We start from the raw sequence: 57671 nt of genomic DNA, 5'->3' as shown, positions 1-57671 counted from the left end.
GAATCAGGTGGAGCCTGTAGATTTATATATTATTCCTGGCCCTGGCATGGATATTAGGCCTTTATTGCCTGTAGAGCCTATTGTACTTAGTGGTTATACGGATCATCGTGGCTCCTTAGCAGCGCCTTTGAAGCCGAAAGAGTTAGAAGCATTAAGTGGTGCAAAGAGGCATAAACGGGCCGCTGTATCAGCTAAATTTGCCGTTCGGAATCCCAGCTTAGAACAGAACTTAGTAGATTCCTTGCAGAAGGCTGGCTATAAGAGTGTATCGGCGGGCGCACAGCTTAGTGGAGCCTTGAATTTTCCGCGTCGTACGATTAGTGCCTATTTTAATAGTGTTGTACAAAGTACGTTTCAGGGGTTTGCAACGGCAGTTCAGCAAGCTTTGCACCGCTATGGTTTAACGGCACCCGTGTATATTCTTAAAGCGGATGGTGGCTCATTACCTTTAGCACATATGCAGGCTTGTCCTGTTGAAACGGCCTTTACGGGCCCTGCAGCGAGTGTGCTAGGAATGGTGGCCTTGCAATCTATGCCTAAAGAGATGACAGTCGCCTTGGATATGGGTGGCACTACGACGGATATTTCCTTATGGCAAGGGGGCAAACCGCTTATGGCCCGTGGTGGCGCTATGATACAGCAATATCCGAGTGCAGTTCGTTCGTTTGCGGTTAGTTCAGTCGGTATTGGTGGTGAATCAGCCGTAACACTTAATGACAAGGGGCAGTTACAAGTAGGGCCAGAGCGAGTAGGTCCATCTATGGCTCTTGGCGGTACAGTTCCTACATTAGGTGATGCTTTAATTGTATTAGGTAAAGCCCAATATGGTGATGTGGCCAAAGCTTGGGCTGGCTTGAGCGAGTTAGCTAAAGCTTGGCAAGGCAGTGAGTTAAGGCCTTCTGAAGTAAGTCGCTTCGAGGGTGGTCTTTCAGAGACTAAGGTTGATAGCTTAACCTTAGCCCTGGCTAAGCAAGTAGTGACTCGCGCTGTAACGGTTATTACAGATGGGTTAGCCACTGCTATAGGGCGAGAAAATAAACTCCCTGTATATGTGGTGCGCGATATTGTAGAGCCTCATATTTTTAAGCCACAACAACTTGTGGCGGTTGGTGGTACGGCGGCATCGTTAGCTCCGTTTGTAGCAGAGGCTTTGGATTTACCTTTGGAGATTCCGGCCAATGCACCAGTGGCTAATGCGGTAGGAGCGGCGGTAGCGAAAGAAACGTTGATGATTACGGTTCATTTAGATACGGCTAAAGGGGTGTTAGTAGTGCCGGAACTAGGCATTCATGAGAAACATAAAGGCCTACATGCCGCATCCGAAGTAGAAGCACTGGCTCTACAGTATGTAAAGCAAGAAGCAGAGCGTTTAGGCCTTAGTAATGCCGCTGAAGGCCATATTGTAGCAGTTGAAGATGTGCCTATTATTGAGGGCTGGCAGTCTATGCATCGTTTGATTACGGTGAAAGCGCAATTAGAACCGGGGGTGAGCCTGTATGTTAAATAAAAATAAGCCTACGGAAGCTAATTTAGGATTGGTCTTTTTTCCCGCTTTTGATTGGAAAATTTCAGCGACCCATCCAGAACGGCAAGAACGTTTATTATATACACGGGACCAGTTGTTAGAAGAAGGCCTCTTAGAACATCCTGCTATTCGCGAATATAATCCGCTGTTGGCTTCCTGGCAAGATATTAAACGGGTGCACGTAGGGGCACCATCTTTAGAGAAATGGGTAACGGAAGCTCATCGCGTATCAGTGGGCGGTGCTATCGCAGCGGCGGAAGCGGTGATGCGTGGTGAGGTGAAACGGGCATTTTCACTTGTTCGACCACCAGGTCATCATGCTATGACGATGGTTCATGGCATTCGTGGTTTCTGTACGGTCAATGTGGAAGCTATTATGATTGCTTATTTACGCCGCCATTATGGGGTACAACGAGTGGCCATTGTTGATACGGATGTACATCATGGTGATGGGTCGCAAGATGTGTTCTATCATGATCCAGATACATTATTTATTTCGTTTCACCAAGATGGGCGGACCTTATATCCAGGCACTGGGTTTATGTATGAATATGGCGGTCCGCAAGCGGTGGGGAGTACGGTTAATATTCCGTTACCTCCAGGAACCGGTGACGAAGGGATGCTCACAGTATTGCAAGAACTAGTATTGCCCATGTTAGCTGATTTTAAACCGGATATCATTATTAATTCAGCAGGTCAGGATAATCATTTTAGTGACCCCTTAGCGAATATGATGGTAACGGCTAAAGGGTATGCTAAATTAACTGATTTATTGCAGGCTGATATTGCTGTTTTAGAAGGGGGCTATTCTGTACAGGAAGCATTGCCTTATGTAAATACGGGCATTGTACTTTCCATGGCAGGGCTTGATTACAGTCAAGTGGTAGAGCCCGCTTTTGATGAATATAGTAATCGTCAACGGGGGGATGTATCTCAGCGTATCGAGGGGATTATTAAACAGTGGCAACAGCAGTGGCAACGACGCCATGAAATGCAAGTAGATGCTTTATTAGGGCTCGGAGATTATTGGCATGACCAACGACAAATTTATTATGATGAAACGGGTATTTCTGAGTATCGGCAAGAAACTATCCGTCTATATCCTGATAAAGTAGGTTGGCATAGCATTGATTCACGTAGTGACAGAGGTCCCTTTGGCTCGCAACATGTATTTGCTACTTTTATTCCTTGGCAGGCCGATGAAACGGTGCGCCGTGATGCTTATGAAGCAACTTGGCAAGCTAAAAAAGAAGGCAAGGCTCAGCGTTATGTAGTGGTCGATCCGATGAAGGATATACAAGAAGAATTATAAAAAAACTTAGTGGAGTATAAATATCTGTAAATTGAGAAAACTCGGTAACCATATGATATAATAGGAGGGAAGAACGAAATTAGGAGTGACAAATTATGAGAATTGATGGTAGAAATGCAAAGGCTGTACGGCCTATTAAAATTACACGTCATTTTACAGCCTATGCAGAAGGGTCTGTGTTAATTGAATGTGGTAATACAAAGGTGCTTTGTAATGCATCTGTAGAGCCTAAAGTACCCCGTTTTATGAAAGGGGAAGGCCGCGGTTGGGTTACGGCTGAATATTCTTTATTGCCACGAGCTACGCAAACCCGAAATAGCCGTGAAGCGGCGAAAGGAAAACAAACGGGCCGAACTGTTGAAATTCAGCGCCTTATTGGTCGCGCTCTCCGCGCTGTTGTTGATTTAGAAGCATTAGGTGAAAACACGATTACGTTAGATTGTGATGTATTGCAAGCTGATGGTGGCACTCGTACAGCAGCGATTACCGGTTCTTTTGTAGCGTTAGTTGATGCGGTTAATACGCTCTTTAATGGTGAAGGTGTATATCCAGTACGTGATTATTGTGCCGCTATTTCTGTTGGTATTGGCGCGGAAGGGCCTATTACAGATTTGTGTTATGAAGAAGATAGTCAGGCTGTGGTAGATATGAACGTAGTGCGCACAGGGGCTGGTGCTTTGATTGAAGTACAAGGAACGGGTGAGCATGGTACATTTAGTCGTGAAGAGTTGAATACTTTATTAGATTTAGCAGAAGCAGCTACCGATGACTTAATGAAGGCGCAAAAAGAAGCCTTGGGCGAGGCGGCACAGCATATAGGAGCCATCTATGAAGATAGTAGTAGCAACGCATAATAAGGGGAAGTTGCGAGAATTTAAAGCAGCTCTTGAACCTTTGGGGATTGAAGCGGTGAGTATTGCTGATGTAGTAACGGTACCAGAACCAGAGGAAACGGGGGCGACATTTTTAGAAAATGCACGAATTAAAGCACAATATTATATGAAAGCCTCTCAATTACCTTGTTTAGCTGATGATAGTGGGTTAGCCGTAGATGCATTAGACGGCGCTCCTGGCGTTTATTCAGCACGTTATGCTGGCGAAGCTTGTGATGATGAAGCCAATAATGCTAAATTAATTCAGGCTTTACAAGCGGTTCCTTTTGAAAAACGCACAGCTCGTTATGTATGTGAGTTAGTGTTGGCATACCCTGATGGGCGTGAAATAACGGCTACGGGTTATTGTGAAGGACTTATCCAAGATACGCCTGAAGGTGAGGGCGGTTTTGGCTATGATCCGTATTTCTATGTGCCTCAATTCCAACAGACAATGGCCCAAATTAGCTTGACACAGAAAAATGCGATTAGTCATCGTGGCTTGGCTTTGCAGAGTTTGTTAAGTAAATTGAAATAAAGGGTAAGATTTAAAATAATATATCTAACATACAATACAATCAGTGTAAGCCAGCAAAAGTAAGTAATAGTTAGTAATAGTTAGTAATAGCAAGTAACAACTACTAATATAAAGTAGTGTAAAGTAATATAAAGTAATAGTTAGTAAAAATAAGTAGTGGTTAATAAAAGTAAGTGAGCGTATATGAGTACAGTGCATCGTATAGGAATTATAAGCGATACCCATGGGTACTTAGAGGTGATTGACAGTATATTAGCGGATACGGCTACTTGGAATTTAGACTTGTGGCTTCATGCTGGCGATTATGGCGATGATGCCAGCTATATGGCTACGCAGACTATGGTGCCTGTGCTAGCTGTACGTGGCAATAATGACCGACAACGGCCATTGGAACCGCGGGAACAATTGATTCCGTTTCAAGATAGTTATGTGTATATGACACATGGGGATCAGTTTTTACCGTATAATCGGATTCAAGAAGTGTTAACGACCGGTGCTAGCATAGGGGCTACGTTATGTATTGCTGGTCATAGTCATCATCATGCTATGTATGAACATCAAGGCTGTTTATTCATTAATCCAGGGAGTCCTGCCTTACCGAGGGATAAATCAGGTGGGACTTTTGCCGTAGCAACCTATGAGAATGGACATTTCAAAGGGCAATTCTATTACTTAAAGGAAAAACCTTGGCAAAAACCAATCTAAATAGGGTCATGTATGCGAAAATAAAATATCGAAAGTGTTGAATATAAAGAATGCTTTCGATATAATGTATTTATGCGAATTTTGAATGAGGAAGGTGTACAGAACATTATGGAGACATCCGTAAAACCGATTAAGAAAATGAAATTATACGGTTTTAATAACTTGACGAAAACATTGAGTTTTAACATTTATGATATTTGTTATACTCGCACAGACGCTGAAAAACGGCAGTATATCGAATACATTGATGAAGTGTATAATGCACAACGGCTAACGGATATTTTGATAGAAGTGTCTCATATTATTGGGGCCAATGTCCTAAACATTGCGAAGCAAGACTATGATCCACAGGGAGCTAGTGTGACTATTTTGATTTCTGAGGAAGAAATTCAGAAAGAAGACGTAGTATGCCATTTAGATAAAAGTCATTTAACTGTGCATACTTATCCTGAAAGTCATCCATATCGCGGTATTAGTACATTCCGCGCTGATATTGATGTATCGACTTGTGGTCAAATTTCACCACTCAAAGCTTTAAATTATTTGATTAGTAGTTTTGATTCCGACATTATTAGCCTTGATTATCGTGTGCGTGGTTTTACCCGTGATGTGCAAGGTAAAAAACTCTATATTGATCATCGCATTAACTCCATTCAAAATTATATTGATGCTAAAACTAAGAATCTGTATAACATGATTGATGTTAACGTATATCAGGAAAATATTTTCCACACTAAAATGATGCTCAAAGAATATGATATTAATAACTATCTCTTTGGCATTACGGAGGAAGATTTAACACCTAAAGAACGGAAGCACATTAATCAGTTATTAAAACAGGAAATGGCTGAAATTTTTTATGGTAGAAATTTACCAACCTTAAAACAATAGGAGGCAGAAACATGGACGTACGCGAAGAAGCAGTGCAAAAGAAATTGGAATTAGGAGGCTTTTTAACAACAGGTACTAAGTACCCTTTAAAGGATGCGCATGATTTATCTGTTGCATATACGCCTGGTGTTGCTGAACCATGCTTACGCATTAAAGAAAAAGAAGAGTTATCCTTTGATTTAACTTGCCGTGGCAACATGGTGGCTGTTGTATCTGATGGCACTCGTGTACTTGGCCTTGGCGATATTGGAGCCGCTGCAGCTATGCCAGTTATGGAAGGTAAATCCTTACTTTTCAAACGTTTTGGTAATGTTGATTGCGTGCCTATCGTAGTAGATACTAAAGATGCGGATGAATTAATTCATACTGTTAAATTATTGCAAAAGAATTTTGCTGGTATTAACTTAGAAGATATTTCATCGCCTAAATGCTATGAAATTGAAAATCGCTTAAAAGAAGAATTAGAAATTCCTGTATTCCATGATGATCAACATGGTACAGCAATTGCTTGTTTAGCTGGTGTTAAGGCAGCGCTTCGTTTTGTTAAAAAAGATTTAAGCAAGGTTAAAATCGTTGTAAATGGTGCTGGTGCGGCTGGTGCTAATATTGCTCGTTTGCTTTATTTAGCAGGTGCTCGTGATATTACCTTAATGGTAAGTTCTGGTGTACTTAATAAGAATTATAAACGTCTTGATTCCTTGCAAGCTGAGTTAATTAAATTGCTCGGTCAAGAAGAAAAGACGGGTACTTTGGCTGAAGTAGCAAAAGGCGCTGACGTATTACTTGGTGTATCCGCAGCAGGTGCTTTTACTGAAGAAATTTTGAAAAACTTAGCGAAAGACTCCATCGTATTTGCTATGGCAAATCCAAATCCAGAAGCTATGTATGAAGATGCTAAAGCTTGTGGCGTTCGCGTCATGGGGACTGGCCGTAGTGATGCACCAAACCAGATTAATAACGTAAATGTATTCCCTGGTTTATTCCGTGGTGCTATTGATGTTCAGGCATCTAAAATTAACGATGAAATGAAATTGGCAGCCGCTGATGCATTAGCTGAATTGGTAGCTGATGAAGATCTTCGTGAAGATTATGTAGTGGCTAATGCGTTTGATGAACGCGTACCATTGGCAGTGGCAAAAGCAGTAGCTGAAGAAGCTGTAAAAACTGGCGTAGCCCGCAAACCAATTAAATAGTGTTGAATAAAAGAGGTCTAAGAGTTTACTCGCGACCGGGCTAGGAAAGATAGCAACGGTCTCTACATAAACTCTTAGACCTCTTTTTTATAAAACTATAGGTGTGGCTTAGCGGGACTACGCCAGTTTTTAAGCGGGGGAAGTGTTTAGTTGTTAGCAGGCAAGCTAATGTCCACTTTATTCCCAAACTTCTTGGCAAAGGCTTTTACAGTATCATTTTTTAACTCATCTACTGTTAATACTAAGCCAGAGGCGTTTTTATTAGGCGCTACGGCAATAATTGAGCCGGTTGGTTCTTGTTGATTATAAAAATAAGCGACTTCGGTTTGTAATTTACCGAGCTCTATTTCAGTTAGGCTGCCTACCGTAACTTGGACATTATTGACTAAATCCTTATCTTTTGTAAAGGCGAGAGCAGCCCCTAATTTTTTAGCGTCACTTTCCGTTTTCAAAGCGGCGACTAATTTATTATTTTGCCAGAACATAGCGCCATGGGTGCGGAATACATAATCATTACCAAAAGTGCGTGCTACTAAAGTGAGCATTTTATTTTCAATTTGTTGATGTAAGATCTTTTCACGCAAGGCTACTGCAGAATTACTATTCGTGACGCGATACATAATTTCAGTAGCTTCAGCACGAGTAATATATTTCTCTGGGCTAAAAAGTAGACGAGATTGATAGTGTAAGAAGCCAAGGCTAGCTAATTCGCGTACCGCATCTTGCGCCCAAGGGGCAATAAATTTTTGGTCATTATAATGAATAGCATCTAAGGTTGTTGGATCTTCCGTGGTATAGCCGAGATAATGAATGTAATTATCCGCTACTACAGCAAACTCTTGGCGCGACATGAAACGTTCAGGACGATAGGTTTTATCGCCATAGCCACTGATGATATTTAATTGGGCTACTCGTTCAATTGCATTAGCGGACCAGCGGTCAGAGGTAATATCTTTGAAAGAGCTTGCTAGCATAACTGGTGATTCATCAGAGATTAGGTTACTGAAGAGGGAGGCTGCTTCTTCGCGCGTAATTGGCTTGTCAGGGCGGAAGGTATTATCACTATAGCCTGAAATGAGCTGTTGGTTAGTCATGACGGCAATAGAGGTGGCAGCCCAATAATCAGCTGGTACATCTACGAAGGTGTACTTGCGAGCTTCCTGAAAGACGGACGGTTGGGTATTAGTCGTCATGCCCTGCTTAGTGTCCTGTGTCTTAGAAGCCTTACTTAAAGCTTGTACCGTATTGTTTTTCGTATAGTAGTCAAGCGTTAAGGGACTAAAGGTAGTTTCGTTGTTGGTTTCTTTTACGACGCGTACAGGGCCATAGCTATCTTCCGCTATGTCATTATTGGTGGTAGTAATTACAGTATCGGCCCAAACAGTAGTGCTTGTAAGCATGAAGGCGCAAAGTAGTGTTGCTGGTTTTGCGTGAAAAAACTTGGACATAAAAAGCCTCCCAAATGATGAAACATAATGTTGATTAAGATAAAAGTCTAGGCCTTGCTGAAGTAGTCTAATCGAAGCGATTAGTGGTTAGGTCTAAAAATAATTACATTTTCTACTTGGCCCCACTGGCTAACGTGTTGACCTAATGAGGTTTGTAAAAAGTCTGCTTTGTATTTGCGAGGGACACAAATAATAAAATCATCGTTGCCTTGAATAGCTTGTAGTGTTTCCGTAACAGTAGCTACGGGCATTACATTTTTCCCTTCACTCCAGATAGATTCTGTTTCGTGGGGATTTAGAATTTGTGTGACCGGATGCTTACTATAATACACTAGGGATGTACGATAATCCCGATAGTAATACACCTTTGTATTAGCGGTTAAAGGTAATGTGTTCGCTAATTGGGCAGTTGATGCATCATCTACGATAGGTGGCAATAAACAAAGCAGTAATAGATAGAGCACACTGGCACTAAGGACCGTACTTTTCATAGACAGGGTTAGCTGTCGTTTCAGCCATCCATAAAGTAGTGGTAATGCGGCCAGTATAGCCCCTACGAGTAAGATAGTTATAAACTGTGATAGGCCCATAGCTATTGGATTGGTAGGGTCCGCTGCTTGTGGGGCTCCTAATAGCCAGAGGGCGATTAGAACAATGAGATAGAATAAAGTAGCAGGGATTAAGAGTAACCAAAGGACTCTATGAGTAGGTTTCTTTACTTGACGACTTTTACAGGTTTCATAGCCTTGAGCAGTTAAGATAATAAAAGGAATAAGGCATAAGAAGGTATAGGTCAAATATTTTGTCGCCATGAGATTATAGAACAGAAATATGCCTAGGCCCCAAGTGAGTAAATAGGTTCGCCAAGGGTTGCGCTGGCCATAGCGTAATTCGTAAAGTGTAAGGCCCGTCCAAGGTAGTAAGGACACTGGCCATAGCACGAAGTAAAGAAACCACCAATTTTGTTCTGGATGTTCTGGAATGGTGGCACGAATTACATTGTGCAGGCCTAAAAATCCTGTAATAAAATCCATACCGTGGTAAGCGTACATAAGTAGGTACCAAGGTAATGCGACTAAAGCGAATAGGAGCCAACCCTTTGGTGAAAAGAGTAAGGTAAAGGCTGCTTTATTGCGTTGGTATAGGATTACATAGGCCAATAGGATAAGTCCTGGCAAGACAATCCCAACAGGTCCCTTGGTAAGGACGGCTAAGCCTGCGAAGGCATAAGCCCACATTATGGGACGCTGCGCTTTTTGTAAACGCTCCGACGTAGCAGGCGTTTCAGCAATTGTAGCTAGGGCTATATAGGCAAAATATAGGATGCCTTGTGTGAATAAAAATAGGAAGCCATCGGTTAAAATGGCATGGCTAATATACCAGAACTCTAAGGACGTGCCTAAGAGAATAGCGCTCCAAAGGGCTAACTTACGCTGGTTAGTGATAATGCGCACACCATAGTACATCATCATGCCGTTTAAGACAGCACAAATAATAAAGGGGAGGCGTGCCGTGAAATCTGACACGCCGAAGGCACTAAAAGAGGCCATTAGCATCCAATAGGTCCAAATTGGTTTATCATACCAATATTGGTCATAGATCATAGGGGATAAATAGCTGTGATGTTGCAGCATATTGACGGCACTTAAGGTGTAATTAGATTCCACTGTATCCGTTATGGGAAAGTTCCACGTAAAGAGGCCATAGGCGAGGAGTAACCAAAGGCCGATGGCGCTCAAATAGAGGATATCTTGCCGTTGTAATCGTGTTGCAAGCATGTAGTGAAGACTCCTTCAATTATCGTGTAGTTGTATTGGTCGTTGTATCAGTATTAGTGTTATTAGTAACTAAGAACACGTGTACTTTGTTGCCAAAGGCACTGCGAATGGAATCATTCATGTAATCGAAACCTTTATCGATACGTACGACTAATTGATTATGGGCTACGCTTGGATAGACGGCTAAAATGGTACCGGCTGGTTGTTTTTGTGCATAGAAGGTACGGAAATTAGCTTCAATACGATCATATTCGGCTTGGCTATATTCTGTTGATTCTAAATGAATGCGTTTAGCTAATATTAATTTATCGTCGTTTGTACTTTTTTCATCTTTAGCCAATATATCTTCAAATTTGGCAAGGTCTTCATCGCTCTTGAAAGCTACATGGAGTACATTATTTTGCCAGTACATTACACCGTAGTTTTGGAAATTGCCAGGTGTTTTGTATAAGCTGTTTAGTTTTTTAAATACTTTATTTTCTAGTTCAGATTGGTCTTCTAGGGCCGCTGTTGGTTTCGCTGTTACCGTACGGGTAGGAGTACTGCTTTCACTAGTCTTGGTGGCCGTGCTTGTTTTGGCTGTAGTCGATTCTTTATTAGCGTCTTCTTTGGTTGTTTTAGTAGTTGTGGCGCTGATTGGCAAGTTTTTATCAATGCGGAATAAAATGGCAACCGCTTCGGCGCGTGTAATGTCATCAGTTGGGCGGAAGAAGTTACTGTCCCCACCAGAAGCAATCATGCCACGGCTAGCTAAGGTCACAATGGCTTCTTTGTAGTCGCTATCAATTTTATTTTCATCAGGGAACGATACGTCAGCTGGCGCTACAATTACTTGCGGTGCATATTCGTTAGCTTTTGTTTTGCTCTTAATAGCGGCTTTAGCTAAGTCATCTTTGTAGGCTAAATACTGAGCTGCGGTTTGCGCAAATTCTTCACGTGTTAACGTATCTGCTTTAGCAAAGGGGGCTAATAGTTCATCGCCAGTAATTTCTTTTACAGTTGTGGTAGCTGTTTTTTTAGATTTTTTTACTTCTGTCTTAGCTTTAGCGGCTGCTTTTGCTTGATCGGCAGTAATGAGTTTATTGTAGAGTGAAGCGGCATCCGCTGTTTTTAAAGCTTCATCAGGATGGAATAGACCTTGCCCATTACCGGAGAGAATGCCTTCCTCTAAGAATGTGTTAATTTGTACAGCGGCCCAATGATTTTTTACATCTTTGAAGCCCTTAGCTGCTTGTTCTGCTTCATAAGCGGCTGCTTTTTTATTTAGTTCGGTTACGAGCTCAGCTTTTTCTTTATCCGCGCTGGTTAATTCTTTTGTTTTTACAGTAGTGCTCGTGGTGGTTGTAGTGGTGGTAGTTGCGTTCGTTGATGCTGTTGTAGCGGTGGCAGCAATAGCCGTTGCTGTATCCGCAGTTGTGTCATCAGCGGCTAAACTAGTAAACGATGTAGATGTTAATAGGGTAGCCACTAATAGGGCTAATGGTAAGGATTTTGTTTTCATGGTGAAACCCCTTTCTAATTTGGTAGTGTGTAAAACGATTCATGGATAATCGAAAAAATTCTGTTTGAATACTTTGATTATATCACGAACTAGCAGGCCGTTAAAGGTATATATAAGGGGAATGAATGGCTAGGTTTATCAAATAGTACTTTTTAGTTGAATAGAATAAATTCATTTTACTTATATAAATGTTAAGTATGCGCGTAATGCATATGGAATAAGACAGTTGCTAATATCGCAATTCTTTGGACATAATTTTTTTTATTCTATATAATATTAGTGATGATTTCCGTGCGATTATACAGTTTTAAATGTCTTTTGTAATGAAGAAGTTTTTTTAAAGTAAGTATGCGCAAGTGTGGGTAATCAAAGTAAGTGTAAGTACGTAGGAAAGTTGAGGATGTGAGGAAATGAAAATTCATTTATTTTCACAATGTTTGATTGACATGTTTTATCCCCATGTGGGGATGGCCGGCGTACAGGTATTAGAACGATTGGGCTGTGATTTAACAGTGCCTAAGAAGCAAGTATGCTGTGGGCAGATGTTTGTTAACTCCGGGTATAATGATGCGGCTAAAGGGGCTATCAAGAATACAATTGAAGTCTTTGAAGATGCAGAGTATATCGTGAGCATGTCCGGTTCTTGTGCCTTTGCGATTCGTGATGAATACCGCCATATTTTGGCGGATGAACCAGAATGGTTAGCACGGGCGGCTAAAGTAAGTGAACGCATTTATGAGTTCACAGAATTTATTGTCAACGTATTAGGGGTTACTGATGTAGGGGCTACGTTTAATGATAAAGTAACGTATCATAAATCCTGCCACGTTACCCGTTTAATGGGGATTAAAGAGCCTCCTATGAAGTTGTTGGAAAACATTAAAGGGCTTGAATACTTACCTATGAATCGTGCGGAAGGTTGCTGTGGTTTCGGTGGTACCTTTACGGTAAAACAGCCAGAAATTTCTGCTGTTATGACACGCGAGAAAGCAATGAATATTTATAATTCTGGTGCTAATGTTGTAGCTGGTAGTGACCAAGCTTGCCTCATGAATATTGAAGGTATGCTTGATCGTCTCTATAAAGATGGCGAAATTGATCGCCGTATTAAAGTAATGCACATTGCAGAATTATTAAATTCTCGCTAGTCGTTAGGAGGAACTGAAAATGGCTATTTTATATGATCAACGTCCATTTAAAACTCGCGTTGCAGATGTTCTTGCCAATGACTTTAAGGTAAAGGCCATTCAAAAAGCGCAGGATGTTTTTTATGCGAAACGTAAAGCCTTGGTTGACCAAGTGCCTGAATGGGAAGAATTCCGCGATGAAGCGGCTGAACTTCGTGACCATGTACTAAGCAACTTAGACTACTATTTAAATCAATTTGCTGAAAATGCAACAAAAGCTGGCGCAAAAGTACATTTTGCTCGCGACGCGAAAGAAGCAAACGATTATGTGCTTCAAGTAGTTCGTGAAAAAAATGCTAAGATGGTCGTAAAAGGTAAGACCATGGTGTCTGAAGAAATTAGCTTGAACGAAGCCTTGATGAATGCAGGCGTAGAAGTAAATGAAACAGACTTAGCTGAGTTTATTCTACAAACCGCTGACTGGAATCCACCATCTCATATCGTAGTACCAGCCTTGCATTTTGCTCGTGAACGTATTCGTGAAACGTTCCATGATAAATTAGGCTATGAAGGAACAGAAGATCCAGAAGAAATGACACGTTTCGTACGTAAACGTATTCGTGATCGTTTCCTTAAAGCAGATATTGGCTTCACTGGCTGTAACTTCGCTGTAGCTGAAACAGGGACAATTACTATCGTATCTAATGAAGGTAATGGTCGTATGAGTAGCTCCATGCCTAAGACAATGATTTGTCTTATGGGGATGGAACGTATTGTGCCTGACTTTGCTGGTCTTGATGTAATGATGGAATTATTAATTCGTTCTTCCGTTGGGGCTAAAATTTCCAACTACTTCTCTATGATTACAGGTCCTGCTAAAGCGGGGGAAGCAGATGGTCCAGAAGAATTGCATATTGTAATTATTGACAATGGTCGTTCCAATATTTTAGGTGGCGAATTTAACTCCATGCTTCGTTGTATCCGTTGTGGTGCGTGCATGAATATTTGCCCAGTATATCGTCATATTACAGGCCATGCGTATGGCTCTATTTATCCAGGTCCAATGGGTGCCGTATTGACACCATTATTGGTTGGTTATGAAAAAGCGGGCGATTTACCATATGCGTCTACCCTTTGTGGCGAATGTTGGGAACATTGTCCAGTTAAGATTCCACTCCATGAATTATTGTTGAAACATCGTGTTAATATTGCTGATAAAGCGCATCTTCGTCCAGCTGCTGAAGAAGCAATTTTCAAAACAGTGGCGACTGTATTCAGTAATTCCTTCTTATTTGACTATGGTACCAAATTGGGTGCTATCGGCATGAAATTGATGAGTAAAAATGGTCAAATGGCAGATTGGACGAAACTCTTACCAGTTGTTGGTGGTTGGGTGAAAGCCAAAGACATGAATACATTGAAACTCAAAAAGTTCCGCGATGTATATGCTGAATATGAAGCTAGCAAAAAACGTAAGTAAGGAGATAGGACAATGGATGATGTAAATCGTAAAACATTTTTAAGCCGTGTTTCTCATGCGTTGGGTCGTAAAGAGATTCCTACATTTGTAGCTCCTTACCCTTATGAAAAAGGACCTCAGGAAACTATGTATTCCGACCTTTCCCATGAGCAAGTGGTGGATATGTTTAAAGCCGAATGTGAAAAAGTAGGTACTAAATATGTAACTACTGATGAAGCACATGTGGTAGAAACAATTTTAAAAGAAATCGAAGAACGTGGGGGCGGTAAAGTTATTTACCCTTCTTGCGAAGAATCGAAACATTACCAATTAGAAGAAGCCTTTGCTAAGGTAGATAGCAGTAAAGCAACTTTCTTCGAATGGGATGGTGCTAAAGGGCGTCAAGCTAATATTGATGAAGCTAAAGTGGCTGAAATCGGTATTACGTTCCCAATCCTTGGTATTGCTGAAACAGCAACCGTTATTCAACCAAGTGATCAAACAAGTGGTCGTTCTGTAGGTTTATTGCCACTTTGCCATATTGCCGTTATTCACACTAATACGATTGTACCTCGTATGACACAATCTATGGCAGCTTTGAAAAAAGTATATCAAGATAACCCAGAAGGTTTCCCTTCCAATGTGGTACACATTTCAGGACCTTCTAATACAGCGGACATTGAATTGGTTCGTGTAGTAGGGGTTCATGGTCCAATTAATGTAACCTTTATTTTGGTTGACTAAGAGGGCTGTTCTAGTAAGCTAATACTACCGGCGGCAAACGCACAGATTGTGTCATTTGTCGCCGGCTTTTTTTGAAATTTTCTATTAAAACAGTAGGAATTTGAAAATTCTTATGATATAATAGCAACGTCACATTCACAATTGAATAAGTTAGGAGGAAATAAAGTGGATATTCCATTTTTCCAACAGTTTCTGATGATTAGTTAACCCGTTACGGTGGGCATTCTCATCTTGTTTGCGATTTTGTTAGGCTATATTTATTTCTTACAACGTCGTCAAACAGCCTTTGGTACACTTGTTATCATTGGTACGTTATTAGGTGCCGTATTGGGCTTTGCCGTTCAATTTATTGCGCAATTCCCAGATGATCCTATGAAAGTCGTATATATTAAGGAAAGTACAAAGTGGTTCTCCTTAATTGGTGGCGGTTTCATTGATTTAATTTTGATGCTCGTTATTCCATTGGTATTTATTTCCATCATTCATGTTATTTTAAACATGAGTCATGGTGCTGATTTAAAGAAATTAGTAACTTCTACAGCAGCGGTAGCACTTATTATGGTAGCAATTGCCGCCATCGTTGGTTTGACTTTAGGCTCCTTAGCTCATCTTGGTGAAGGCATGGGTGCCTTAACTAATGGCACACCAGCTAAAATGAAAGATGTTACGCCTGTAGTTGATACGATTCGTGCGTTGATTCCTAAGAATCCAGTAGCGGCTATGGCCAATACAAGCGTAATCGCCGTTGTAGTATTTGGCGTTATCATTGGTGGTATTGCTCGCTTAATTAAACAAACGGGAACTAGCGATTTAGAAATGTTTACCAAATTCTTTAACGAATTACATTTAATCATTTCTTGGGTAGCTGATTTCGTTATTGGCTTAATGCCTTATGGCGTAATGGCCTTATTAGCTAGCACTTTAGCTACTAAAGGATTCCAAGCTATTGCCGATATGGGCTTATTTATCATCTTAATTTACGTGGGCGTAATCATTATGTTGATTGTTCAAGCTATTTTGCTTACTATCTTTGGTGTAAGTCCAGTTATGTATTTCCGTAAAGCAAGAGCTCCATTGTTCTTAGCCTTTACATCTCGCTCTAGTATGGGCGTATTACCATTGACAGTAGATACATTGACTAAACGCTTAGGCGTTAATGCGGCGACCGCTAATACAGTAGGTAGCTTTGGTACTACTGCTGGTATGCAAGGTTGTGCAGGTATCTTCCCTGCTTTATGTATCGTATACATTGCTAATGTGGCAGGTGTACAGCTTGATATTACGATGTATGTAATGAGTGTTATTGTTATCGCGCTTGGATCCTTAGGGATTGCAGGTATTCCTGGTACAGCTACGATGGCAGCGTCTGTATCTTTATCTGGTACCGGTTTAGGGGCTTTCTATGGCTTGATTTCCCCAGTATTAGCGATTGACCCAATCGTTGATATGGGCCGTACTATGCTTAATGTAAGAGGTTCTATGACAAATGCGATTGTAGTAGATAAACTTATGGGTACATTTGATAAAGAGGCGTTCAATGATGAAAGTACAGTTGATCGCCCAGTATCCAATAAATAAACTTTTATAGTGAAACAACAAATACCCCCTTCAAGGTCAGAGTTCTTACGAACAATTCCCTTGAAGGGGGTGTTTCTTATTTCTCTCAGAGTCTATCATTGGATACGGGGCGCTTAACTGTGGGGAAGAGGAAAAGGGTAAATGATAGTGTAATCTACTTAGTATTATTAATTCAGCAGAATTAACAGATAGTAAAAATTAAGTAAAGTTATAATAAAAATACTAAAATTGAATGAAGAAGTTGGTTATTGGTAAAAGCGATTTCGCTAATGATAGAAAAAGTGGCATTCTATTCGCTATTATAAATACTTATTTGAATATGTGATGAGTATATCTGAAGATTGAATATATAATGAATGATATGATATGATATGCTATTACTATATGAGTTAAAAATGAACTCAAGGTTATTTTTCTTCATATAATGTAATTGGTATAGGGCATTATATGAGTAAGAGAGGATGTGTACTGTGTTTAAATCAAAAGCTAGTAAGAAGCATTTACAATTAAAAAAGAAGGTAATGTTGGCTTTAATGGCTGTAAGTTTAACGGGGGGCGTTTACTTTAGTATTGGGCAACCAGTACTAGCAGCTGATGCAGTAGATAAAGTTACAACTATTTCTAGTGGAACCTATTATGGGGTAGTAGGAGGCGAAAAGCTTAATTTAACAGGCAATGAAAAGCAGTGGGTTAAAACTCCAGAAAATCCTACGGTTGCCATTTCAGGTGGCGCATTGACAAATAAAGAATCAAATTCAAATGTTGAATTAAGTCGCTCGATTATTGGGGGCCATTATTTAATAGCTAATGATAAATTTACTGGTTTTGGTCAATCTGATACGGAAGATGTAATACTAAGCATTAGCGGTGGTGAATTTACAGCGCCTATATTCGCTGGCTCTGTAGCACAGCGAACTGGTGAATATGTTGCTACCGGTAAATTAGATGTTGCTGACACTACTACTAATTTAACTCTTACTGGTGGAGAATTTAAAGATATTTTTGTAACACCAGAAGCTGAGGAGGCTAATGATAACTATAGTTATAATACTAATCTTATTTTTGGCGGTGGCGCGGCAATTGGGGGCAACACATTTGCTACTGTTGACAAAGTCAATATTGTCATTGATAATCCTGAAGGATTTAAAGAATTTACCGAAGTATACGGAGGTGGTTTTGCACAAGCAGGTGGGCATTCTGAGGTATTAGAGTCTACAATTACAGTTAAGTCAGGTGAAAATTTTAATATTATAGCAGGTGGCTATGCAATTGCTGGACCTTTAACAGTTCCAGATAAAAATAACTTGGCAAACTCTGTAGATATTGAGGATTCGTTTAGGAATATTAAAGATGTGATTGGCGTAGAGACTCAGTCACATATAGAGAATAGTACAATTAATATTTATGGTGGAGTTATTAATTATTTACGACTTGGTGGAGATACAGAAACTAGTGGTGGAGCGTATAGTAGTGTAAATAAAAATTTAATAGATAATGTAGTTGTAAATTATTATGATGGAACTATTAAATCTATTACTATGCCATTTGGTGCAAAAAAATCTACTATAAATTTATATAAAGATTTATCGCTTAAAGCTGATGAGTTACATACATTAGAGATTTTTAATAATAAGTATTATGAAAATCAAGGGATAGGTGAAAGTTCGTTAACGGTAGATGGTCAAAATAAATATTCTTTAAATGCAACAGTTGCTGTTAACTATGATTTAGACAGTGATGGTGACGATAGTACAGATAAGCCTGAATATTATGGATCCGCAAGATTAAATCTTAATAGTTTAAATAATTTCAATGGGAAAATAGTAACTTATGATAAAGGTATAGTTATTATTGATGGTGTAAAATCTATTAAGGGGGACCTTGAAGCTAAGGATGGTGGCCTTATTGAATTAGCTAATGTCGAATCTTTAGAGGGCCGATTATTAGGGGCTGGAGATATTAATTTAGAAAGTGATTTAACTCTTAGTGATAAATTAGTATTTGAAGGTACAGATATTGCCTTTACTGGCGGAAATTATACTGGTACTTATAATCTAAAGAATGAGGATACTACAGTTTGGATTGAAGGTGGAGCTAAGGTTCATGTAGCTGATTTTGATAAAAATATTATTGGTAAAGGTAAGCTACAATTAGGTGATAAGGGGACTTTAATTACTACAGCAACTCAATTATTTGGTAATAATGCTGATGATACTACAATTACTGTTAATGGAGATAAGGTTTTTCCTATTGATGTTAAGAGTAATGTAAGAGAAAAAGTGGATATCTTATCAGGAACAATTGAGTTGCTAACAGATAAATATTCATTAGCTTATGCAGACAAAGCACTAGAGGCTATTCATAATAGTGACTATTCTTATACAAAACTTGCTTTTAGTGGAAATTTAATAGACAAGGGATTAACGCTATCTAAAGTTAAAGAGCAGCAAAATAATAATTTAATTGTAAATTATGATAATGCTACCATAGAAATTGATGGTAATCCTAATTTAGTTATTTCAGGGAATATAGATTTAGGATTAATTAATGCTGATGGTATTAGTGCCACTGAATCTAGCAATAATAAAGCAGGTTTTTCGGCTGCTGCAGTTAATTTAGCAGCAAACTCTAAAGGCATTGTTATTGCTGGTGCAGAAAGCTTGATGCTTGGTGGTAAAGATGGTGGCGAAGTTGTTTTAGTTGATGGGAAAGCCGATAAAAATATAAAAGTAATTGTTGGGTTAGAGGATATTAATAATAGTCCGGCTGAATTACTTCTAGGTAATAACAGTGCAGATGAAGATACTAAAATTACTTTAACTGGTCAAGTTCAAGTTAATAATGACAGTGTTTTGGAAATTGGTAGTGACGTAACAGTTTCTGAAGGGGTTGTTTTAAATAATGGTAGTATAGAAGTATTGGGCGGACAACTTAATAGTGATATTAGCGTAAAAGGCAATCAGTCTACTTTGATTGGGAAGGCAATTGGTAATTTGACATTGACTGATGAGGATTCTCAATTTACAGTAGGTTCTAAAGAACAGAATGCTATTGCAAAATTTACTAATGTTTCTTTAAATGGTGGTAGTTTAATTTTAGATCCTACTTGGTCGGCAGCTGCTAATGAAGTTTCGGTAGATTTTGCTAAAGCTGATGCTAATGAAAACGTAATTGATGGTAAATTACTTGTTGGTCAGAATACATATGCTACAATTGGTGATAGTAATGATGCTAAGTCAATGTTCCAAAAAACAGGGTTAACATTTGGTGAAGATGATATAACAGCCGCACTTTATATTAAAGGAAATCAGTCATTAGGTAGTGATGGTGCTATATTGGTTGATGGTGCTATGCAAGATGCTGATTTGGTAAAAGCGGCATCTTCATTAGTGGCAGGAACCTTCAATGTGGCGGATCATTCTATAACAATGGTGGATGGCAGCGCCACTGAGGCAAAAGCTGCGTTAAGTGGTGTTCAGAAAGTAGCCATTGGCGATTCGGCTAAGTTATATGTAGATGATGCTGTGGCTGGGAAAACATATCATATTTTGATAAATGATGGAAAAACGGCTATTTCTGATGTTGATGAAGCAGGCTGGTTAGATTCAGCTAATATTTTGACTAATAAACGTTTAATTAAACTTACAGGTGTGTTGGCTGATGATGCTACAACTTTAGATGTTGTAGCAGAATCTAATTCAGTTAAGGATGTATATGGAAATAAGCTTGTAATTGGTGATGTAATCGATGGAGCTTTCTTAGCTGATAAAGATACACGGGCTTATGAACTTGTTAGTGCTATTGCTGACGATAAAGTCAATATAACCGAAGCAAAACAGATAGATGCATTTAATAGTTTAGGAAATTTAACAGCTCTTAGTGGGGCTACTCATGCTACATATTCTGTATCTGGAATTACTCATGATGCAATCACTAATCATATGTCTTTAGCTAATAATTTAACACATGATAAAGATGTTTGGGCACAGTTAATTCACACTAAAGACTCTGTTTCTGATTTAACCAGTGGTGGTATGGATGCTGATTACGATAATAAATTAAATGGCGTAGTAGTTGGTGCTGATTTTTATCATAAAGCCGGTAAAACATTAGGGGCGGCTTTTACATATGCTAAGGGTGATATAGATGGACGTACGTTGGCAACATCTACAAGCACTGATTCTAAGTTCTATGGCTTAAGTGTTTATGGTGGCATTGAGAAAGAAACATATGCTTTAATTGGAGACATTTCTTATTTAAGTGGTAATAATGATGTAACCCAGTATAATAGTGGTAAACGTGTTGAAGGCTCGCCGGATACAAAGGCATTTAGTATTGGTGTACGTGCCGAAAAGCGCATTGCGCAAGGTGAAAATGCAACATTGGTGCCATATGTAGGAGCACGTTATTTACACTTACAAACAGATGATTACATAACTAATTATGGTTTTAGCTATGATCAATCCAATAAAAATATGCTCTTAGTTCCATTAGGTATTAAATACAGTGCTAATTATAAGCATGGTAATTGGAATATTTTGCCAGTTGCAGAATTAGGCTATATTTGGAACTCTGGACGAAGTGTAGATCAAATGGTAAGCTTTGGTGATGTAACTAATGGTTTTACATATGATTTAACTGATCGTGGTAGCTTTATTGGTAAATTAGGCGTAGAAGCAACTAAAGGTGATGTAACATATAGCGTAGGCTATGAATATCAAAAAGGTAGTAGCGTTAAGTCTAATCGCTTCCGTGGTGGAGTTAATGTTAAGTTTTAAATAAAAAGTTATCGTACTAAATTTCAGTTTTGCTTATAAGAAATAAAAGGTTGGCCCGTGGAGTGTGACTTTGTTCGTAAGAACTCGGAACACGAGCGGGCCAACCTTTTATTTTTTATTTTTTTTCGCCTCTAAAAATAGATAATTTACTTAATTCATTGCGTAGGTTTATAATGTCCCACGGCAAGTATTCGGCAATGGATAGACCTACTAAGTTTGCGATAGTACTAGCATCCAAGAGGAGTTGGACAACTTGGGCTAGGTTCATTTCACCAACTGCGTAGTCTACGGGTCCTTGATGAGGTTTATTACAAAGTAAGCTCCGGAAATCTCTAGGATTTAACACGTCTAAGTCTAGATGGACTATTAACTGTTCAATGTTATTAGCACTTAGCCATTGTAATAGGGGCTTACTGGTGGTTAATTGTTGTGGTGTAAGGTAGGAAATATTATGGGTTTGGAGAAATTCTTTCTCGAAGTCCCAGAGGCCTTTTTCGATTAAACCAACATACAAAATTTGTTGCGGTTTAAATGGATGGGCAACGGTATTAGCAAAGCTAGAAGCTCCGTAGCCTAGTAGGTTGCCTAGTACCATAGCATGCTCATGATCAAATTCTTTAGGAGTCATAATATCTGGATGAGCATCTAACCATAAGATGGCTGTATTTTCAGGATATTGTCCGTGTAGGTAGTCAAAAGGAATTTGTGAGATAGAACAATCGCCCCCAATCGTGATGATTTTATGGGGCTGTTTTACTTCTAGGATAGCTCGTGCTGCTTGTTGTTGAGAGAGCAAAACGTCTTGACCGTAAAGGTCTTTAGAGAGTTGTTTTTTATAGCTGTTGGCTGTTTGGGCTTCATTCATAATGGGAACGGTAACGGATTCCCCATTATGAGGTAAGGGTAAAAGTGAAGCTAATACTTGGGCACCTATTTGATAATTGGGATTAGCGCCACCTTGCCACTGTGGATAAATAAGTTGTAATGTTTTGCTTTGTTTTAGAATTGCTTGTGTCATGGTTAGTATCTCCTTTAGTATGCTATGTTATAATGAAAATAAGATAAGCTGTTAAAAGTTAGTTGTGAGGGCCTATGTTGATTCCACGTTATATTTTTACTGATGATTTTAGTGATATGAAATCGTTAATAGAGACAGAACCTTATACTGAAATGATGTTAGCGGTAGGGGATTTTTTGTGGTCTCCTGCAGAGCCTTTAGAATATATTCACTACATTATGTCGGGAATAGCACGGTCTTATCTCGTACATGAAACGGGACGGCGTAAAATTATATCATATCATGGAGTAGGTACGATATTTCCCGTGTTTCACGAATTAGATTTTAAGTTAGAACAGTCTTTAGTAACGGAAGCAATGACGCCTATGAAAACTTGGCGTTTCAGGTGGGCGGATATTAAGCGCTTAGTAGAACAGCAACCTAAGCTATATCGTAATATGGTGGCTTGGTATGCGCGGTATGTCAATTTACTGTTATTTGAAACGGCTCATCAAGAATATAATTCAGGCTTTGTCAAAGTGTGTAATGTGCTTTGGTTGTTACATAGTGCGAAGCAACAAGCGAGTGTAGCTACGTTGGAATTAGCACAAGAAGAATTGGCTGAACTGCTAGGCATGAGTCGAGTTAATGTGACACGTCATCTTGGCCGGCTCCGTTCGGAAGGGATTATTGATACATCGCGTAAGTGTATTTCGATTATCCGATTGGATGCATTACTTAAGTATTGTTCTGGTGAAACTAGGAATGAAGATATTGGAAAAGGGAAAAGGGAAAAGGGTAAAGGCGTAAAGGGTAATTTGTTCTCACAATAAGTATTGATTGTTTTATAGCAATACTACGTATAAATTGCTTCCTTACAACAATAAGTATAGATAGAATTTAATAAAAGTTCTGCTACATATGATACAAACCCTGTTAGCTAATTCTTTGGCGAACTCAGCTAACAGGGTTTGTTATTTTTATAAGGCATGTGAGCTATTGCTTTCTGGCTTGTTTATTTACTTGTGTGTTTGTTTTCTTTCTTGATTTCTTAATCTCATTGATGATACAATGACTTTAGATGAAAATAATATGAATTTAATTTATAGTTCATCTTGTAGGGGCGTATTATTTTATTGTAAGGAGTGAATTGTATGAAGAGATTAGTGTTGCTATGTCTAGCTTTATTGGCACTGTTAGCGGCTGGCTGCGCGCAGGTAACATCTGAAATTAAGGTGGATTCAGATTTTAGTGGGGAATGGGAAGCTACCATCCAAGCACCAGTACCGATTAGTAAGGGCGATTTGTTAAGTGCTGTTACGCAGAAATCAAAAAATACACCACAAATTGATATAAATAAGATTAAGCTAGAAGCGATTGGTCCTGATGGTAAAGAGCTGGATGCAGATAAACCAGGCGTTCAAGCGCAGACTTGGAAATTAGAGGCTAAATTTGCTAATAAAGATGAATTAGCCCAAATGAGCGCGGCTGTATTTGGGCGCGGTACAGATTCAAAGATTAATGTTATTTATCCTTACGGCGATGACCCTGATGTATATACCTTTAATTTAGGTACTGCTTCTGGGGCTACGACAGTTGAAGTAGACGGTAAAATTATCAAGGAAAGTGTTGGCAAAGGGCTCTTAAAAGATGATGATACAGTCATATATGCTGCCGGCGATCCTATTAAATTCCAATTTAAAAAGGAAGGTAGTTTTGGCACTATTATTGGCGGTATCCTTCTTGTAGTAGTATTAGCCGGTGTGGGCTATGTGATTTACCGTCGTCGTCAAGCAGCGTAAGGGGGGACTTAATATGAAACGATATATTACCTATATGATGATGGCCTTAGGCTTAGTAATTATGTTTATCCTTACGGGCTGTGGTGGAAATTTGGGAAACTCACAAGATTTTTCAGGTACATGGGGATATGTTCAGACACCAGTTACAACAAATAATGATGAGCTTAATTATGAGTACAAGCAGGATAGAATTTATGTAGTAACTTTTGAAAAGACTAGTGATCATACGTATACATCTAATTTTAGAGAATATAAATATGACTATAAAGGGAGTAAATTTTTAAATAGAGATGAGTATGAGCGAGGTGATCGGTGGATAACCTTTTTTACGCCTGATGGGCCGAATAGACAAGGTTTATTGCCTAAAGTTGAGCCAGCATATGAGTTTAGACAAGTCGCTCATGATATGAGAGATACTACTTTTACAGAACGTGATGGCGTGTTATATGTTGATGAAAATGGACTAGAGTATAACTATGATAAAGATAATGATACTTTAGTAAGCGGGAAAACAGTATTACATCGCATTAAAGATGGCGACATTTCTACGTTAAAAGAAGAAGTACAACAACATATTAAAGACTATTATCAAAAAGCCTATGTAGATACTAAGAAACGTGAGATTCCTAATATTATCTTTACGGATAGAGATGATAGTAAATAAGAAATATAAATTTTCTTTTTCTCATTGTGTTTTTAGTATAGCGAATACAATATAAATACAGTATAAATGCAGTAACAAAATAAAAAGGATAGTGCGTCAGTATGTACCTGAGTTCGTAAGAATATAGGTATAACTGATACACTATCCTTTTATTGATTTCATACTATAGATTAGTTGTACTTAAAGCTGGTTTCGTTCGTTCCATAAGGTTCTGGCGCCAAAGTATAATAGGCAGAATGAAGAGAGACATACCGTCGTACAATTTGCCACCATTATTGTAATTTGGTATAATACTGCTTCGTTCGGTAATGCACCGGCTAAGATTTGGCCTGTCATCATGCCTGGTAAGGCGATGATACCCATGCCAACCATAGAATTCATGGTTGGTAAAAAGGCGGTTTCTAGTGATTTAGTAATGAAAGGGTGTAAAATTTTAGCTGGTGGAGCACCGATATTGAGGAGCACCTCTATTTGTTGGCGGTGGCTATCTAAATTTTCTTTAAAGGCTTTTAAGGCTAAGGTAGCGCCATTCATGGTAGCACTGACGAGCATACCACTAATTGGAATTACATATTGTGGGGTTAAAATATCTTTACGAATAACGCAAAGAAGCATAAATAAAGTAATGGCCACACAGGTACCGATGACAGAAAGGGCTGTTATCCAACGAAACTTAGGGTTGAGCCAAGGATTTTTACGAAGCGTGCGATATACGGCAAAACCAATCATGAGAGATAGAGAGGCCAAAATAAACAGAGGTGAAGGATTTTCAAAAATATATAATAATACATAGCCTGCTATAATTAGCTGTACTGTCATTTGTAAGGTACCAAGAATTAAAAATTTAGTTTGGGGAATCTTACAATACGTGAAAATGCCTGTAATGAGTAATAGCAGAATATAAATCGATAGAAAACCACCTAGTTGCATGGAGATAGATTCAGTCATGATAGGCCTCCGTTGTTTCAGTTACATCATAGCGTCCTTTTAACACTATGAGTTGGTCATTGAATTGAGGATATAAATTATCATCATGGGAGATGACTAGCGTAGTTTTACCTAATTCATTCATGTAGGCTTTCATACGTGAGAAGAAGGTAATGGCGGTCGGTGTATCTAAAGCGGCGCTTGGTTCATCCCACATGTAAAGGTCTGCATCAAAAGATAGCATAATCGCATTAAAGACACGTTGCCGTTCACCGCCCGATAGTCTCCTTACATCTTGCTTGGCGGTAAATGGGGTGGCTGCAATATGTAAATACATATTCATAGCTTTTTCGTCAGGGGCCAATGTATTGCGATAGGCATGGAATTGTTTGAAATTATCTTCGATGGAGCCATCAAATAAAAAGACTTGTTGATTGACTAGGAGCACTTTGCGCCGTAAGGACAGTGTATCCATAGTGGCAATATCAGTACCTTCAAAATAGATGGAACCTTGTGAAGGATCTAAGGTACCATTGAAAAGGCGAAATAAAGTGCTCTTACCGCAGCCGCTAGGGCCTTGTAAAAAGGTCATACTGCCTTTTGGGAGGGCTATATCAGGATAGTAAATCATATTTTGAAATACTAAATCTTTTGTTGTTAAAATGTTCATGGTGATTCTCCTTTCATAGTTATTGTAAATGATTTTTCAAAAATCATATAGAGTTAATACTAATCCATTTAGACCTAGTTGGTCGTTTTGGTGATGATTAGGCACAGCCTATTTTCAAAAGTAATGCATGAAATGACTTGAGATAATATATTCTATAAGACAGGAAGAGTGTTCATATAGGGTATACAAATTTGAAATTTAGGAGTATAATTTAGGCGTAGTAATACGAATGGAGGCAAGTATAATGAGTTTTTCTGTGCGTACAGATGTATGTGTACAGTGTAACATGTGTGTGGCAGAGTGCCCAACAGGATTGTTAGTGATGAAGGAAGATGGGCCTGCAGCAGGTCGTGGGAGTTGTATCTCTTGTGGACATTGTGTAGCAGTTTGTCCTACAGAGGCGATTGATTATTCAATTACACCTCGTTCGGAGCAGTTACCAGTAGGTACGTATACCGTACCTAGTGCAGAGGAAGCGGAAGAATTTTTACGGTATCGCCGATCCATTCGTACATTTAGCGATAAGCCAGTTTCAAAAGAATTGCTTACGAGATTACTCAATGTAGCTCGTATGGCACCGACCGGCTCCAATAGCCAAGGCATTTCATATCGAGTCATTCAAAACGAAGACACATTACATGCTATTAGCGAAGCCGTTATGGACTGGATGAGCGCACTGGGGAAAGAAAATAGTCGTATGCGGATTTATGCGTACAATGCAAAACGGTATAATCGAACAGGACGTGACTTTATTTTGCATAAAGCACCTACGTTAGTATTAGCCATATCTAAGGACAAAATGGAGGACCGTGGTCGCGACAATGGTCATTTTGCTCTTACCTATGCGGAATTGATGGCACCTTCATTGGGCTTAGGAAGTTGCTGGTCTGGTTTTGTAGAATATTGTGCGCAAACGGGATATAAACCATTGTTAGATATATTAGGTTTAACAGATGGGTATAGGGTAGCAGGGGCTATTATGGTGGGATATCCTAAATATAAATATCGCTATATGCCAGAGAGAGAACCGTTGACAGTTTATTTTGATGAGGAGGATTAGCATGTCAACAACATTAGTTACTCTGGACATGGTTAAAGAAGCACAGGAACGTTTAAAGGGCGTAGCACAGCGGACTGCTATTATGCAGTCTACGTCATTAAGTGAGCGTTGTGGCTGTGAAGTTCATTTGAAAATGGAAAATTTCCAACGGACTGGGTCCTTTAAGTTGCGTGGTGCATATAATAAAGTGGCATCTTTAACGGAAGCTGAACGAGCACGTGGTATTGTGGCATCTTCGGCGGGAAATCATGCGCAAGGGGTGGCTTTAGCGGCTAAAGAATATGGCTGTAAAGCTACGATTTGCATGCCTTCTAATGCACCAATTGCCAAAATTGAAGCTACTCATAGTTATGGAGCCGATATTGTATTAGCTGGCGATTTTTATGCAGATGCGTATGAAAAAGCTTGTGCTTTAGAAAAAGAAAAAGGTTTTACGTTCTGTCATCCTTTTGATGATCCTGTGGTAATTGCAGGTCAAGGGACGATTGGTCTTGAAATACTAGATGAATTGCCTGATACAGATGTGATTGTAGTGCCTATCGGTGGTGGCGGTCTTATTTCTGGAATTGCCGTAGCAGCCAAAGCAATTAAGCCAGAGATTCGTATTATTGGTGTGCAGACCCAGAATATGCCTTCTATGCAACAATCCGTTGAAGCTGGTAAAGTGACTACGGTGCCAGCTTTGAAAAGTCTAGCAGACGGCATTGCAGTCGGTACGCCAGGTAATTTGACGTTTGACATTGTTTCAAACTATGTGGATGAAGTAGTTACTGTTAGTGAAGCGGAAATTGCAGAGTCTATTTTATTCTTGTTGGAACGTGTTAAAACGGCTGTGGAAGGGGCCGGCGCTTGTCCCGTAGCGGCGTTGATGAACAATAAGATTGATCAGTTAGACGGTAAGAAAGTCGTCGCTTTGGTGAGCGGTGGTAACATTGACGTGAATATGATTGACCGCATTATTAATAATGGTCTGGTAAAATCGTGGCGTCGAGCTTATTTTGACATTGTGGTACAAGATAAACCGCATGTATTGTCTACAATTACAGGCCTTGTATCAGATAGTAATGCCAACATATTAAGTATTTATCATGATCGTAGTCAACGTGATATTGAAGTGGGCTATGTACATGTGGCGCTTGAAATTGAAACGATGAATGAAAAACATGTGCGTGATTTATTAGCAACCTTGGCAGACCATGGCTTCCCAGCCGTGTTGCGCTAATAAAATAAGCATGGCTCAAACTTTGTGGTATGAGTCATAGTAAGTTGGGTAGTGTTTAGGGAGATGACTTTGAGAGTATTAACTAGATAGAGTAGGAGTAAAAAAATATGGAATCGGGAAAAAGTTTAGAACGTAATTTAAAACCCCGTCATGTTGAAATGATTGCCCTCGGCGGCACTATCGGGGTAGGCTTATTTATGGGATCGGCTAGTACGATTCAAACGGCGGGACCTTCGGTTTTATTATGTTATGCTTTAACCGGAGTGGTTATGTTCTTGATTATGCGCATTATGGGTGAAATGTTATATTTGGAACCGGTGCCAGGCTCGTTTGCTGCCTATGGGTATCGTTATATTTCCCCGTATGTAGGCTTTATTACCGCGTGGTGTTATTGGTTTATGTGGATTTCCGTAGGGCTTGCGGAAGTAACGGCCGTTGGCATTTATATGAGTTATTGGTTCCCAGAATTGCCACATTGGATTTCAGCATTTGTAGGGATGGCTATTATTGTATCGGCTAATGTTGCATCCGTTAAGTATTATGGGGAATTTGAATTTTGGTTTGCCCTCATTAAAGTAGCGACGATTGTATTTATGCTTGTCGTGGGTATGATGATGATTCTCTTCGGCTTTGGCAATGATGGCGTTGCAATTGGCTTTTCTAATCTGTGGGCCCACGGGGGCTTTATGCCTCATGGTTGGGGAGGTATGTTAGCAGCCATGTGTGTGGTAGCGGCGGCCTTCCAAGGGGTTGAATTGGTTGGTATTACTGCTGGGGAAGCACAAAATCCACGACATACGCTGGTAAAAGCGGTAAAAAGCATTGTATGGCGTATTTTAATTTTCTACGTAGGTGCTATTTTTGTTATTCTTTGTATTTATCCTTGGAATGAATTAGGTTTTGTAGGTAGTCCTTTTGTGCAGACGTTCCAACGGGTAGGGATTGCTAGTGCAGCAGGTATTATTAACTTTGTAGTATTAACGGCTGCTTTATCCGGTTGCAACAGTGGTATTTACAGTTGTGGCCGTATGTTATATACGTTGGCTAAAAATGGCCAAGCACCTAAGATATTTGCTAAATTATCTGATACGGGCGTGCCTCGCAATGGTATTTATGTATCTATGGTATCCTTGTTATTTGGGGTAGTACTCAACTATTTAATTCCAGACTCAAAATTATTCTTATATATTTATAGTGCTAGCGTATTCCCGGCCATGGTTTCTTGGTTTGTATTGGCGGGGGCGCAACTTAAATTTAGAGAGCGCTGGGGTGCTGAGATTATGGCACAGCATCCATTTAAGTCGCCTTTATATCCGTATTCTAATTATTTCTGTTTAGCTTTTTTAGTATTGGTAACTATTGGCATGATTTGGAATGAAGATACTCGTGTATCGCTTTTAGTGGGGTGGTTATTTATTGCCATTATTACGGCCTTCTATTATGGCTTAGGTATGAATAAACGACCAATTGTACATGAAGAGTATATCCATGAAGATGGCTTAGGTGCTGAAGGGGCCTTGGCAGATAGAAAGTAATAGACCTAATATAACAACCTCATGAGATAGATGTGTATATTTTCTGCTTATGAGGTTGTTTTATGTCCTCTTTGTATGGTAGGATAATACATAAGTTGATTCGATTTGGGGATTTTTAGAATCAATGGCTTATGTGTTAGATATATCGTTTCACCATAATTGGAAACGAATATCTTTGTTTTATTGTGTAGTCATAAGGAGAGAGAGGTCATACACATGAAATTGAAAAAATTATTAGCCCCTTTATTAGTGGGCGTATTGGCGCTGGGGATTGCTGGCTGTGGTAGTGATAGCGGGTCTAAAGAAATTCGCATTGGTGCTACCGCTGGCCCTCATGCAGAAGTGGTAGAAGCAGTGGCTAAGGAAGCAGCTAAAGAAGGCATTAATGTTAAGTTAGTTGAATTTTCCGACTATGTAACACCAAACAAAGCCTTGGCAGATGGTGACTTAGAATTGAACAGTTATCAGCATGTGCCTTTTATGGAAAACTTTAACAAACAGAATAATGCCCATTTAGTATCCATTGGTAAAACAATTTTAATGCGCATGGGTTTATATAGTAATACGGTTAAAAATATTAATGAAGTACCAGAAGGGGCTGTTGTAGCCATTCCTAATGATCCCACGAATGGTGGCCGTGGTCTAGCTTTATTGGCTAAAGCAGGTCTTATTACATTAAAAGAGGGTGTAGGGTTTAAGGCAACATTAGCTGATGTGACTTCGAATCCTAAAAATCTTGTCATCAAAGAATTAGAAGCGGCTCAATTGCCTCGCAGTTTAGATGATGTAACGTTGGCAGCCATTCCTATGAACTATGTTATGAGTGCAGGTATTGATGTAGCTAAACAAGGGGTGTTCTTAGAACCAAAAGATGAGCCTTTGGCAGTTATGAACTTAGTAGCTCGTGAAGCGGATAAAGATAATCCAACGTATAAGAAAATTGCGGAACTTTACCATTCCGAAGCCGTTAAAAAATTCATTGAAGAAAAATTTAAAGGAACGATTATTCCCGCTGAATAGAATGGAAGGATTATTCTAGCCAAATAGAAAGGAATAATTATTCTAGCCAAATAGAAAGGAATGATTATTCTAGTTAAATAGAATAGTAACAAATAAAAAAAGGAGTTGTAAGATCGCCGTGGGCGTTGGTTCTTATAACTCCTTTTTGTCATATTTATGGGGGCGCTATAGGGCCATAGGCTGGCGTTTGATTAGCTGTCCATAGCCAGCTTTACCAGTAAAGGTATTGCCATTGGCAATGAGGTGACCTCGTAGGAATACGCTGGCTATTGTTGCTTTGACAGTCATTCCTTCGTAGGCCGAATAGCCACAAGTGCTATGTAAATTAGGGGCCGTCAACGTACGGGTTTCATTAGGATTGAAGAGGACTAGGTCCGCATCATAACCAAGCTGAATGTCACCTTTATGAGGCAGGCCAAAGATAGTAGCTGCATTGGTAGCCGTTACACGAACAAATTGTTCTGGTGTGAGTCGTCCTGTTAAGACGCCTTCGCTAAAGAGCAAGGGCATTCGTTCTTCCACCCCTGAAATGCCACCAGGGCAACGGCGAAAATCGTTTACATAGGCTTGTTTTTCGGCGATAGTGAAAGGGCAATGGTCAGTAGCTACTACTTGGATATCACCGTTTTGCAAGCCCTCCCAAAGGGCCACTTGATCAGCTTTTTTACGGAGCGGTGGAGCTAACATATATTTGATACCTTCTAAAGGGCCGCCATCACTGAATTTAGCATCCGTAAGGAATAGGTATTGGGGACAGGTTTCTACGAAAATATGCTGCTGTTTTGTGTCACGAGCTAGTTGCACTTCGCGTAGACTCTCTTTAGCCGATAGATGCACTAGGTAGATGGGGGCATCACCGACTGCTTTAGCAAGGCCTAGCACATTAGCTACACTTATGCTTTCGGCTACATTGGGGCGCGTAGTAGCTTGTCCTAAAGGGATTAATTCGTTCGCCTTTAAACGATTGCGGAGCGTATTGGTTATTACATCATTTTCTGCGTGTACAGTAAGGAGACCACCACTATTTTTTAGCTGTTCTAAAATAGCGAATAGTTCGGCATCATGCATGGGTGCGCTATACGTTGTATAAGCCTTGAACGAAGGAAACCCTTCCTTCGTAATGAGATCATTAGCTTCACCTAGAATTTCTTTATTTATATGCTGAAAGACGCCATGAAAACTATAATCAATGGGGCAGTTTTTAGCTAATTTTTTATAGACTTCAAATTGATGATGTAAGTCGCAATCAGTAGGGCCAAAGGCCATGTGATCAATAATCGTCGTGGTGCCACCACAAGCAGCAGCAACGCCTCCCTGATAGAAATCATCGCAGGCACGGTGATTAGGGGATTGCTGTAAATCAAAATGCGTGTGTGGGTCGATGCCGCCAGGCACTACATAATGGTCGGTAGCATCTATAATTTTATAGGAGGCGTCAACTGTTTGCCGTGCTTTTTGTGGTGCCGTTAGGGCTGTAATAGTAGAGCCAGTTATGACAATATCTCCTTTAAAATGTTGGGAAGCAGTACAAATTAAACCATTTTCGATGATATAGTTCATGCCAACAGGCCCCTTTCGTATAAAAGAAAATTCTAAAGCATATATGATTATTTTGATTGGCTAATATATTGGTATTGAAATCTAATATACTATTATCATACTCTTTTTGACAAGGAAATCCTAGGGGCGAGTATTTCAATTTTGCATACCTTTAGAAATAGAGAATTATCCTTAAATAATAGCGTATCTATAGGGAAATAAGGTATAATAAATAGTAAGAATTTGGGAGTAGTTTTATCAAAGGAGGTTTTATATGTCCCTTTTAAAAGTGGCTATTTCTGAACAAGCGGAAGCAGTAGTAGGGGTGCTTACGAAGCGCCCAGTAATTCGTCCAACAGCAACGGACTTTACCGATGTAGGGGCTGTGCTGATTGGCGATTGTGAAATTGATACCTTAGCTAATACGCCAGTTAAGGCCTTTGATATTCCTGTATTTGTAGTGCGTACGGGCACCGGCATGGAAGGGTTGACACCGGAGCAAGTGGCCAAAGCAGAAGATACAGTGTTACGAGATGCCTATGGTATTTTAGATAGTGAGCCGTCAGAGCGGGAGTTTTATGCTCGTCGTGTTGAAACGGCTATTTTAAATTATGAACATCGGTCCTTGCCGCCCTTTTTTAGAACCTTGCGTCGGTATGTAGAAACAGGCAATTCACAATTTAATTGTCCGGGTCATCAAGGGGGGCAATTTTTCCGCAAACATCCAGCAGGTCGTGCCTTTTATGATTTCTATGGTGAGAATATTTTCCGTAGCGATCTATGTAATGCGGATGTGCAGTTAGGTGATTTGTTAATTCATGAAGGGTATGCCCTAGATGCGCAAGAACATGCGGCACAAGTATTTAATGCGGATAAGACGTATTTTGTGTTGAATGGCACATCTACGTCGAACAAAGTGGTATTAAATGCCTTGCTGGCACCAGGCGATATTGTGCTATATGACCGGAATAATCATAAATCTATTTCTCATGGTGCTTTAGTACAGGCTGGAGCGATTCCGGTGTATTTAGAAACCGCGCGCAATCCCTTTGGTTCTATTGGAGGGATTCCAGAAGCTTGCTTTAATGAAACAACCTTACGTGAGCGCATTGCCGAGCGGGATCCTGAAAAAGCAAAGGCCCCACGGCCTATTCGCTTAGCGGTCATTCAGTTAGGCACTTATGATGGAACGATTTATAATGCACGGCAAGTAGTGGATGCGATAGGTCACTTATGTGATTATATTTTATTCGACTCGGCGTGGGTTGGGTATGAGCAGTTTATTCCTATGATGAAAGATTGTTCCCCTTTATTGCTTGAATTAGGGCCTGAGGATCCTGGTATTATTGTGACACAGTCGGTGCATAAGCAACTAGCAGGCTTTTCACAAACCTCACAGATTCATAAAAAAGATGGTCATATTCGCGGGCAAGAGCGCTATGTGAATCAAAAACGCTTTAATAATGCTTTTATGATGCATGCCTCTACTTCGCCGTTTTATCCTCTATTTGCGGCTCTTGATGTGAATGCTAAGATTCATAGTGGCGACGGCGGTCGTGCCTTGTGGCAGGATTGTGTCGCGGTGGGTATTGAAGCACGCAAGACGGTGTTGCGGAACTGTAAATATTTACGACCTTTAGTACCACCTATGGTCCATGGCAAACCGTGGGAAGAAGGCAAAACAGTCGATATGACTCAAGATATGGCGTATTTTGCCTTTGAACCAGAAGCGAGTTGGCATTCTTTTAGTGGCTATGGAAAGGGACAATATTTTATCGATCCTTGCAAATTCCAATTAATTACGCCAGGCATTAATATGGAAACGGGGGCTTATGAAGACTTTGGCATTCCGGCCACTATCTTGGCTAATTATTTGCGAGAACATCAAGTGGTGCCTGAAAAATGTGATTTGAATACTATTTTGTTCTTGCTGACACCAGCTGAATCATATACGAAAATGGATGCTTTAATTGCTAAATTGTTGCGATTTGAACAATTGATTGAAGCTGATGCACCGATGCAAGAGGTCTTGCCCACGGTATATGCTATGAATATTGATAAGTACCGCGGCTATACGATTCGCCAACTTTGCCAAGAAATGCATGATTTTTACAAAGCGCGTAATGTGAGTCAATTACAACAGCGCTTGTTTCAAAAAGAATACTTTCCTACATATGTAAAAACACCGCAAGCGGCTAATATTGATTTTGTCCGTGGTTATGGTGAATTAGTACCTATTGCTGATTGCGTGGGACGCATGGCTTTAGAAGGGGCACTACCGTATCCGCCAGGTGTAATTTGCGTGCAGCCAGGAGAAATTTGGTCTGTTACAGCACGGGATTATTTTATGGCTCTTGAAGCGGGGATAAATGAATTACCTGGATTTGCACCAGAGCTGCAAGGGGTGTATATTGAAAGAGACGACACGGGGTATCGACGGGCGTATGCCTATGTACTACGTGAAGATAGACAGCTATAATGCAGGCTGTCTATGAATAATTAAATTATGAGGAAGAAGGGATATGATGGCATTACCTAAGGAAGAGTTAGCGGTAATTAAAGATGCTGTCACGGCGGCCGTGACTGAATTGGTTACAGTGGGGCGCCTGACAGCTGGTGATGTACTGGTTGTAGGTTGTTCTACCAGTGAAGTGCGGGGGGCACGGATTGGAACTGACTCGACTACAGAAGTAGGGCAGACTATAGTGGCCGCTCTTTTACATGTATTACAGCCTAAACAGATTGCCTTAGCCGTGCAATGTTGTGAACATTTAAATCGAGCGCTAGTCGTTGAAAAAGCAGTAGCGAAGGACCATGGTTGGCCTATCTGCAATGCAGTACCTCAGTTACATGCTGGTGGTGCTACGTCTATGGCGGCCTTTGCCCAATTTACAAAACCTGTGGTAGTAGAGTCTATTCAGGCTGAAGCGGGCCTTGATATTGGTGATACTTTTATTGGTATGCACTTACGGCCTGTGGTGGTACCGGTGCGATTACAGGTGAAACAAATTGGCGAGGCTCATGTGACGGCGGCGCGAATTCGCCCTAAATATATCGGCGGCGCACGAGCGGTCTATGATGAGTCCCTAATGTAGTAGAGGTGAAGGTAGTTTGAATTTTTATACGTATGCTTATATTGTGCAACAAGGGCAATTTAATGCGCTTATGCAATATGGCTTGTCTTTTTTGTTATTAGTAGCGCTCCTATTAGTGAGCATTCAATTTATCCGACATCGGCTGAATAGTCGCTATCGTGATTTAACCATTTTGTTATCCTTAATCATAGTCTTTGTCTTAGGAATTCGTTGGAGTGAATATGATTCGTCGCTTAAAAACTCGGAAGAAAGTAGCCGCATGGCGAATTTCGTAGTGACTGTTTCTGAGCGCTTGGGCGTATCTAAAGAGGCTATACGGGTCAATGCGTTGCATTTGAATGAAGATGTTATCATCAATGTAGGTAATCGGTTTTATCGGGCCCAATTTACTAAGAACTTTGAAGCCTATTCACTAACTCAAGTCCATATGATTGATTCGCAGATAAAAGTAGTGGACATAGCGAAGGAGTAAGACGATTATGATAACTGGTTATACGCTCATTATGATTAAATTAATCTTGGGCATTTTGTGTTTAGTTTTTCAGATTAATTTGATGGGGAAAGGTAACTTAGCGCCTAATTCAGCCATTGACCAAGTACAAAACTATGTGCTGGGTGGCATCATTGGTGGGGTTATTTATAATGATGCCATTGGGGTTTTACAGTTTTTATTAGTTTTGATTGGTTGGACGATTGTGGTGATGGGCCTTCGTTATTTGTCAGCCTATAATCATCATGTGAAACGCATGGTCGACGGCAATCCAGTGAATGTTGTTGATTATGGTAAAGTACAAGTGGAAGAATGTATGCGCAATGGTGTGAGTGCTGGTGATTTACATTTAAAATTACGCGCAGCCGGTGTTAGTCGTGTAGGCGAGGTAAAGCGCGCCGTTTTAGAACAGAATGGACAATTAACAGTTGTTAAATATGGGGAAGACACCGTCCATTATCCATTAATTGCGGATGGGCAAGTGGATGAAAACGTGTTATCCTTAGTAGAAAAGGACCGCTCCTGGTTGGACTCGACAGTGGCGGAACAAGGCTATTCTATATCCGATGTGTATATGGCTGAGTTAGTTAAAGATGAGTTAGTCATTACTCCTTATGCTAAAGAAGGACGTTAATGAATAAGGGGCGATGCTGAGAGGAGCTATTTATGGCTAGTTTACAGCGTGCGTTGTTAGTGGTTGCATTTTTATATATTTTGTATCATATCTATTCCTATGGTGTGACAACCACCAATATGATTGCTATTGTTTTATTAGTGTTGTCGTTCTTTTTAGAAGTGACGCGTAAATCGCGACGAGCTAAATTAGAGGCTTATTTTGCTCGTAAAGAAGCCGAGTTAGCAGCTAAAGAAGCAGCTGAAGCGGGTGTAGCTACGAAAGGACAAGAGGATACAGTTCAGGTTACTCATGAGGGGCATACAGCCCAAGGCACTATGAACAACCAACATAAAGCAGTGTCAAAGTAGTTATTATAGATGTGTAGGTGACTGAAAGGAGTCTTGCATGAAATTAATTTCTTGGAATGTTAATGGCTTACGGGCTGCCGTAACCAAAGGATTCATGGAAAGTTTTGAAAAATTAGATGCTGACATGTTTTGTCTGCAAGAGACTAAATTACAGCCTCATCAAATTGAATTAGAATTGCCCGGTTATGAGCAGTATTGGAATAGTGCGGTGAAAAAAGGCTATAGTGGTACGGCTATTTTCACACGTCATAAACCAATTCAAGTAACTAATGGAATTGGTATAGAAGAACATGACCAAGAAGGTCGTGTGATTACGGCCGAGTTTGAAAATTTCTATTTAGTGACTTGTTATACCCCAAATAGTCAACGCGAATTGGCGCGTTTAGCCTATCGTATGACTTGGGAAGATGCATTCCGTCAATATTTATTGGCATTAGATGAGAAGAAGCCTGTCATTCTTTGTGGTGATCTTAATGTGGCTCATGAAGAAATCGACTTGAAAAATCCAAAAACGAATCGTAAAAATGCTGGCTTTACTGATGAAGAACGAGCTAAAATGACGGAACTATTAGGGTCAGGTTTTACGGATACGTTCCGCAAATTATATCCTGATGTAACAGATGCGTATAGCTGGTGGTCTTATATGGGCAAAGCCCGTGATAGGAACGTAGGATGGAGAATTGACTATTTTATTACCTCGGCACGTCTTGATGATAAAATCGTGGAAGCCCGTATTCATCCTGATATTTTTGGCAGCGATCACTGCCCAGTAGAATTGGACATTAATCTATAACCAGTGAGCGGTCTTGATTTATACTCTATAGAATGGGCAAAAAAGGTATTCTTTATAGAAAAATATCTATATTTAATTGTCATATGAAGTGACCATATGGAGAGGTCTAGCTAATAATTATTAGCTAGACTCTTTTTGTTTCCTGCTATAACGAGGTTATGCGTAATAGTAATAGGAAAAATGAAAATTATGAAAAATGAATGGTGAATATGTGTTCTCTGTGTTATAGTGTTAACAGGATATAGATTAGTTTGTATTGAACTAGTGAGTTTATTGTGTACACGCAATAAGGAGAAACGATTATGGCAAATTATAATCCCTACGAAAACATGCTTAACACACTTGACGAAGCGGCTCAAAAACTTGGTTTAGAGCGCAACGATTATGAAGTAATTCGCCATCCAGAACGTGAATTGCAAGTAGCGATCCCAGTTCAGATGGATGATGGTCATGTTGAAGTATTTAGTGGCTATCGTACCCAACATAGCACTATTATGGGTGCTGCTAAAGGTGGCATTCGTTTCCATCCTGATTCCGATGAAAATGAAGTGCGTGCTTTGGCTGCTTGGATGACAATTAAAAACTCTATTGCTCACCTTCCTTATGGTGGTGGTAAAGGCGGTATTAAAGTAGATCCTAAGAAATTGAGCCAACGTGAATTAGAACGTTTAACTCGTGGCTTTGTGCGTAAGATCGCTCCTATCATTGGTGTAGATACTGACGTACCAGCACCAGATGTTAATACGAATCCACAGATTATGGCTTGGATCGTTGATGAATTCTCTACATTAAAAGGCGTATGGTCTCCAGGAGTTGTAACTGGTAAACCATTAGCTGTTGGCGGTTCCTTAGGCCGTAACGAAGCAACTGGTCGCGGTTGTATGTTTACGCTTAAGAGTTATCTTGAAAAGAAGGGCAAAAAAATGTCTGACGTGACTATTGCCGTTCAAGGTTTCGGTAACGTAGGTAGCGTAGGTGCTTTATTGATGCATCGCGAAGGGGCTAAAGTAGTAGCTATTGGCGACGTTCATGGTTCTATTTATAACGAAAATGGTATCGACGTTAAAAAAGCATATGAATATGCTAACTCTCATGGTCGTTCCTTGGAAGGCTATGAAGAACCAGGCATGAAACGCATTCCAAATCCAGAATTATTATTACTCGATGTGGATGTATTATATTTGGCTGCCCTTGAAAATCAAATTAATGGTGGCAATATGAAAGAAGTTAAAGCTAAAGCTATCTTAGAAGGTGCTAATGGTCCTACTACTAATGAAGCTGACTTATACTTCTTTGAAAAAGGTATCGATATTATTCCTGACGTATTAGCTAACGGCGGTGGTGTTGTTACTTCTTATTACGAATGGGTTCAAAATAAAGCTGGTTTCTATTGGGATGAAGAAGAAGTAAATACTCGTCTTGAAAAAAATATGAAAATGAGCTTTGAAGAAGTATGGGCTATGCAACAGGAATACAAAGTATATCCTCGTTTAGCCGCTTACATGGTAGCGTTAAAACGTTTAGTTGATGCTAGCAAACTTCGTGGCTTTAATGGTTAAGTTTTTTATGTACCCTGACGTACATACTATAGAACGCTTAGTATAACTGTCTAACGTAAGCCTAGCAGATAGGGGCTCTTTAAATGATATAAACTAGAAGTATACTGTGCGCGACAGCGGCTAGGAAAGTGATGCCTAGCCGCTTTTTATGTGCTCTTAGCTGTAGTTTGAGAGCCTTTTGAGAAAATCTGAAAAATATATAAAAAAAGTACTTGCATTTACTTTGATTTTAGTATAGAATATCTCTTGTACCATTCCTCGATAGCTCAGTCGGTAGAGCAATCGGCTGTTAACCGATCGGTCGTAGGTTCGAGTCCTACTCGGGGAGCCAGTGGCCCGTTGGTCAAGCGGTTAAGACACCGCCCTTTCACGGCGGTATCGGGGGTTCGATTCCCCCACGGGTCACCAATATGGACGATTAGCTCAGCTGGGAGAGCGCCTGCCTTACAAGCAGGATGTCGGCAGTTCGATCCTGTCATCGTCCACCACTGATTAGCGAGTTCGCAACGGCGAGCTCGCTTTTTATTTTATTATGTAACTTCATTGGCTAATACGGTAAGATGTGGTAACATAAAAGAATAATATATAGCTATTATAGAGAAGCAAAAGCTTAGCAGGAGGAATAAGATGTCTGCATATATCCCATACTTAGTTGTATTAGGCGTAATTGTAGTCTTTTTTTTAGTATGTTATTTAGTATTCCGTGATAGTGGCAAACGAGAAGTACCACCAACGGCTACGGATTCGGTGGCGAATACTGATTATTACAAACGCAAGCGACGTGATCATGGCGCAGCGTATTATCGGGAAGAAAGTGAAGCCGCAGTAGCTGGTGAAACCACGGAACAGGAAATGGCAACGACTTTTGTGCCTTTATCTAAGGAACAAGTAGGATCTGAATTCGAACAAGCTATGGAAGAACCGGCGGCTACGACTTTTAGTAATGATTTTAAATCAAGTGCGAGTGAAAGCCGTTTAGGGGATGACATTGTATCCGATTTAGATATGACTAAACCCATGCTTAAGATTCCTACGGAGCCAAGCAGTACCGTTGATCCAGAAATGGAATTAACCCGCCGTATTCAGCGTGTAGTGCCAGCCGCTGTTGAAGGGGCTGAAGCCGCTGATGATGCAACGCGAATCATTCCGGTTGTGCGTGATACGCCAGCTAAAGAGTTACATACAGCGTATAATCAGAGTAGTGGCCACAAAGAACCAGAGTTATCTGATTTAATTTCTTTAGGGACGAGCCATTTTATGAACTCTTTTGGTGCTGTTAGTGCAAGTACGAAGGAACAAGTATTGGATATTACCACGACGGCTTTTGAACGTTTAGGCATTACGGAAAGTGGCGAATTGCAGGCTTTACTAGAAAATATTGTTGTCCAAGAAGCGTTACTTTGCATGCAAAAAGCGTATGCTACGACACCTACGGCCTGGATGAAAGAAACTGCCATTGAAGCTTTTATGGATGTGGTACAGGAACCTAAATCGAGTACCCCATACTTAGTGGCGTTTGATGCACTTCGTATTTTACCACATTTGCAATTAGGGCATTTCCAGATTATGGCCTTAGCCTTATTATTGCAATATTCTCGTAACTCTAACAACTACAGCTTAGAACATTTACAGCATTATGTAGATAAGTATATTGAACCTTTTTTATCAGATTTGCCGCGGGAAGAGTCCATGTATCGCCAACTAGACTACTTGCGTTGTTCCACGGCAGAATCAGAGCGCAATACATTCTGGGATATTATGGTTCATTCCTATCCTTTAGTATTTGCTTATGCAGGGTTTGATAAAGAGGAATTGTCGCGTGCTTTGCGTGGACATGCCTTAGATGGCCGTTATGTGGTGAAGAGTATTAACTCTCCATTGTTAAAATTAGCTGTGGTAGATGAAGGATTAGCAGCTCGTTATTTCCAATTAGCTCGTATAGATAATCCAGAAATTCAACAACATGTGTTGGCCTTGGCTACTAGTAAACCAGTTAATTTTACACAAGCAGATAAGAAGCTGGTATTAGAGCATATTTCGCCAGTATTGCCAAAAGTGGCTGATATTTATGATGCGATGCCATTGAGTCACACCAGTCTTACTTTATTAGGCCTATACTTAGGGCGGGCTCATGTAAAAGTGACGATTGGGGAAGAATTCGATTTGTCCCCTTGGTTTTAAGATAACAGAATATAGGTAAGAAGGTAGGTGCTACCTCCTCCATAGAAGAAATCCCTTGTCATTAGCTGAGAGTCGGCTAGTGACAAGGGATTTTAATATGGGGTGAGAAAATTTGTATTTTGTCTTACAACCCTATTTTGTAAATTGGGGCTAGGGCGGGTTTTGCTTGAGAAGGTTAGAAACTGTATTCGCTAATAGCAGATAAGTCCAGTAGTTTTACTTTTTTGCCTTCAAATTCGATAATCGCTTCATCTTGCAAACGTCCTAATTCACGACTTAGTGATGTACGGGATACATTGAGTACATCGGCCATTTCTTGTCGGTTGTGAGGTAAGCTAATGGGATTTTGTTTTTGTCGGCGATATAAATCATCAAAGTAGGCGAAAATCCGTTCGCGCATGCCTTTTAAGGATAGGTAGTGAACCTTACGGGTTAGGGCCAATGCCTTTTCAGACATGTCGTGTAGCAAATTAGTAAGAATTTGCTTTTGACAAGTATCACAATGATTAAAGGAATTAGTGAAAGCCGATTTTGGTAAAAACAAAACTTCGCTATCTTTAGTAGTTTGGATAGTGGCAGGCCAATTCGGCATATCGGTAAACAGTAACGCTTCGCCAAACATGGCAGAGGGGGTAAGCTCGGTCATGATGGTGCGCTGGCCGAGTACGTTTTCACGGGTTAAATGAGCACGACCTGATAACAATAAGCCCATGCCCTCCATAGGTTCGCCGGCAATGGCGATAAAACTATTCTTTTTGAAGGACTTGATGGTCAAGTCAGGGGAGCTTAAGAACAATCGCAATTGTTCTTCTCCTATATGACGAAATAAGGCGCTACTACTTAATGTTGTTAAATGTAGGGAAATAGTATTATTAGATAATCCGATACTCATAGAAGCCTCCTTAAGATAAAATTTTTGTAAATGTTGCCATAGCTACCGTTTTTCAACTACAAGTATAATATACTTTACTTGTAGTTACAAATAAACAACTTGCATATGGTTATATTTTCAAGGTAGTACAGCAAGTGATGTATATGGTTAGACTATTCTTAATAGGATAAGAAAGTGTCGTATCGGGTGAGTCCCGAAGAAGGAGGCTAATATGAGTATGTTTTGTTTCCAGTGTGAACAGTCTGCAAATCCAGGTGGTTGTACCGTACAAGGCGTATGTGGTAAAACCGCGCCAGTAGCAAACAAACAGGATGAATTGACATCCGCTTTGATTGGGTTAGCACGTGCTTGTGATGCAAAAGGCGCATCTGCTAAAGAATATCAATTATTAAAACAAGGCTTGTTCATGTGTGTAACAAACGTTAACTTTGACGAAGAACGTGTACAAGAGTTCATTAATCGTGTAGAAGCGGCTCGCACTGCTATTGATGCAAGTGCTCAAGATTTTGATTGGGAAGCTCTTTGGGTAGGGGAAGAAGATATCATTTCCTTGCGTTCTACCTTACTCCTTGGCATGCGCGGTATGGCAGCGTATGCTTGGCATGCATCGGTATTAGGCTATGATGATGCTGAAGTAGATGCTTGGTTTGTAAAAGGTCTTGTAGAATTTGCTAAAGATCACAGTGCTGATGAATGGTTAGCTTTATTGATGGAATTTGGTCATGTGAACTTGAAATGTATGGCCCTTCTTGATTCAGCTAATACAGAAAGCTATGGTACGCCAGTACCTACCAAAGTGCCTTTAACAGTAGAACCAGGTCCTTTCATCGTAGTAACTGGTCATGATTTACATGATCTTAAAATGTTATTAGAACAATCTGAAGGTAAAGGCGTTAATATTTATACGCATGGTGAAATGTTACCTTGCCATGCATATCCTGAACTTAAAAAATATGCACACTTAAAAGGTAACTTTGGTACTGCTTGGCAGAACCAACAGAATGAATTTGATGGCGTACCAGGTGCGTTCTTATTCACGACTAACTGCTTAATGCCACCTCGTAAAACGTATGAAGATAATATTTTCACTACAGACATGGTTGGTTTCCCAGGTCTTAAACACGTAGAGGCTAATGAAGATGGCACTAAAGATTTCACAGCTGTTATTGAAAAAGCATTAGAACTTGGCGGTTATACAGAACCTCAAGAATTTACTGGTATTAATGGCGGTCATGAAGTAACCACTGGTTTCGGTCATGGTACAGTGCTTAGCATTGCTGATAAAGTGATTGATGCTGTTAAAGCAGGCGCTATTAAACACTTCTTCTTAGTAGGTGGTTGCGATGGTGCTAAAGTAGGCCGTAACTACTATACTGAATTTGTAAAACAAACACCAAAAGATACCGTTGTTCTTACCTTAGCTTGTGGTAAATATCGATTCAACGATCTTGAAATTGGTGAAATCGGCGGCATTCCTCGAATGCTTGATATGGGCCAATGTAATGATGCTTACTCTGCTATTCAAGTAGCCGTAGCCTTAGCTGGTGCTTTTGAATGCGATGTAAATGATCTTCCATTAACTTTAGTATTGTCTTGGTACGAACAAAAAGCGGTATGTATCTTGTTAACCTTATTAGCTTTAGGTATCCGCAATATCTATATTGGACCTACTTTACCTAAATTCTTATCCAGCAATGTATTGGGTATTTTGGTTGAAAAATTCCAATTACATCCAATTACTACACCAGAAGCGGATATGAAAGCTATTTTAGGCAATAATTAATGTGTTAGAATAGGCTAATTGTCAATCGATTTTGTAAGATTGTAGTCCATTAGCTGGCTAAAGGATAACAAAAACAAATAAACGCATAGTAACCCCCTCCTAGGAGGGGGTTATTTTTGTATTTTGCATAGACATTTTCAACTTGTTTGTCTATACGGGATACTCTGCATAGGCTATGAATAGGCGGTTTACAGGGAAATTGAGAACGAAATAAATATGACATGCATAAAAAGTATAGAGTTGTCTATTCTGTAAAAACAATCTGTGGTATAATACGAATTAAGGTGAGCCGCGGCTTTGCGATATATACTATAGAAGAAAAAGCCTTGTGACGGCGTGAAAACGTTTTCTGTAGGAGGACATAATGAGCAGTGTTTTTGAGATTATCGGGCCAGTGATGATTGGTCCATCCAGTTCGCACACCGCGGGGGCTGCGCGATTGGGCAAAATGGCGCGTTATATTTTTAAGGAACATATTGAACGCGTAGATTTAACATTATTTGGATCCTTTGCTAAAACCTATAAAGGTCATGGTACAGACCGTGCTTTGATTGGTGGTTTATTGGGCTTTGATGCAGAAGATGAACGTATTCGTGATGCTTTTAAAGCGGCAGCTAAAGGAAATTTACAGTATCAGTTTATTGAATCTGCCGAAGAAGGTGGTCATCCTAATGAAGTCCGTTTTGATTTATATGGTAAAGATGATTATCATATGACCATCGTAGGGCGTTCTCTAGGGGGCGGCCGTATTTTGGTGACTAATGTAAATTCGTTAGATGTGGAAATTTCAGGGGAAGATTACACCATTTTAACATTCCATCATGATTGCCCAGGGGTGATTGCGGCAGTAACCAGCCTATTAGGGCGGGCCGCTGTTAATATTTCGACTATGAAAGTATTCCGTAAACGTAAACACTGTGAAGCGGTTATGTTGATTAATACAGACTCGCCGGTGGAAGCGTGTGTAATGAGTGAAATTCAGAAGAATAAAGATATTTCTTCGGTGATGTATTTTGAACCATTGGAAAAGGCGGTAACAGAATGAGTTATTTATATGAAACACTAGCGGACTTGATGCATCTCAGCGAAACTCATGAGTTGCCAGTGTGGGAAATTGTAATTCGCGCTGAAATGGAAGCGACGGGCGAATCACGGGAAGCTATTGAAGGGGAAGCCCTTCGCCGGGTACAAATTTTTAAAGATTCAGTGGTAAATGGTATAGAAGACCGAAAACGTACTCTCAGTGGTATGTCTGGTGGTCAGGCTCATATTTTATTAGAGCATACCCCTCGTTTATTGAGTCCGGTTGCTTATAAAGCGTTGACTTATGCCATTGCGGTTAATGAAGCGAATGCTAAAATGTTCCGCGTAGTAGCTTGTCCAACAGCTGGTTCTTGCGGGGTTATGCCAGGTTGTATGTGCGCTGTAGGGGAAGAATTTGAAATGGATGATGCAGCGTTCTTGCGTGGTTTCTTTACAGGCGCTGGTATTGGTAATGTAATTACTAACCAGGCTTGTGTAGCTGGTGCTGTAGGTGGTTGCCAGGCTGAAGTTGGTTCCGCTGCAGCGATGGCGGCAGGTGCTATTGTAGCTATGCTAGAAGGCAATACAAAGCAGGTAATGAATGCTGTAGCTTTATGTTTGAAAAATGTATTAGGGCTTGTATGTGACCCTGTGGCGGGGCTGGTAGAAGTACCTTGCGTAAAGCGTAATGGTGTTTATGCTGTACATGCTTTCAGTGCAGCTGAGATGGCTATGGCTGGTTTAATCAGTCAGATTCCAGTGGATGAAGTAATTGACGCTATGAATCGTATTGGTCGCGCGTTACCAAGTACGCTCCGTGAAACTAGTGAGGGCGGGTTAGCTACGACTGAAACAGGTCGTCGTATTGCGGCTCAGTTACGAGATATGTAAGTGAATGCATCTTTACAAGGAAACTTGTGAAGATGCATTTTTTATATGCTAATTTGATATTAGCGGGGCTTTGATTTCTGTGAAATTGCCAGATGCTAAAGGATGAATTTGGTCAAGGTGTATGCTATAATAAACTATTATGAGAGAGGTGAGTAAGGATGAAATGGTTTACACGGTCAAAGCGAATATTACAGCCTAGTGGCCCTGTTTGGGCAGGGGCAGCTCGTATTTTAGAGACTTTGACAACAGCTGGGTTTGAAGCTTATGTAATCGGTGGGGCCGTTCGTGATCTATTGCTCCAGAAAGAACCTCATGATTATGATATTGTAACGCAGGCAAGACCTGATGAGATTATGGCCATTATGGCTAAGGCAGGCTATACGACAACGGGCGTAGTTGGTAAATCCTTTGGCGTAGTGGTAGTGACTGTCCCCGAAGGGTCCTATGAGGTGGCTACTTATCGCAAAGAGCGATATGGTGCTGACAGTCATCGCCCTGAAGAAGTGGTATATGCAGATTCATTAGTAGAGGATGTGCAGCGCCGGGATTTTACTGTTAATGGTATGGCTATGAGCCGAAGTGGTGAAGTAGTAGACCTAGTGGGTGGTTTAGATGATTTGAAAAATCGCACCTTGCGAACTATCGGTGAAGCGACGGCGCGCTTTCAAGAAGATGCGCTTCGCTTATTTCGAGCTTGTCGATTTGTAGGCAAACTTGATTTTTTACCACATCGCACTCTCTTGGAAGGGATGGCATCTAGTTTTGAACGAGTTAAAGGGTTATCTTTAGAACGAGTACGTCAAGAACTGGATGGCTTGTTATTAACGCCTGCGGTAGCTAAAGGCCTCGATGTTTTGGTGCAGTCAGGTCTAGGAGATTGCTCGTGTCGCGTATTAGTGGATGGTGTGTATCACGAAGTGCCTATTTTACCGGAACTTCATCATTTAGTGGGCTTGCCACAACAGCCAGAGTTTCATGCTTACGATGGTTGGGTTCATACGTTAGCGGTGGTGCAGGCGACGCGGCCCGATTTGACGCTACGCTGGGCTGCTTTGCTTCATGATGTTGCCAAGGGCGAAGAGGGAATTCGCGGTTTTAATAAAGGCCGGATTACTGACCGTGGTCATGATAAAGCAGGCGCTGAGATGGCGGAGGTTATCTTAACTCGCTTGCAGTATCCTAAGAGTCTTGTGAGTCGCGTGACTTGGTTAGTTAGTAGTCACATGCGGTTTCACTACTTTGTGAATAATGAAGAAGCGGATCCTTGGAAATGGATGCGTAAAGAAGCACAAAGTGGCACCTTCCGTAAAAGTAGTGAATTAAAAGAAGCCGTGCTTCAAATGGCGGAAGTGTGTGCCGCTGATGTTATTGGTTGTGGTCGCCCTTATAGTAGTACGGACGGCACATTAGCGTTTGGTGATTGTTTGGCCCACATTACAGAGTCTATGCCAATTCATACTCGTGATTTAGCGTATGGACCAGAGCTACCAGCACTACTAGGGGCTCAAACAGGTACAATTTTGCAGGAATTATTAGTTCAGGTGCGCAGTGGTCAAGTGGCGAATGAGCCAGCCGCTTTATTGGCGGCGGCAGAGCGTAAGTTGGCTCGAAAAGCGCATAAGGAGTTATAACCATTGATGATTAAAGGTGAAGAAAAAATAGCCTTTCGTGATAATATATCTAAGCTCATGTTCTTTGTGTTCGTGGCGGTAGTCGTATTGTTGGGGCGTTTGATTTGGTTGCAGGTAATCGATAAAACTACGTTAGACACTAAAAATTTAGATCAAGTGGAAACGAGCCGTAAATTACAGTCGCCGCGTGGTACGATTTATGACCGCAATGGCAATCCGTTGGCTATGAGTATGGTGACTCGGTCATTATATGCGGATCCAAAGATGATTAAAAAGTCGCCAGAAGAGATTGCTACCTTGATTGCACCTTATACGCGCATTAAGGAACCAGAGATTGAAAAGCGCTTAAAAGAAGATACCGCTTTCATTTGGCTAGACCGAATGATGGATCCTGATAAATCTAAAGCCTTAGCACAAGTGATGAAGGAAAATGAACTAGAAGGTCTAAACTTTGTTGAAGAAAGTCGCAGGTTCTATCCAAATGGTAATTTATTAGCTCAAGTGTTGGGGTTTGTAGGCACTGATGATAAAGGGCTAGATGGCCTTGAAATGGCGAAAGATGATATTATTCGTGGTGGCATTACCAAGGAATTAGTAGCCACTGACCAACATGGGAATGCTATTTTTGGCTCGGTATTGTCTAAGTTTTTACCAGAAAAAGAACGAAGCATTACGCTGACCATTGATACCACTGTACAGTTCATTGCGGAACGGGCTTTAGATAAAGTGATGGCAGAATCGAAACCAAATGGGGCTAGCATAATTATTATGGATCCTAAAACAGGGGAAATCTTAGCTATGGCTAATCGGCCTACCTATGATCCGAATCATTATGAAAAAGGCCGTGAGAACTCCTTTAAAAATCGGGCGGTTATCGATATATATGAACCAGGTTCTACTTTTAAACCTTTGACTGCTTCGGCGGCCTTAGCCTCTGGTAAGTGGTCTGTAGATACGGTATATAATGATACAGGCAGTATTAATGTGAGTGGTCATACCATCCAAAACTGGAATGGGGAAGGCTATGGCCATGTTAAATTGTTGGAAATTTTGAAGTACTCCATTAATACAGGGATGGCTCAATTAGGTATTACGACGGGTAAAACTGTGATGATGGACTATTTGAAGGCTTATGGTTTCGGCAAGAAAACGGGTATTGAATTACCGGGAGAAGCAGAAGGTCAGCTAATTCCTGAGGCGGATATATCACAATTAGACTTGGCTACCATGGCCTTTGGTCAAAGTGTGGCTGTGACGCCTTTGCAGATGGTGCAGGCCTTTGGGGCTATTGCTAATGGCGGTAAAATGATGATGCCACATATTATTAAGAGTATTAATAATCCTGATGGCAGTCCGGTAGAAACGGAACAGGTTAAAGAAGTGGGGCAACCAATTCCAGAAGACGTGGCAAAGACCATTTTAGGTATGCTTGAAAAAGAAGTGTCTGAAGGGGGCGGGAATAAAGCGTCCGTAGATGGGTACCATTTTGCTGGTAAAACGGGGACGGCCCAAAAATTAGATGCAGAACATGGGGGCTATTTAGATGGTCGTTACATTGCATCCTTTGTTGGAGTGGGCCCTGTGGAAGACCCACGTTTTGTGGCCCTTATTGTGATTGATGATCCTAATGGCGTATATTATGGCGGTCAAATCGCGGCGCCAGTCTTTAAGGATATTATGAGTCAGCTCGTTCGTTATTTTCAGCTCTCCCCTTCTGTTACGAAGGAGAAAGATTTACAAGGTAAGAATGAAGCACATAGACCAGCTAAACCAGCTGTGTCTAAAACGGATGATGGCATGATTATAATGCCGGATTTTACTGGTTGGACTACTGGCGAAGTGAAGGATTGGCTTCATGAAGCTGGTTTACAATTTGTACCTGATGGCACGGGCTATGCAATTGGTCAAGATGAGCCAGCAGGCACTGGTGTTCCTATAGGGGATGCAGTGACAGTATATTTTAAACGTTAAGGAGGATATGGCATGATGGAATTACGCGGTAAGGCGGTAGCAGATGCTCATAAGGCGGTATTAAATGAGCGACTCGTAGCGTTAGAAGCTAAGGGGATTGTATTGACCTTAGGCATCTTATTAGTAGGTGACGATAAAGCAGCGCAGATGTATGCTCATTTTATGGAAAAAACAGCGAAAAATGCTGGTTTTGCCGTTGATTTAGTGCATTTGCCAGCAACGGCTACCTTTGATGAAGTTGTTGCTGTGATTGACCGTTGGAATGAGTCGGACACAGTATATGGCGTATTGCCACTTATGCCATTGCCACCACAAATTGATCGGGAAGCGTTAATTGAGCGGTTGTCCCCTGAAAAAGATATTGATGGTTTAACCTCTAAAAATATTGGTTTAGCTAGTTCTGGTAAAGGTGGCTTTTGGCCTTGCACACCACGAGCTTGTATGGCTATTTTAGAACATTATCATATTCCTTTAGCAGGTAAAGAAGTGGTTGTGGTTGGCCGTAGTCAGGTTGTGGGCAAACCCGTGGCGTTGTTGCTATTAGAACAGCATGCTACCGTTACTCTTTGCCATTCTAAAACGGCTGATTTAAAGGCCCATTTACAGCGTGCCGACATTGTTATTGCCGCGGTAGGACGAGCTCATGTTATTACTGGTGATATGTTGAAACCAGGGGCTGTTGTTATCGATGTGGGGATTAATGATTTAGATGGTAAAACAGTGGGCGATGTAGATTATGAATCTGCTTTGCCCGTGGTTAGCGCGATTACACCGGTGCCAGGTGGCGTAGGTTCGGTGACCACCACTATGTTATTAGAAAATATTTATGAGGCGTATCATGCACGAAATGTCGATTGCTGAGGGAATTGTAGATATTGCCCTTCAGACCTTAGCCGCTAATAAAGGCCGGGTTATTCATGCTATTCAACTGCGGTTAGGGGTAATGTCTGGCGTTGAACCAGACGCCTTACAATTTTGCTTTGCAGCCGTCACTAAAGATACGGCAGCGGCTAATGCTACGCTACAAATTGAAATGGTGCCACTACGAGGGCGATGTCTTGACTGTGACTATGAATTTAGTGTAGCCGATTACGTTTTTAAATGTCCTCGTTGTAAAAGCATAGCGATTCAAACAATAACAGGACGTGAATTGCAAGTGGCATCCATTGATATGGATTAACGATATGGATTGAAGAAGGAAAATTATGGAAGTAACAGTAATGACCGATGTGCTTGCTAAAAATGATGCCATTGCGGCTGATTTGCAGCGCATATTTAAAGAAAAAAATATTTTTGTGTTTAATTTACTAGGCTCCCCTGGGGCTGGTAAGACATCTTTGTTGGAAGCTACGTTAAAAGAGTTATCGAAAGAGTATTCGTTAGCTGTTATTGAAGGTGATTTATATACGGCTAAAGATGCGGAACGAATTCATAAATTAGGTATCCCTGTACTACAAATTAATACGGTAGGGGGTTGTCACTTAGATGCTAAGATGATTGAAGATGCTCTTAGTGATTTAGATTTAGATGCTTTAGATATGATTATTATCGAAAATGTAGGTAATTTGGTATGTCCTGCTGAATTTGCTATTGGCGAAGCTATGAAAGTGACCGTCTTATCCGTTACGGAAGGGGAAGACAAGCCATTAAAATACCCTCTTATTTTTAAAGAGTCAAAAGCGGTATTGTTAAATAAAGTGGATTTATTGCCGTATATTTCTTTTGACAAAGAAAAGGCGCTGACTGATATTCATAATTTAAATCCTACGGCCGATGTATTTGAAGTAAGCTGTACGGCTAAAACGGGCCTAGACGATTGGACAAATTGGTTGCGTCAGCAAATTGATGCAGCGCGAAAGGGTTAATCATGAAGGGATTACAACGAAAACAACTAGGTTTAGTCCTCGGTGCCTTATTGTTAACATCACCAGTACTAGGGGGTGATGCGGATTTAGTGATGGATGCCAGTGATACTTGGGCTCCTGAGCGTGCCGCTATTAATAAGATGGCTGTTCGTTTAGCGGAAAGCTTAGAAGAGCAAAAAAGTGCCAATGCAGGGGTGGATTTAACTGCCATTGGTAAAAGTTATACAGCCGATACGTTAGAACCTTTGAATAGGAAAGATTTTCACCTTCGCGATTTTACCTTGGGCATGCCAGAACCAGCTTTGACAAATGAATCCTTGCGCCCTGCGCTTGGGGGAAATAAAATGGGTCAAGTGACTGGCGATTTTACGACCTATACTGGGGAGTCCGGGAGTTATACGATTTACACGGGACCCGCTTATTCAGCTACTGAAGGGACAAAGATTCTTCGCAAAGAAGGGCTGACCTATTCGTATATGCCTAAGTCGGTTACAAATATTCACATCACAGCTTCTGATATTGAAACGGAGCGTGGCGTTTCCGTAGGTAAAAGCCGTGGTACTGTACTATTTGCTTATGGGGCACCACAGGCGATGTGGCGTGACTTAAAAAAGGGAACCGTGTCCTTAATATATTCTTTTGATTCACGTAAAATATTTGTAAAAAACAAGCAGGAGTTTTCAGTTACGGTGGCGAAAGATAACAAGGTAGATACCGCAGTGTTGAATCCTGATAAGAATCAACCCATTACACACTACTTAGTGTTTACCTTAAAGGATAATAAGGTAAATGCCATCGACATGATTGATGGGCAAGTGTGGGGCCAACTTCGTTTACCAGCTGTTACGCCACAGTATTATCAAGCCAATCATTTGACAGATGATGATTTTTCGCTCATGGGGTACCGTGTGAATACACCTTTTGTAGCGGATCAAAATGAACAGTGGCAACAGCGGGGCTTCTTATATGGTGATGAATTTATCGCTTATGATGACATGTTGATTGGCTTTGACAAGCATCAAACGGTAGCGCGGGCCATGATTACTAAGAGCACAGCCCTTACGCGACGGGGCATATCGATTGGAGATAGTAAATACTTATTGTTATATCTCTATGGCATGCCAAGTACGATTGAAACTGACACAGGGGCTAATGGTGAACCTTTGATGGTATACACCTACAAGAATCCAGATTCAGCATATAGTTATCTATTGTTTACGGTAGGTGAAACAGACAATTTCATAAAAAGTGTAATGCTGTCAGACAGACCTAACAAAGATTTAAGTAAGTAGGCTTTCGGTAAAGGAGGATGACACATGGTAACAACACAGGACATTAAAGAACGATGGGAAACACTACAGAATGATGAAGAACGCATTCTGTTTGTAGTGGGTGGTCCAGGATCCGGCAAGAGTAAGTTGATTCGTGAGTTGGCTGAACAAGACGGCTGGAAGTACATTGAAGCAAAAGATCTTATTGAAGAAGAATTTTTGGAAGTGGCCCGTGATTTACGCCCTGATTTAGCGAAGGATGTTATGTGTAAAGCATTAAAGGCCTGTGGGTCTGATGTAATTTTATTGGATGGGGTAAATGTTTTATTTGCTCCCATTTTAAACTTAAAGCCTATTGAATTATTAAAAACAATTAGTCGTATGTATCCTATTGTTGTAGGATGGCGCGGCAAGTTTGATGGTGAAACTTTATTTTTAGAACATAATAATAATCCTACATACTTTTCGTTTAAAGTAGAAAAACCAGAACGAATCGTTACTATTGACTAATAGCGTGGTGAAACGCAGGAGCTGTAGCATGGAAAGAATAACAGCATGCTACAGTTCCTTTGCTTTTTTAGCTGATGTTTTCCTGTTGCTAACGTGAAAGTTCGTTGCTGCTAACGTGGGATTTAGTTGCTTTTAAGGTGACCTTGCATTGCTTTTGATGCGATATTTTGTTGCTATCTAATTTGTATTATTTTATTTGTTTTAGGTATAGACAGAGTGACTATAGTTTGGTATAATAAATCGTCAGGTAGTCGCCTGGCTTTTTTAAGTTGCCTAAAACTTGACAGGCTTGGCCTACTGTGATAGGCTATATTAGCATATGATGTTTTAACGGCAAGTTTATTTTGAAGTGAGGTGTATCCGGATGCGTAATGCAGTGACTATGGCATGTACTGATTGCAAACAACGTAACTATCAGACGAACAAGAATAAGAAAAATAATCCTGATCGTATTGAAATGATGAAATACTGCAAATTCTGCGGTAAACATACGTTACATCGCGAAACGAAATAATTCGTTTCATCCAAATTACCCGATGATTTAAGGATGTGAAATGATGGCAGGATCCAATTCTACAGCACCGCAGCGTCGTGGCGGCGTAGGCCGTATGGCGCGTGAAATGAAAGCGGAACTCAAAAAAGTAGTCTGGCCGACAAAAAAAGAGCTCATCAATTACACGATTGTAGTATTTCTCACTGTAGTATTCGTCGCTGCCTTAATTGGCATCGTTGATGCTATCTTTGGCGAATTATTCCAGTTATTGATGCGTGTTGTCGGATAGGAGGCCTTTCCGTGGAAGCAGAAAAGAAATGGTATGTTATTCATACTTACTCAGGCTACGAAAATAAAGTAAAAACTAATCTGGAACTGAAGGTTCAATCCATGGGGTTAGAGGATACGATTGGTCGCATTCTTGTACCCGTAGAGGATGAAGTGGATGAGAAGGATGGCGTAAAAAAAGTTGTTAAGCGCAAAATCTTCCCTGGCTACGTATTAGTAGAAATGGAAGTTAATGATCGTTCCTGGTATGTAGTGCGTAACACACCGGGTGTAACAGGCTTTGTTGGGTCTGCTACAAAACCGGTACCCTTATCTGATTCCGAGGTTGAATATATCCTCAAATCACAGGGGCTGGATCAAGCGCCAAAGCATACAATCGATGTCGTAGTAGGCGAAACAGTGCGCATTACTTCTGGTGCCTTTGAAGATAGATTAGGTACAATTACTGAAATCAATCACGAAAAACAAACATTGAAGCTTGATGTGGAAGTGTTTAATCGTGATACATCGGTAGAGGTAGATTTTTCTCAAATCGAGAAAGATCTTTAATATATACAATATAACTCTAAACTTTTTAGGCGGCTTGGTGGTCGCCAGTGGGAGGAAGTCATTCCGTTACCACCACATTTTGAGCGCAAGGAGGTGTAATCACCATGGCTAAAAAAGTTACAAAAATTGTAAAACTTCAGTGTGAAGCAGGAAAGGCAAGTCCAGCGCCACCTATCGGTCCAGCTCTTGGTCAGGCAGGTGTTAACATTATGGCATTCGTTAAAGAATTTAACGAACGCACAGCACAACAAGCTGGCTTAACAATTCCAGTTGTTATTACTGTATTTGAAGATAGAAGCTTCACGTTTGTTACGAAGACTCCACCAGCAGCTGTTCTTTTATTAAAAGCAGCTGGCATCCCTAAAGGATCTGGGGTACCTAACCGTGACAAAGTAGCAAAGGTTAGTCGCGATAAAGTTCGTGAAATCGCAGAACTTAAAATGCCTGACTTGAATGCAAATACTGTAGAACAAGGTATGCGTATGGTAGAAGGTACTGCACGCAGCATGGGCATTGTAATCGTTGATTAATTAGCGTACGACATGTGCTGATAGAGCACATATCGGTGGGAGGGAATTCCCGTTAAACCACATAAGGAGGATTTTAAGATGGCAAAAGTAGGTAAGAAATACGCTGAAGCAGCTAAACTTATCGAAGCAGGCAAATTCTACGAACCAGTAGAAGCTGTTGAGCTTGTTAAGAAAACTGCGACTGCTAAATTCGACGAAACTGTTGAAATCTCTTTCAACTTGAATGTCGATCCTAAATACGCTGATCAACAAGTTCGTGGTGCCGTTGTTTTACCTCATGGTACTGGTAAAACTAAACGCGTACTCGTATTTGCGAAAGGCGATAAAATTAAAGAAGCTGAGGATGCTGGCGCAGATTTCGTTGGCTCCGAAGAGTTAGTAGCTAAAATTCAGGGCGGCTGGAGTGACTTCGACGTTGCTGTAGCAACTCCTGACATGATGGGCCAAGTTGGTCGTTTAGGTAAAATTTTAGGGCCTAAAGGCTTAATGCCAAACCCTAAAGTTGGTACCGTAACAATGGACGTAGCTCGTGCTGTTAACGAAATTAAAGCTGGTAAAATTGAGTATCGTACTGATAAAGCAGGTATTATTGCTTGTGCAATCGGTAAAGCTTCTTTCGATGATGCAAAATTGCTTGACAATTACCGCACAATCGTTGATACTATTATTAAGGCAAAACCAGCTGCAGCAAAAGGTCAGTACATTAAATCTGTAACCTTGAGCTCCACAATGGGACCTGGTGTTCCTCTTAACGTATTCAAATTGACTACTGTTACGAAGGAACAATAATTATATATGTTCTCTTAGCTGTAGACCGCAGGTACGTATAATGGATGTAAATCCGCCCGCAGAGGCTGACACCGAATTCTATTATGGAACGGTTACGACCTCATCGCGTTGGTGGTGAGGTCGTTTTTACGCTAAGATAGTACATAGAGCATCACCAAAATCTATAAGGAGGTATTCTAATGGCTGTCACTACACAGAAACAGGCAATCGTTGCACAGATGAAAGAAAATCTTTCTGAAGCAAAGGGGGCCGTACTCGTTGGTTACCATGGCTTGACAGTAGCTCAGGTAACTGATTTACGCCGTAAATTCTTGGCTGAAGATGTAGAGTACAAAGTAATCAAAAATACATTGACTCGCATTGCAGTTAATGAATTAGGTATTGAAGGTTTCGCTGAACATTTGGAAGGTCCAACTGCGTTGGCAATTTCCAAAACTGATGCAGTTGCACCAGCTCGTATCATCGAAGACTTCATTAAAGACACTAAAACGGAAGCAATCGACGTTAAAGTTGGTCTTGCAGAAGGTAAATTACTTACTGCTGACGAAGTTAAAGCGCTTGCTAAATTGCCTAACCGCGAAGGTATGCTTTCCATGCTTCTTTCCGTACTTCAGGCTCCAATCCGCAACGTGGCTTACGCTGTAAAAGCTGTTTCGGAAGCAAAAGACGAAACTGTAGCATAATCAGTAATTTTTACATATTACTACAAAATATAATTAGTGGAGGAACTAAATCATGGCACTTAACATTGAAAACATCGTTGCTGAATTAGAACAAGCAACTATCCTTGAATTAAATGATCTTGTAAAAGCTATCGAAGAAAAATTTAACGTAACTGCAGCTGCTCCTGTAGCTGTTGCTGCTGCTGGCGGTGCTGCTGGCGCAGGCGAAGAAAAATCTGACTTCGACGTAATCTTGAAAGACGCTGGCGCTGGTAAAATCAACGTAATCAAAGTTGTTCGTGAAGCAACTGGTCTTGGCTTGAAAGAAGCTAAAGCTGTTGTTGACGGCGCTCCTGCACCTGTTAAAGAAGGTATGCCTAAAGCTGACGCTGAAGCTCTTAAAGCTAAATTGGAAGAAGCTGGCGCAACTGTTGAACTTAAATAATTTAAGCCCTGTGGCGTAATTATTAAGACAATAAGCTAATAGAAACCGCTCTCTTAGGAGGGCGGTTTTTTGGGCTCTTTGTCAAATTTTG

Annotated in this window: 52 protein-coding genes and 3 tRNA genes (1 of these 55 running past the window's edge); 47 read left to right on the top strand and 8 right to left on the bottom strand. The window is 40.5% G+C overall.

Annotated features, from left to right (window positions below):
* The 7 genes from VER_RS03130 to VER_RS03100 all read left to right on the top strand — a co-directional run.
* Positions 1-1507: the 3' portion of a hydantoinase/oxoprolinase family protein gene (locus VER_RS03130; protein WP_162099427.1), read on the top strand. The gene continues 212 nt to the left of window position 1, outside the view; 1507 of the gene's 1719 nt are visible here — the last part of the coding sequence; the start codon falls outside the window, past its left edge; it ends in the stop codon at positions 1505-1507.
* Positions 1497-2837 carry a histone deacetylase gene (locus VER_RS03125; RefSeq protein ID WP_162099426.1) on the top strand — a complete coding sequence of 447 codons (1341 nt, stop codon included), beginning with the start codon at positions 1497-1499 and terminating at the stop codon, positions 2835-2837. Before VER_RS03130 ends, VER_RS03125 begins: the two co-directional genes overlap by 11 nt.
* 95 nt (positions 2838-2932) lie before the next feature.
* Positions 2933-3691, top strand: a complete 759-nt coding sequence (rph, locus tag VER_RS03120; RefSeq protein WP_162099425.1) for a ribonuclease PH — start codon at positions 2933-2935, stop codon at positions 3689-3691.
* On the top strand, positions 3666-4247 hold the full coding sequence (locus VER_RS03115; protein WP_162099424.1) for an XTP/dITP diphosphatase: 582 nt from the start codon (positions 3666-3668) through the stop codon (positions 4245-4247). The genes rph and VER_RS03115 overlap by 26 nt, the downstream gene beginning before the upstream one ends.
* 183 nt (positions 4248-4430) lie before the next feature.
* Entirely contained in the window at positions 4431-4952 is a 522-nt protein-coding gene (locus VER_RS03110) for a metallophosphoesterase (RefSeq protein WP_238390124.1), read from the top strand.
* A 108-nt stretch (positions 4953-5060) separates the two neighbouring features.
* Entirely contained in the window at positions 5061-5843 is a 783-nt protein-coding gene (speD, locus tag VER_RS03105; protein WP_162099423.1) for an adenosylmethionine decarboxylase, read from the top strand.
* 11 nt (positions 5844-5854) lie between these two features.
* On the top strand, positions 5855-7036 hold the full coding sequence (locus tag VER_RS03100; protein ID WP_162099422.1) for an NADP-dependent malic enzyme: 1182 nt from the start codon (positions 5855-5857) through the stop codon (positions 7034-7036).
* A gap of 146 nt (positions 7037-7182) precedes the next feature.
* On the opposite strand, the gene VER_RS03095 is transcribed toward VER_RS03100, so the two are convergent.
* From VER_RS03095 to VER_RS03085, 3 genes are all read right to left on the bottom strand, one after another.
* Positions 7183-8484: an S-layer homology domain-containing protein gene (locus tag VER_RS03095; protein ID WP_162099421.1), complete on the bottom strand. Its 1302-nt coding sequence runs from the start codon at positions 8482-8484 to the stop codon at positions 7183-7185.
* Positions 8485-8564: 80 nt separating this feature from the next.
* Positions 8565-10262, bottom strand: a complete 1698-nt coding sequence (locus VER_RS03090; RefSeq protein WP_162099420.1) for a glycosyltransferase family 39 protein — start codon at positions 10260-10262, stop codon at positions 8565-8567.
* A gap of 19 nt (positions 10263-10281) precedes the next feature.
* Positions 10282-11763: an S-layer homology domain-containing protein gene (locus tag VER_RS03085; RefSeq protein WP_162099419.1), complete on the bottom strand. Its 1482-nt coding sequence runs from the start codon at positions 11761-11763 to the stop codon at positions 10282-10284.
* A gap of 410 nt (positions 11764-12173) precedes the next feature.
* On the opposite strand from VER_RS03085, the gene VER_RS03080 reads away from it, so the two are divergent.
* The 5 genes from VER_RS03080 (at position 12174) to VER_RS03060 (ending at position 21449) form a co-directional block, all read left to right on the top strand.
* Positions 12174-12911, top strand: coding sequence for a (Fe-S)-binding protein (locus VER_RS03080; RefSeq protein ID WP_162099418.1), 738 nt, complete (start codon positions 12174-12176; stop codon positions 12909-12911).
* A gap of 19 nt (positions 12912-12930) precedes the next feature.
* A complete protein-coding gene (locus VER_RS03075) occupies positions 12931-14370 on the top strand; it encodes a LutB/LldF family L-lactate oxidation iron-sulfur protein (protein ID WP_162099417.1) in 1440 nt (479 codons plus the stop codon).
* 12 nt (positions 14371-14382) lie between these two features.
* Positions 14383-15093, top strand: a complete 711-nt coding sequence (locus VER_RS03070) for a lactate utilization protein C (RefSeq protein WP_162099416.1) — start codon at positions 14383-14385, stop codon at positions 15091-15093.
* 216 nt (positions 15094-15309) lie between these two features.
* Positions 15310-16671 (top strand): cation:dicarboxylate symporter family transporter, encoded by a 1362-nt coding sequence (locus tag VER_RS03065; RefSeq protein WP_370456464.1) that lies wholly within the window; start codon positions 15310-15312, stop codon positions 16669-16671.
* A 470-nt stretch (positions 16672-17141) separates the two neighbouring features.
* Positions 17142-21449 (top strand): autotransporter outer membrane beta-barrel domain-containing protein, encoded by a 4308-nt coding sequence (locus VER_RS03060; protein WP_162099415.1) that lies wholly within the window; start codon positions 17142-17144, stop codon positions 21447-21449.
* A 115-nt stretch (positions 21450-21564) separates the two neighbouring features.
* Here the strand turns inward: VER_RS03060 and VER_RS03055 are convergent, their stop codons facing one another.
* Complete coding sequence (locus tag VER_RS03055; RefSeq protein ID WP_162099414.1) at positions 21565-22467, bottom strand: arginase family protein; 903 nt, start codon at positions 22465-22467, stop codon at positions 21565-21567.
* 74 nt (positions 22468-22541) lie between these two features.
* Here VER_RS03055 and VER_RS03050 point away from each other — a divergent pair, with 74 nt between their 5' ends.
* The 3 genes from VER_RS03050 (at position 22542) to VER_RS03040 (ending at position 24912) form a co-directional block, all read left to right on the top strand.
* The gene (locus VER_RS03050) at positions 22542-23279 is read left to right on the top strand and encodes a Crp/Fnr family transcriptional regulator (RefSeq protein WP_162099413.1); all 738 of its coding nucleotides are present in this window, start codon (positions 22542-22544) and stop codon (positions 23277-23279) included.
* Between the two features lie 321 nt (positions 23280-23600).
* A complete protein-coding gene (locus VER_RS03045) occupies positions 23601-24248 on the top strand; it encodes a hypothetical protein (RefSeq protein ID WP_162099412.1) in 648 nt (215 codons plus the stop codon).
* Between the two features lie 13 nt (positions 24249-24261).
* The gene (locus VER_RS03040) at positions 24262-24912 is read left to right on the top strand and encodes a hypothetical protein (protein ID WP_162099411.1); all 651 of its coding nucleotides are present in this window, start codon (positions 24262-24264) and stop codon (positions 24910-24912) included.
* A gap of 180 nt (positions 24913-25092) precedes the next feature.
* Here VER_RS03040 and VER_RS03035 read toward each other — a convergent pair whose 3' ends face one another.
* Together VER_RS03035 and VER_RS03030 are read right to left on the bottom strand one after the other, a co-directional pair.
* Positions 25093-25860 carry an ABC transporter permease gene (locus VER_RS03035; RefSeq protein WP_162099410.1) on the bottom strand — a complete coding sequence of 256 codons (768 nt, stop codon included), beginning with the start codon at positions 25858-25860 and terminating at the stop codon, positions 25093-25095.
* Complete coding sequence (locus VER_RS03030) at positions 25853-26509, bottom strand: ATP-binding cassette domain-containing protein (RefSeq protein WP_162099409.1); 657 nt, start codon at positions 26507-26509, stop codon at positions 25853-25855. The genes VER_RS03035 and VER_RS03030 overlap by 8 nt, the downstream gene beginning before the upstream one ends.
* Before the next feature lie 244 nt (positions 26510-26753).
* On the opposite strand from VER_RS03030, the gene VER_RS03025 reads away from it, so the two are divergent.
* The 4 genes from VER_RS03025 (at position 26754) to VER_RS03010 (ending at position 31346) form a co-directional block, all read left to right on the top strand.
* Positions 26754-27569, top strand: coding sequence for a nitroreductase family protein (locus VER_RS03025; RefSeq protein ID WP_162099408.1), 816 nt, complete (start codon positions 26754-26756; stop codon positions 27567-27569).
* Between the two features lies 1 nt (position 27570).
* Positions 27571-28791, top strand: a complete 1221-nt coding sequence (gene ilvA, locus VER_RS03020) for a threonine ammonia-lyase (protein WP_162099407.1) — start codon at positions 27571-27573, stop codon at positions 28789-28791.
* A 107-nt stretch (positions 28792-28898) separates the two neighbouring features.
* Positions 28899-30326 (top strand): amino acid permease, encoded by a 1428-nt coding sequence (locus VER_RS03015; RefSeq protein WP_162099406.1) that lies wholly within the window; start codon positions 28899-28901, stop codon positions 30324-30326.
* 216 nt (positions 30327-30542) lie between these two features.
* Positions 30543-31346 (top strand): MetQ/NlpA family ABC transporter substrate-binding protein, encoded by an 804-nt coding sequence (locus VER_RS03010; protein ID WP_162099405.1) that lies wholly within the window; start codon positions 30543-30545, stop codon positions 31344-31346.
* 165 nt (positions 31347-31511) lie between these two features.
* Here the strand turns inward: VER_RS03010 and hydA are convergent, their stop codons facing one another.
* Positions 31512-32906 carry a dihydropyrimidinase gene (gene hydA / locus VER_RS03005; protein ID WP_162099404.1) on the bottom strand — a complete coding sequence of 465 codons (1395 nt, stop codon included), beginning with the start codon at positions 32904-32906 and terminating at the stop codon, positions 31512-31514.
* A gap of 253 nt (positions 32907-33159) precedes the next feature.
* On the opposite strand from hydA, the gene speC reads away from it, so the two are divergent.
* The 11 genes from speC to VER_RS02950 all read left to right on the top strand — a co-directional run bounded on the left by speC (position 33160) and on the right by VER_RS02950 (position 41987).
* Positions 33160-35364, top strand: coding sequence for an ornithine decarboxylase (gene speC / locus VER_RS03000; RefSeq protein ID WP_162099403.1), 2205 nt, complete (start codon positions 33160-33162; stop codon positions 35362-35364).
* Positions 35365-35407: 43 nt separating this feature from the next.
* Positions 35408-35980, top strand: a complete 573-nt coding sequence (locus VER_RS02995; RefSeq protein ID WP_238390119.1) for a TIGR01440 family protein — start codon at positions 35408-35410, stop codon at positions 35978-35980.
* 16 nt (positions 35981-35996) lie between these two features.
* Positions 35997-36452 carry a DUF3290 family protein gene (locus VER_RS02990; RefSeq protein WP_162099402.1) on the top strand — a complete coding sequence of 152 codons (456 nt, stop codon included), beginning with the start codon at positions 35997-35999 and terminating at the stop codon, positions 36450-36452.
* A gap of 7 nt (positions 36453-36459) precedes the next feature.
* Complete coding sequence (locus tag VER_RS02985) at positions 36460-37104, top strand: DUF421 domain-containing protein (RefSeq protein WP_162099401.1); 645 nt, start codon at positions 36460-36462, stop codon at positions 37102-37104.
* A 32-nt stretch (positions 37105-37136) separates the two neighbouring features.
* The gene (locus VER_RS02980) at positions 37137-37454 is read left to right on the top strand and encodes a hypothetical protein (protein WP_162099400.1); all 318 of its coding nucleotides are present in this window, start codon (positions 37137-37139) and stop codon (positions 37452-37454) included.
* Between the two features lie 37 nt (positions 37455-37491).
* Positions 37492-38247 (top strand): exodeoxyribonuclease III, encoded by a 756-nt coding sequence (locus VER_RS02975; protein ID WP_162099399.1) that lies wholly within the window; start codon positions 37492-37494, stop codon positions 38245-38247.
* 302 nt (positions 38248-38549) lie between these two features.
* Positions 38550-39806 (top strand): Glu/Leu/Phe/Val dehydrogenase, encoded by a 1257-nt coding sequence (locus VER_RS02970; RefSeq protein ID WP_162099398.1) that lies wholly within the window; start codon positions 38550-38552, stop codon positions 39804-39806.
* 255 nt (positions 39807-40061) lie between these two features.
* Positions 40062-40137 (top strand) — tRNA-Asn (locus tag VER_RS02965).
* A 2-nt stretch (positions 40138-40139) separates the two neighbouring features.
* Positions 40140-40214 (top strand) — tRNA-Glu (locus tag VER_RS02960).
* Positions 40215-40218: 4 nt separating this feature from the next.
* Positions 40219-40294 (top strand) — tRNA-Val (locus VER_RS02955).
* Between the two features lie 139 nt (positions 40295-40433).
* Positions 40434-41987 (top strand): LPO_1073/Vpar_1526 family protein, encoded by a 1554-nt coding sequence (locus tag VER_RS02950; RefSeq protein WP_162099397.1) that lies wholly within the window; start codon positions 40434-40436, stop codon positions 41985-41987.
* Between the two features lie 175 nt (positions 41988-42162).
* Here the strand turns inward: VER_RS02950 and VER_RS02945 are convergent, their stop codons facing one another.
* Positions 42163-42879: a Crp/Fnr family transcriptional regulator gene (locus VER_RS02945; protein WP_162099396.1), complete on the bottom strand. Its 717-nt coding sequence runs from the start codon at positions 42877-42879 to the stop codon at positions 42163-42165.
* Between the two features lie 211 nt (positions 42880-43090).
* On the opposite strand from VER_RS02945, the gene hcp reads away from it, so the two are divergent.
* The 17 genes from hcp to rplL all read left to right on the top strand — a co-directional run bounded on the left by hcp (position 43091) and on the right by rplL (position 57580).
* Complete coding sequence (gene hcp / locus VER_RS02940; protein WP_162099395.1) at positions 43091-44662, top strand: hydroxylamine reductase; 1572 nt, start codon at positions 43091-43093, stop codon at positions 44660-44662.
* Positions 44663-45026: 364 nt separating this feature from the next.
* Positions 45027-45707 carry an L-serine ammonia-lyase, iron-sulfur-dependent subunit beta gene (sdaAB, locus tag VER_RS02935; RefSeq protein ID WP_162099394.1) on the top strand — a complete coding sequence of 227 codons (681 nt, stop codon included), beginning with the start codon at positions 45027-45029 and terminating at the stop codon, positions 45705-45707.
* Entirely contained in the window at positions 45704-46576 is an 873-nt protein-coding gene (gene sdaAA / locus VER_RS02930; RefSeq protein WP_162099393.1) for an L-serine ammonia-lyase, iron-sulfur-dependent, subunit alpha, read from the top strand. Before sdaAB ends, sdaAA begins: the two co-directional genes overlap by 4 nt.
* Before the next feature lie 158 nt (positions 46577-46734).
* Entirely contained in the window at positions 46735-48207 is a 1473-nt protein-coding gene (locus VER_RS02925; protein ID WP_162099392.1) for a CCA tRNA nucleotidyltransferase, read from the top strand.
* Between the two features lie 57 nt (positions 48208-48264).
* A complete protein-coding gene (locus tag VER_RS02920; protein ID WP_238390126.1) occupies positions 48265-50178 on the top strand; it encodes a penicillin-binding protein in 1914 nt (637 codons plus the stop codon).
* A gap of 12 nt (positions 50179-50190) precedes the next feature.
* Positions 50191-51039: a bifunctional 5,10-methylenetetrahydrofolate dehydrogenase/5,10-methenyltetrahydrofolate cyclohydrolase gene (locus VER_RS02915; RefSeq protein ID WP_162099391.1), complete on the top strand. Its 849-nt coding sequence runs from the start codon at positions 50191-50193 to the stop codon at positions 51037-51039.
* On the top strand, positions 51017-51358 hold the full coding sequence (hypA, locus tag VER_RS02910) for a hydrogenase maturation nickel metallochaperone HypA (RefSeq protein ID WP_162099390.1): 342 nt from the start codon (positions 51017-51019) through the stop codon (positions 51356-51358). The genes VER_RS02915 and hypA overlap by 23 nt, the downstream gene beginning before the upstream one ends.
* Before the next feature lie 25 nt (positions 51359-51383).
* Positions 51384-52043 (top strand): hydrogenase nickel incorporation protein HypB, encoded by a 660-nt coding sequence (gene hypB, locus VER_RS02905; protein ID WP_162099389.1) that lies wholly within the window; start codon positions 51384-51386, stop codon positions 52041-52043.
* 2 nt (positions 52044-52045) lie between these two features.
* Complete coding sequence (locus VER_RS02900) at positions 52046-53335, top strand: hypothetical protein (RefSeq protein ID WP_162099388.1); 1290 nt, start codon at positions 52046-52048, stop codon at positions 53333-53335.
* A gap of 24 nt (positions 53336-53359) precedes the next feature.
* The gene (gene brxF / locus VER_RS02895) at positions 53360-53824 is read left to right on the top strand and encodes a BREX-3 system P-loop-containing protein BrxF (protein WP_162099387.1); all 465 of its coding nucleotides are present in this window, start codon (positions 53360-53362) and stop codon (positions 53822-53824) included.
* A gap of 364 nt (positions 53825-54188) precedes the next feature.
* Positions 54189-54338 carry a 50S ribosomal protein L33 gene (gene rpmG / locus VER_RS02890; RefSeq protein ID WP_115310793.1) on the top strand — a complete coding sequence of 50 codons (150 nt, stop codon included), beginning with the start codon at positions 54189-54191 and terminating at the stop codon, positions 54336-54338.
* 43 nt (positions 54339-54381) lie between these two features.
* Positions 54382-54606: a preprotein translocase subunit SecE gene (gene secE, locus VER_RS02885; protein WP_115310794.1), complete on the top strand. Its 225-nt coding sequence runs from the start codon at positions 54382-54384 to the stop codon at positions 54604-54606.
* A gap of 11 nt (positions 54607-54617) precedes the next feature.
* Complete coding sequence (gene nusG / locus VER_RS02880) at positions 54618-55154, top strand: transcription termination/antitermination protein NusG (protein ID WP_115310795.1); 537 nt, start codon at positions 54618-54620, stop codon at positions 55152-55154.
* Between the two features lie 104 nt (positions 55155-55258).
* A complete protein-coding gene (gene rplK / locus VER_RS02875) occupies positions 55259-55684 on the top strand; it encodes a 50S ribosomal protein L11 (protein WP_006555621.1) in 426 nt (141 codons plus the stop codon).
* A 78-nt stretch (positions 55685-55762) separates the two neighbouring features.
* Entirely contained in the window at positions 55763-56473 is a 711-nt protein-coding gene (rplA, locus tag VER_RS02870) for a 50S ribosomal protein L1 (RefSeq protein ID WP_115310796.1), read from the top strand.
* Positions 56474-56652: 179 nt separating this feature from the next.
* Positions 56653-57156: a 50S ribosomal protein L10 gene (gene rplJ, locus VER_RS02865; protein ID WP_162099386.1), complete on the top strand. Its 504-nt coding sequence runs from the start codon at positions 56653-56655 to the stop codon at positions 57154-57156.
* A gap of 52 nt (positions 57157-57208) precedes the next feature.
* Positions 57209-57580 (top strand): 50S ribosomal protein L7/L12, encoded by a 372-nt coding sequence (rplL, locus tag VER_RS02860; RefSeq protein ID WP_115310798.1) that lies wholly within the window; start codon positions 57209-57211, stop codon positions 57578-57580.
* Positions 57581-57671: the final 91 nt, after the last annotated feature.

Origin of the sequence: Veillonella sp. R32, assembly GCF_010093125.1 — a bacterium.
Classification (GTDB): domain Bacteria; phylum Bacillota; class Negativicutes; order Veillonellales; family Veillonellaceae; genus Veillonella_A.
This window is presented reverse-complemented; position numbering and strand designations above follow the sequence as displayed.

Bases quoted from the DNA above. Each gene is read 5' to 3' on its own strand.
- VER_RS03085 (WP_162099419.1), bottom strand. From the start codon at position 11,763: ATGAAAACAAAATCCTTACCATTAGCCCTATTAGTGGCTACCCTATTA.
- ilvA (WP_162099407.1), top strand. From the start codon at position 27,571: ATGTCAACAACATTAGTTACTCTGGACATGGTTAAAGAAGCACAGGAA.
- VER_RS02915 (WP_162099391.1), top strand. From the start codon at position 50,191: ATGATGGAATTACGCGGTAAGGCGGTAGCAGATGCTCATAAGGCGGTA.
- rph (WP_162099425.1), top strand. From the start codon at position 2,933: ATGAGAATTGATGGTAGAAATGCAAAGGCTGTACGGCCTATTAAAATT.
- VER_RS03015 (WP_162099406.1), top strand. From the start codon at position 28,899: ATGGAATCGGGAAAAAGTTTAGAACGTAATTTAAAACCCCGTCATGTT.
- VER_RS03035 (WP_162099410.1), bottom strand. From the start codon at position 25,860: ATGACTGAATCTATCTCCATGCAACTAGGTGGTTTTCTATCGATTTAT.
- sdaAB (WP_162099394.1), top strand. From the start codon at position 45,027: ATGAGCAGTGTTTTTGAGATTATCGGGCCAGTGATGATTGGTCCATCC.
- rplA (WP_115310796.1), top strand. From the start codon at position 55,763: ATGGCAAAAGTAGGTAAGAAATACGCTGAAGCAGCTAAACTTATCGAA.
- VER_RS03055 (WP_162099414.1), bottom strand. From the start codon at position 22,467: ATGACACAAGCAATTCTAAAACAAAGCAAAACATTACAACTTATTTAT.
- speC (WP_162099403.1), top strand. From the start codon at position 33,160: ATGTCCCTTTTAAAAGTGGCTATTTCTGAACAAGCGGAAGCAGTAGTA.
- brxF (WP_162099387.1), top strand. From the start codon at position 53,360: ATGGTAACAACACAGGACATTAAAGAACGATGGGAAACACTACAGAAT.
- VER_RS03010 (WP_162099405.1), top strand. From the start codon at position 30,543: ATGAAATTGAAAAAATTATTAGCCCCTTTATTAGTGGGCGTATTGGCG.
- VER_RS03030 (WP_162099409.1), bottom strand. From the start codon at position 26,509: ATGAACATTTTAACAACAAAAGATTTAGTATTTCAAAATATGATTTAC.
- VER_RS03125 (WP_162099426.1), top strand. From the start codon at position 1,497: ATGTTAAATAAAAATAAGCCTACGGAAGCTAATTTAGGATTGGTCTTT.
- VER_RS03070 (WP_162099416.1), top strand. From the start codon at position 14,383: ATGGATGATGTAAATCGTAAAACATTTTTAAGCCGTGTTTCTCATGCG.
- hcp (WP_162099395.1), top strand. From the start codon at position 43,091: ATGAGTATGTTTTGTTTCCAGTGTGAACAGTCTGCAAATCCAGGTGGT.
- VER_RS02975 (WP_162099399.1), top strand. From the start codon at position 37,492: ATGAAATTAATTTCTTGGAATGTTAATGGCTTACGGGCTGCCGTAACC.
- rpmG (WP_115310793.1), top strand. From the start codon at position 54,189: ATGCGTAATGCAGTGACTATGGCATGTACTGATTGCAAACAACGTAAC.
- rplJ (WP_162099386.1), top strand. From the start codon at position 56,653: ATGGCTGTCACTACACAGAAACAGGCAATCGTTGCACAGATGAAAGAA.
- hypB (WP_162099389.1), top strand. From the start codon at position 51,384: ATGGAAGTAACAGTAATGACCGATGTGCTTGCTAAAAATGATGCCATT.
- VER_RS02970 (WP_162099398.1), top strand. From the start codon at position 38,550: ATGGCAAATTATAATCCCTACGAAAACATGCTTAACACACTTGACGAA.
- VER_RS02980 (WP_162099400.1), top strand. From the start codon at position 37,137: ATGGCTAGTTTACAGCGTGCGTTGTTAGTGGTTGCATTTTTATATATT.
- VER_RS02995 (WP_238390119.1), top strand. From the start codon at position 35,408: ATGATGGCATTACCTAAGGAAGAGTTAGCGGTAATTAAAGATGCTGTC.
- VER_RS03045 (WP_162099412.1), top strand. From the start codon at position 23,601: ATGAAGAGATTAGTGTTGCTATGTCTAGCTTTATTGGCACTGTTAGCG.
- VER_RS03115 (WP_162099424.1), top strand. From the start codon at position 3,666: ATGAAGATAGTAGTAGCAACGCATAATAAGGGGAAGTTGCGAGAATTT.
- VER_RS03110 (WP_238390124.1), top strand. From the start codon at position 4,431: ATGAGTACAGTGCATCGTATAGGAATTATAAGCGATACCCATGGGTAC.
- rplL (WP_115310798.1), top strand. From the start codon at position 57,209: ATGGCACTTAACATTGAAAACATCGTTGCTGAATTAGAACAAGCAACT.
- VER_RS02920 (WP_238390126.1), top strand. From the start codon at position 48,265: ATGTTCTTTGTGTTCGTGGCGGTAGTCGTATTGTTGGGGCGTTTGATT.
- hydA (WP_162099404.1), bottom strand. From the start codon at position 32,906: ATGAACTATATCATCGAAAATGGTTTAATTTGTACTGCTTCCCAACAT.
- VER_RS02950 (WP_162099397.1), top strand. From the start codon at position 40,434: ATGTCTGCATATATCCCATACTTAGTTGTATTAGGCGTAATTGTAGTC.
- secE (WP_115310794.1), top strand. From the start codon at position 54,382: ATGGCAGGATCCAATTCTACAGCACCGCAGCGTCGTGGCGGCGTAGGC.
- sdaAA (WP_162099393.1), top strand. From the start codon at position 45,704: ATGAGTTATTTATATGAAACACTAGCGGACTTGATGCATCTCAGCGAA.
- VER_RS03075 (WP_162099417.1), top strand. From the start codon at position 12,931: ATGGCTATTTTATATGATCAACGTCCATTTAAAACTCGCGTTGCAGAT.
- VER_RS02900 (WP_162099388.1), top strand. From the start codon at position 52,046: ATGAAGGGATTACAACGAAAACAACTAGGTTTAGTCCTCGGTGCCTTA.
- VER_RS03095 (WP_162099421.1), bottom strand. From the start codon at position 8,484: ATGTCCAAGTTTTTTCACGCAAAACCAGCAACACTACTTTGCGCCTTC.
- speD (WP_162099423.1), top strand. From the start codon at position 5,061: ATGGAGACATCCGTAAAACCGATTAAGAAAATGAAATTATACGGTTTT.
- VER_RS02925 (WP_162099392.1), top strand. From the start codon at position 46,735: ATGAAATGGTTTACACGGTCAAAGCGAATATTACAGCCTAGTGGCCCT.
- VER_RS02985 (WP_162099401.1), top strand. From the start codon at position 36,460: ATGATAACTGGTTATACGCTCATTATGATTAAATTAATCTTGGGCATT.
- VER_RS03090 (WP_162099420.1), bottom strand. From the start codon at position 10,262: ATGCTTGCAACACGATTACAACGGCAAGATATCCTCTATTTGAGCGCC.
- VER_RS03080 (WP_162099418.1), top strand. From the start codon at position 12,174: ATGAAAATTCATTTATTTTCACAATGTTTGATTGACATGTTTTATCCC.
- VER_RS03100 (WP_162099422.1), top strand. From the start codon at position 5,855: ATGGACGTACGCGAAGAAGCAGTGCAAAAGAAATTGGAATTAGGAGGC.
- VER_RS03025 (WP_162099408.1), top strand. From the start codon at position 26,754: ATGAGTTTTTCTGTGCGTACAGATGTATGTGTACAGTGTAACATGTGT.
- VER_RS03050 (WP_162099413.1), top strand. From the start codon at position 22,542: ATGTTGATTCCACGTTATATTTTTACTGATGATTTTAGTGATATGAAA.
- VER_RS03040 (WP_162099411.1), top strand. From the start codon at position 24,262: ATGAAACGATATATTACCTATATGATGATGGCCTTAGGCTTAGTAATT.
- hypA (WP_162099390.1), top strand. From the start codon at position 51,017: ATGCACGAAATGTCGATTGCTGAGGGAATTGTAGATATTGCCCTTCAG.
- VER_RS02945 (WP_162099396.1), bottom strand. From the start codon at position 42,879: ATGAGTATCGGATTATCTAATAATACTATTTCCCTACATTTAACAACA.
- rplK (WP_006555621.1), top strand. From the start codon at position 55,259: ATGGCTAAAAAAGTTACAAAAATTGTAAAACTTCAGTGTGAAGCAGGA.